We start from the raw sequence: 56,778 nt of genomic DNA on the forward strand, positions 1-56,778 counted from the left end.
CGGCCGCCAGCGGCGCGGCGTAGGCGCGCCAGTGGCCGGACGGCAGGCGCGGCGGACCGATCGTGGGCACGCTCGGGAACGGAATGCCGAAGGCCTGTTGCAGCGCCGCGGCCACCCCGGCCGGATCGGCCTCGATGCCGTCCAGGCGCAGCAGGCGATGCGGATACAGGTCCTGCTCGTGCAAGTCGGCGACCTGGGTCAGCACCGCCGCCAGCCAGCGCGCGCCGGTCTCCGGGGTGGCCAGGCCGAGCGGCGCCGGGGCGCCGTTGGCCAGCCAGTCCAGCAGCATGTCGCGCGGGTCGCGCAGCGCGATCAGCAGCCGCCCTTCCGGCAGCTGCGGGCGCAGCGCGCGCAGCAGCGCGTTGTCCCACCACAGCAGCCAATCGACGATGTTGCCGTCGTCGATGCCGCGTGCCGGCAGCTGCGCGCGCCACTCGGCGATCAGCGCCGCGCCGTCGAGTTCGCCGCTGTCGAGCTCGGGGACGGTGCGGTAGCGCTGGAAGCCGTCGGTGGGCGGCTGCACGCCGAAGCGGTCGCTGCGCAGCACCTGGCTGGTCGCGTCCATCACCGCGATCACCCGCTCCACGCCGCTGCCCGGCGCGCCCCATACGAACAACGGCCGCGCAGGCTGTTGCGGATCGATCTCGGCCAACGCCGGCCACGCCGTCGTGGCCTGGCCCAGCGGCGGCAGCGGCAGGCGATGCGGCAGCTGTTCCTGCTGGAACGCCAGCCAGGTCGCCAGCGCCTCGGCCGAGTGCCCGGCGCGGTCCTGCACCGCCGCCAGCCACGGCCGCAGCGTGGTCTGCTCGTTCTCGGGCATGCGCTGCATCAGGCCACGCACGTGGGCGATGGCGGCGTCGTGCTCGCCACGCTCCAGCAGCGCTTCGACCAGGCGCTCCTCGCCGCTGATGCGGCCCGGCTCCAGGGCCACGATGCGCTGCGCCACGGCCTCGCCCTGATCGCGTTCGCCGGCCATGTCGTGCACCCGCAGCTGGGCTTCCAGCGCCGGCACGTGGCCCGGCATCGCCGCCTGCCAGCGCGCGATCAGCGCGCGCGCCTCGGCGCCGCCGACCGGCTCCAGGGCCAGCCGCGCCAGCCACAGGTCGTGCGCATCGGTGGTGGTGGCCAGCGCCGCTTCCAGGGTGGCGCGGGCATCCTCGACCGCCCCCAGCCGCTGCCAGGCGATCAACGCTGCATGCAGGGTGCGGCGGTCGGCCGGGGCGGCGCCCAGTGCGCGCCGCAGGTGCTCCAGCGCATCGGCCGGGCGCCCGGCCTGCAAGGCGTATTCGCCGGCCAGCCGGCGCATGCCGGCGGTGTCGCTGACCGGATCGGCCAGCACCGCGTCCAGTGCGGCGATGGCGTCGTCGAGGCGGCCCTGGCGGTACGCCAGCTGCGCGACCAGCGCCATCAGCGCGCTGGTGCCGCGGGTCAGCGTGGCGACGCGGCGGAACGCGGTCTCGGCGAATGCCAGGTGCTGCTTGTCCAGGTAGGCGAAACCGAGCGCGTACAGCAAGCGCGGATCGTCGGGCAGCGCCTTGCTCGCGCGCGACAGCAGCGCCAGCGCGCGGTCGGCATCGCCGCGGCGCAGCGCCAGCATGCCGTCCAGGCCCAACAGTTGCGGATGTTCCGGATCCAGCCGCGCGGCGGTGCGGCTGAGCCGCTCCACTTCGTCCAGATCGCCGCGGCCCAGCGCCAGATGGGCGCGCATCACGTAGGCCAGGAACTGGTTGGGATCCAGCGCGGCGGTGCGTGCCAGCGCGTCCTCGGCCTGGGCCAGGTCGTTGGCGCTGAGCAGCATGCCGGCGCGCAGCAGGTGCAGGCCGGCGTCTTCCGGCGCCAGCGCGATGGCCTGGTCGATGCTGACCAGCGCGGCGGCGGTGTCGCCGTTCTGCTGCTGCGCCAGCGCCAGCCAGCGGTGCGCCTGCGCGTCGGCGGCGGCGTCGGCCACCCAGGCCTGGGCGATGCGCAGCGCGTCGGCGTTGGCCTGGCGGCGCAGGGCGTCGAGAATTTGCTCTTGCATGAGGGTCCGGCTCTGGGCAAACCGGCATTGTAACGGGAGCGCCCGGCCGGCCTGCGCCTGGGCGCGTCACCAATTCGCGCGCAGGCCGCGTTGGGTCTGGCAGGCCGTCGGTCGGTGCTGCGTGGCGCAACGCCGGTCGGGTCAAGCGACGCGGTGCCGGCTGGCGGTCTGCCAGGTCCCACCGGCAGGGCCACGCACGGCGCGGCCCGCGCTGCAACCGGCGACAGACCCTAGCTCAGGCAGGCAGGCCGTCGGTCAGGCGTTCGGCCACCCAGCGCTCGGCGAACCCGTCGCCGCGCGCATTCTCGATGAAGCCGCAGTGCCCGCCCCAGCGCGCGATTTCCAGCCGCGCCAGGTCCGGCAGGCGCAGGTTGCGGAAATCGTCCAGCGGGATCACCGGGTCGTCCTCGGCCATCAGGATGTCGGCCGGCACGCTCAGGTTGCGCAAGCGCTCGCCGGCGATCGAATAGCTTTCGAAATACGCATCCAGGCTGGCGAAGCCGGCATGGCGCTGCGCCAGCCAGCCCATCAACTCGCGCATGTCCAGCGCCAGGGTGGCATCGTCGTAGCCGTGCCGGTCGGGGAACAGCTCGCGCTTGCGCAGCAGCGATTCGCGCCACTTGCGGCGGAAATACCAGTCGTAGAACTGCGGGCCATGCTCGATCCGATGCATGGTGGTGGCCGGATCCAGCAGCGGGCACACCGCCGCCACGTGCTGCAGCGGCAGGCCGGCGTCGGGGGCGCGCAGCGCCAGGCGCAATGCGAAATTGCCGCCCAGCGAATAGCCGGCGGCCAGCAGGGTCGGCGCCGGAAAACGCCGCCACAGGTCGCCGGCGGCGTTGACCACTTCGTCCAGGCGCTCGGAGTGGAACAGGTCCACGTTGAGGTGGTGGGTCCCGCCGTGGTCGCGGAAGTTGAGCCGGAACACCTGGTAGCCGCGCGCCAGCAGTTGCGCCGCGGTCAGGCGCATGTAGCTGGAGTCGGCGCTGCCTTCCCAACCGTGCAGCAGCAACACGGTGCCGCGCGGCGCGGCAACGCCGGCCGGCACGCTCAGCCAGCCCTGCAGGCGTACGCCGTCACCGCCGTCGAGGATGTGCGAGGTGGTGGTCGCGCCGCTGGCGGCGAGCAGCTGTTCGCCGCGGCGCACGCGCAGCGCGCTGGAGCCCAGCACCGATTGCAGGTGCGGGTTGCGCAGCCAACGCGGGGGGAGGTAGTCGGCGGCATTCATCATCGGCAGCGAGCTTGCGCCGGGCGATTGGAGCAATAGGTCAAATCGCCCGGACCGCAGTGTTCCATGGTTCAGCGTTGCGCCATCGCCGCGACGATGCGCGCGCGCGAGATCTCGGCGATGCGCCGGCGCCCTTCCACGTCCTGCAGCCGGATCGGTTCCAGGAAGTGCACCTCGGCCACCCGGCCCGGCTCGCCCAGCAGGCGCAGGAAATTGGCAAAGAAGCTCTCGTGCGGGCCGAACGCGATGACCGTCTGCGCCGAACCGCCGGCGCCGTAGCGCACCGCTACCGGCTGCACCGCCACCTCGGCCTCCACCGCGGCCTGGAAGATGCGCGCGTGGAACGGGCCGACATCGTGGCCGCCGCGGGTGCGCCCTTCCGGGAACACGCCGACCGAGCGCCCCGAGCGCAGCCGTTCCAGCATCGCCTGCAGCACCCCGCCCAGCGATTCGGTGTTGCCGCGCTGGTGGAAGATGGTCTGCCCGCGCGTGGCCAGCCAGCCGACCAGCGGCCAGCCGGCGATCTCGCGCTTGGCGACGAAGCCCATCATGCGCTGGCTGTGCAGCATCACGATGTCGATCCAGCTGACGTGGTTGGCCACGAACAGCACCGGATTGGGCAACGGCGTGCCGACCCGGCGCACGCGCAGGCCGAAGATGCGCAGCAACCAGGTCGACCACCAGCACACCACGCGGTCGCCGAACGATTCGACGCCGGCGCGGCCGGGCGACAGCGCCATGCACGCCAGCAGGAACGGCAACGACACCAACACGTGCAACGCCAGCAGCGGAACGCGGTAGCCGTAACGGACCCAGCGCAGCGCCCCACCGTGGTGGTGCGTGGCGGTTGAGGAGAACTCGCTCATTCTGGTCAGGGTACCGGAAGCCGGGAGGGAAGCACCCTATTGTGTCAGCATGAAGACGGTTACGGCTGAGTGCACGCTAATTGCGTGCGATCACCGCCAGGGTCAGCCGCGACACGCAGACCGGCTTGCCGGCCGCGTCCTCGATGCGGATCTCCCAGACCTGGGTGGCGCGGCCCACGTGCAGCGGCCGCGCGGTGCCGGTGACCGTGCCGGCGCGGGCCGCGCGCAAGTGGTTGGCGTTGATCTCCAGGCCCACGCAGATCCGGTCCGGCGCCACGCACAGGTTGCCGGCGCTGCTGCCCAGGGTTTCGGCCAGCACCACCGAGGCGCCGCCGTGCAGCAGTCCGTACGGCTGCAGCGTGCGCGCATCGACCGGCATCGTCGCGCGCAGCCAGTCCGGCCCGGCCTCGGTGAAGACGATGCCCAGGTGCGCGATCAGGGTGTCGCGGGCGGCGGCGTTGAGGGCATCGAGATCGACAGGGTCGCGGAAGGTCATCTTGGGTCCGGGATTAGGGATTCGGGATTGGGGATTCGCCAGCGGCGTCTCCCTCAAACAGTACTACCGCTTTTGCCAATCCCGAATCCCCAATCCCCAATCCCGGCACTCAAAGAATCGGCACCAGCCCCGAGCCGAATGCCGTCAGCATCCGCACCAGCAGCCACTTCGGGCCGACGTTGACCTCGGGGAAGTCGCCGACCGCGCTGTAGCAGCGGTGGAAGCCGGGATCGCGCCGGGTCAGCGGTGCCGGGCAGTCGGGGCCGGGCTGGAATTCGTAGTTGGTGGCGTAGCGCCATGGCCAGAAATCCAGCACCGGCAGCGCCTCGGAGGCCTTGCCCATGCTGTAGTTCAGGCCCGACAGCACGGGCGGCTTGACCCGCGCCGCCACCGTCCACGAATTCTCCGGCTCGATGTCGCGGCCGATGCTGGCGGCCAGCGCCTGGGCGAAGGCCGGGTCGTCGATGATCACCGCGCCCTCGGTGTTGTAGGTCTCGCTGCGCGGATCGAAGTTGTGGGTGCCGATCACGCCGACGCGCCGGTCCACCACCAGCGACTTGGCGTGCAGACCCATGCGCGCGCCGTCGCGGGTCACCGGCAGCGGCCGGTTGGCGACGCGGCGGCTGAGGAACGACGGGCGGGTCTCGGTGCGCAGCACGCGCCGATCGACCTGGCTGCCGTCGGCGCGACGGCCGCTGCCGGAGGGTCCGCCGCTGCCGCTGCCGAGCACCGTGCTGCGCCCGGCGGCGCTGCCGCCGATCAGCGGATTGCGACCGCGGGCCTCCCCGGCGTCCGGCAACTGCAGCGGCGACGGCAGCAGGTTGGCGTAGTCCACCGGCGCGTCCAGCGGGAACGGCTTGTACTCGTAGATGTCGAAACCCATCTCGCGCAGGTTGCGGCGCTTGTACTTGTACGACAGCGCATACACCACCGGGTTGTCGGTGCTGGCCAGGCTGTTGGTGGCCACGATCACCTTCGGCGGCTGCGCGCGCTTGCGCAGGTCGCGGAAGATCTCCTGCGCCGGATCCGACAGCACCAGGTACGGCGTCTGCAGGATGATCTCCTGCTTGGCATCGGCGATCAGCCTGTCCAGCCTGGGCGCAGTGGAGATCGCCTTGGGGCCGTGCTCGCGGCGATGCTTCTGCGGCAGGTCGGCGACGTAGTCCACGTGCCTGACCGGCAGCGCCGGCAGCACGAAGGCGTCCTCGACGAAGGCCGGATCGGCCGCCTCCTCGCTCACCCGCTGCACCCGCTCCGGGCGCAGGAACTGCGCCGGCGGCATCTGCGGCACGCCGTCGCGCAGCAGCAGCTTGCCGACATCGTTGAGCCGCGCAACCGGCACGCTGCGCCGCGCCGCCCAGTACGCGTCGAAGTTGGCGGCCATGCTGCGCGCCACCGGCCCGGCCACCAGCACGTCGCGGTCGCGGAAGTTGTACTCGCTGTCCCAGTCGTAATAGTCGTCCTGGTAGTTGCGCCCGCCGACCACGCCGATCGCGTCGTCCACCACCAGCAGCTTGTTGTGCATGCGCTGGTTGAAGCGGCGGAAACAGCACAGCACGCTGGCGGCGTAGTGCATGTAGTTGGGCTTGGCCAGGCCGAAGGTGGGGTTGTAGATGCGCAGCGAGAAATTCTGGTGCGCGCCGGCCAGCGCGCCGAGGATCTGCAGGTCGGAGATCGCCGACAGCTGGTCGATCAGCACCCGCACCTGCACGCCGCGCCGCGCCGCGGCCAGCAGCTCGTCCATCACCAGCCGCGCGCTGTCGTCCTTGTCGAAGATGTAGGTCTGCAGGTCGATGCTGCGGCTGGCGCTGCGGATCAGGTTAACCCGCGCCACCAGCGCTTCCTCGCCGTGGTCCAGGATGGTGGCGTAGTGGCGCGGGGCGGCGTCGCCGGATGCGGCGAAGGCCTTGCCGGCCAGCGCGCGCAGCGGCGAGGCCAGCGCGCAGTGGTCGCTTTGCGTGCAGTCGACGCGGCCATCGCGCGCCGCTTCGGCGATCGCCACCGCGCGGCCGTGCTGGGCCTGCGACAGGCTCGCGCAACCGCTGCCGAGCAGCATCGCCGCCAGCACCAGGACCCTCAACCACGCTGTCACCGGGCGTCCGCTCCGGTCAGCCGTGCGCGCAGCACGAAAGTGACCCGATCGCTCAAGGCCAGATCCCACTTGTCCATTCCATAACGTCCACGCAGAACCGTACCGCGGCTGATCACATCGCAATCATAGCCTGGGCGGCTGCATGCCGACGGCATCATGGTCAGCGTCTCGGTATGGCCGACCCCGCGGATGCTCAGCGTGCCCACCAACGCGCCGCCGCTGGTCAGCAGCTGCGGAGAGAACGGTTGCGAATCGAAGGACACGGTCGGAAAGCGTTCCGCGTCGAAGAAATCCTCGCCGCGCATCCAGCCGGTGTAGCGCGGTTTGCCGGGGATCTGCACGTAGCCGGTGAACAGGCGCAGGCGCACCTGGTGGCGGCCGTCGGGCAGCATCTCCACGGTGCCTTCGAAGCGCGGGAAGAAGCCTTCGATGCGCTGCCCGAAGCGGGTGCGGATCTCGAAACCGAAGCGCGACTGGGCCGGGTCGAAGGCATGCTCCCCCGGCGACAGCGGCGGCGCCTGCGCGCTGCCCCAGCCCGGCAACAGGCACAGCGACAGCAGCGCGGTGCACAGCGCCGGGCGCAGGCGCCGGCGCGGTGCGTTCAGGGCCACCAGAACGCAGTCAGTCGGGCGACACCCGGCTCGATCGCCGCGTCCTGCGGCACCGTCAGCACCACCACGCTGGCGGTGGGCATGCCGCGGTAGTCGCCGGACTGGCCGCTGTGCATCAGCGCGGCCAGCTGCTCCAGGCCCGGGTTGTGGCCGACCAGCAGCAGGCGCTCGACGTCGCGATGCTCGTCCATCAGCGCCGCCAGGGTGCCGGAGGTGGCCTCGTAGATCCGCGGCTCCAGGCGCTGCTCGGCATAGCCGGTCAGTTCCAGCACCGCTTCCAGGGTCTCGCGCGCGCGGCGCGCCGGCGAGCACAGCACGCGATCGGGCACCAGCCGCTGCTCCAGCAGCCAGCGCCCGGCGGCCTCGGCCTCGGCCAGCCCGTGCGGCGACAGCGGCCGGTCGAAATCGGCCTGGCCGGTGTCGGCCGGTTCGGCATGGGCATGACGCAGCAGGATCACTTCACGCAGGACGATGGTCATCGGTCAGGCCTTCTTGAGCCACTTGAGCAAGGGTTCCCAGTCCTGCTGGTGATCGCGCACCTGAGCGGAACGGTAGTCGAACAGGCTGCGGCCGAGGCCGACCAGCACCACGTAGGCCTGGCTGTCGCGCAGCTGCGCCAGCACCGGATACGGCCAGCCGCCGAGCATCTCCAGCGCCTGTTGCGCGGCGTGGGTCCACGGCTTGCTGCGGTTGATCACCAGCCCCACCGGCAGCTTGCGCTGGTGCACCCGCGGCACCTTGGCCAGGGTGTTGAGGAAGCCGACGGTGGCCTCGATGTCCAGCGCCGAGGGCATCACCGGCACCACCACCGCGTCGGCCTCGTCGAGGAACTGGGCCAGGTCCTCGGCCATGGCGCCGGCGGCACCGTCGATGATCACCCGCTGGGTGTCGTCCGGCAGCGCCGCGCGCCAGTTGCGTTTGCGGCTGGCGTCGATCGGCAGCACCGCGCTGTCCAGGCCGGCGCGGCGCTCGGCCCAGCGGGTCGAGGAGCCCTGCGGATCGGCATCGGCCAGCACCGTACGCTTGCCGGCCAGCGCGTAGTACGCGGCCAGGTGCGTGGCAATCGTGGTCTTGCCCACGCCGCCCTTGGAGCCGGCCACCAGGATCGTCTTCATGCGCGCCTCGCTTCCGGAAGAAGAGGCCGCAGCGTACACCGGCCCCATGTTGGCCGGTAGTCAACGCGTAGCGGGCGGGGCGGCGCGTTGCTATCGTGGCGGCCCCACGGCAACGGATCGCCCATGAGCGAGCTGCAGGACCTGACCGCGCTGATCCGCGCCAACACCCCCCTGATCGTCATCGAGACCCAGGAGGAGGCGCGCATCGTGGCGCTGTTCCGGCAGGCGCTGATGCAGGTCTGGCGCGCACTGCACCGCTGGTCGATCACCGAGGGCCTGCGCCGCATCGACCTGGACCGCGAGGACGAGCCGAGCGGCCCGCCCGACGCCAGCGCGGTGCTGCAGGCAATCAAGCAGGCCGACCAGCGCGGCATCTACCTGTTGCTGGACGTGGTGCCGTACCTGGGCTACGCCAGCCACCAGCGCCTGCTGCGCGACATCGTCGAGCGCCGCCATTGCCAGCCGCACGTGCTGGTGCTGATCGGCGCCAAGATCGAGCTGCCGGCCGAGCTGGAAGCGCTGGCCACGCGCTTCAACCCGCGCCTGCCGGACGCCAACGCGCTGCTGAAGATGGTGCAGGAAGAGGCCGCCGGCTACGCGCGCGAGTTCGGCGGGCGCCGGGTCGAGGTGGACGGCGAGGCGGTCAAGCAGGTCGTGCGCAACCTGCAGGGGCTGAGCCTGATCGACGCGCGCCGCATCGCCCGCCAGCTGATCTACGCCGACGGCGCGCTCAACGCCGCCGACCTGCCGCAGCTGGCCAGGCTCAAGTTCGAGCTGCTCAACCGCAGCGGCCACCTGCACTACGAATACGACGCCACCCGCTTCGCCGACGTGGCCGGCGCGCGCCGGCTCAAGCGCTGGATCGAGCAGCGCCGCGCGGTATTCGCCGGCACCTCCCCGCCCGGGCTGGACCCGCCCAAGGGCGTGCTGCTGCTGGGTGTGCAGGGCTGCGGCAAGTCGATGCTGGCCAAGGCCACCGCCGCCGGCTTCGGCGTGCCGCTGCTGCGCCTGGACTTCGGCTCGCTGTACGACAAGTACCACGGCGAGACCGAGAAGAACCTGCGCGGGGCGCTGGCCGCGGCCGAACAGCTGGCGCCGTGCGTGCTGTGGATCGACGAGATCGAGAAGGGCCTGGCCAGCGGCGGCGAGGACGGCGGCGTGTCGCGGCGCGTGCTCGGCTACCTGCTGACCTGGATGGCCGAGCGCGGCGGCACAGCCGGTGCCGGCGGCGTGTTCATCGTCGCCACCGCCAACCAGGTGCACGAACTGCCGGCGGAGCTGCTGCGCAAGGGCCGCTTCGACGAGATCTTCTTCGTCGACCTGCCCGATGCCGACACGCGGGTGGAATTGCTGCGCCTGCACCTGGCGCGGCGCAAACTGCGCGAGGACGACTTTGCGCTGCCGGCGCTGGCCGCCGCGGCGAACGGCTTTTCCGGCGCCGAGATCGAGCAGGCCATCGTCTCCGGCCTGTATGCGGCGCATGCCGAGAGCCGGCCGCTGGACACCGAGCTGCTGATGCAGGAACTCCGCGGCACGCGGCCGCTGTCGGTGGTGATGGCCGAGCAGGTGCAGGCGCTGCGCGAGTGGGCGCGCGAGCGCACGGTGCCGGCGGATTGAGTGTCCGGCTGGGTTCCGTTTCGCTGCGGGAGGTGCTTCACCCTCGATCGGGGGTTTTGCCGGTAGTGCCGTCTTAGCGCCGCCTACGGGGCCCCACGCGCGATCGCGCGAAACGGAAGCGTCAGCCCAGCGCCCCGAGCAGCCACGCCCACGCCGGCAGCGTAGCCAGCGACAACAGGATGCCGTAACCGACCAACGCCGCCGCCAGCCGCGGCGCCAGCCGGTGCGAGATCGCCAGCGCCGCCGCGGTGATCATCGTCGGCATCGCCGATTCGAGCACGTTGGCCTGCAGCGCCTGTCCGCGCAGGCCCAGCGCCCACGACAGCGGCCAGGCCAGCGCCGGCAACAGCAGCAGCTTCAGCAGCAGGCCGGCGGCGAGCGGCTTGAGTTCCTCGCGCGGCAACCGCAACTGGATCGAGAAGCCCACCGCCAGCATCACCAGCGGCAGCATCGCATCGGCCAGGTGTTGCAGGCCCGAGGCGATCCACGCCGGCGGCTGCGCCGGCATCAGGGTCAACGCGAACGCCAGCGCCCACAGCGGCGGGAAGCGGGCCATGCGCAGCAGCGTCTGCCGCAGCGACGGCGGGGTCTCGCCGCCGTAGCGGGCCAGCACGTACAGGCCGAAGCTCGACAGCAGCACGAAGGTGCCGAACTGGTCGTAGACCACCGCATACGGCAGCGCCGTCTCGCCGAGCAGCGCGCGCACCATCGGATAGCCGATGAAGCTGGAATTGCTCAGGCCCACGCACAACAGCAGCGCCGCGTGCTCCTCGCGGCGCAGGCGCAGCGGCCGGCGCAGCGCCAGCACCGCCAGCACGGTGACGCCGGCCAACAGCCACGGGGTGACCATCAGCCCGAGCAGGGACAGGTTCAACTGCAGGCGCGGCACGTAGATCAGCACCGAGGCCGGCAGGCACAGGTACAGCACCACGCCGTTGAGCACTTCGGTGGTGTTGGCCGGCAACACGCGCAGGCGCGCGAACAGCTTGCCGAGCGCCAACATGGCCAGGATCAGGGCGAACGCGTCGAAAGCCATCGGTACAACGGGAATCTGGCGGGTACGCCGGCATCATCGCATGCGCGTGCGGGCAGGCCGGTCGATCACATGCGCCGCAGCGCGCGACGCGGCGGCGCTGGCGCTTGCAACGTTCCTGCGTCGGGGCTGAAGCCCCTCCCACAGTGCACCCAGCCGGCTTCGCGCAAGCCACTGTAGGAGCGGCTTCAGCCGCGACGAACGGAGCGATGCACCTTCGGTTTCGGATATGCCCGTGCGGTGGAACGTGGCGCGGCGGCGCTGGCGCATGCAGCGGTCCCGCGTCGGGGCTGAAGCCCCTCCCACAGTGCATCCGGCCGGCTTCGCGCAAGCCCCTGTAGGAGCGGCTTCAGCCGCGACGAACGGAGCGATGCACCCGACGACCGCGCACAGCGTCGGGGCCGAAGACCCCGCTGCAGTGGTCCAACCGCGCCATCGCTAGTTGCGGTGGCCGCGACTCAGGCCGCGGCGCGGGCGCAAGTGCGTCAGGGCCAGGCAGGCGGCTTGGCCTGCCAGGCGGCCTGCACGTCGGCCAGGGTGGCGCGTTCGTCGTCGCGCCAGGCCGGCAGCAGCTTGGCGAAGTCGGCGCCAGCGCCCCACTGGTCCGGCCAGGTGCGCACGGCGGCGGCGTACCACTTCACCGCCTCGTCCTTGCGGTCCAGCCGCCACAGCACCAGCGCCAGCGTCGGCGGCACCCAGTCCGGCGCCGCCGGACGGCCGTTGACCAGGCCGCTCCACTGCGCCAGCGCGCGCGCCGGATCGCCGCCACGCAACAGGTCCCAGCCGTAGTTCCACTCGATCTGGCGGCGCTGCGCGCCGGCGCTCAGCGCGCGCAGCGCCGTCTGGTACAGCTCTTCGCCCAGTTCGCGGCGCCCGCCGGCCATCGCGATCGCCGCCAGCTGCGCGCGCGCCTCGACCGCGTTCGGATCGCGTTGCACGGTGCTGGCGAGGCGATCGACCAGCGCCTCGCCGCTGCCGGCGATCGCCGTCACCGGCCGCGTGGTGCTGCGGTCCTGGTCGAAATAGAACTCCTTCGGCGCCGGCAAGGCCTGCGCGTGCGCATCGACCGCGGCCATGCCCACCCAGGCCAGCATCGCGGCCAGTGCGTATTTATGTGCATTCACTGCTGACAACCCCTTGGAGGTGGTCCCCTCCCCCATCCGCATCCTAACCGGGTCCGCCGCCGGGGGCGAGGGGCGGGCGCACAAAATGCCGCTGATACAATCGGGGGATCGTGCCTGGCCTGCGCCGGGCGCGCGCCAGCCTTCCATCTCCAGGCAAGCCATGAACCGCATCGCCGATCCGCGTCCGCCGTCCTCCCTCGCCACACCGGCCGCCGACAGCGTGGATAGCGGCTACACCCTGGAGCACAAGTACACCCGCACCGACGGCCGCATCTATCTGTCCGGCGTGCAGGCGCTGGTGCGCCTGCCGCTGATGCAGCAGTTGCGCGACCGCGCCGCCGGACTCGACACCGGCGGCTTCGTCAGCGGCTACCGCGGCAGCCCGCTGGGCGGCTTCGACCTGGAACTGTGGCGCGCACGCAAGCACCTGGACGCAGCCAACGTGAAGTTCCAGCCCGGCCTCAACGAGGACCTGGGCGCGACCATGGTGTGGGGCACGCAGCAGACCAACCTGTTCCCCGGCGCGCGCGTGGATGGCGTGTACGCGATGTGGTACGGCAAGGGCCCGGGCGTGGACCGCTGCGGCGACGTGTTCAAGCACGGCAACGCCGCCGGCACCTCGCGCCACGGCGGCGTGCTGGCGCTGGCCGCCGACGACCACGCCTGCCGCAGTTCGACCCTGCCGCACGGCTCGGAAGAGGAATTCGTCAGCGCGATGATGCCGGTGCTCAACCCGGCCGGGGTGCAGGACATCCTCGACCTGGGCCTGCTCGGCTGGGCGATGAGCCGCTACACCGGGCGCTGGATCGGCTTCAAGACCATCGCCGAGACGGTGGAATCCTCGGCCTCGGTGGAGGTGGATCCGTTCGCGCGGCAGATCGTGCTGCCGGAGGATTTCGCATTGCCGCCGGGCGGGCTCAACATCCGCTGGCCGGATCCGCCGCTGGACCAGGAGATGCGCCTGCACCGTTACGCAGTGCGCGCCGCGCAGGCCTTCGCCCGCGCCAACGGCGTGGACCGCACGGTGATGGATTCGCCGCATGCGCGGCTGGGCATCGTCACCACCGGCAAGAGCTACCTGGACGTGCTGCAGGCGCTGGAATACCTGGGCCTGGACGAACGCGCCTGCCGCGACATCGGCATCCGCGTGTACAAGGTCGGCATGACCTGGCCGCTGGAGCCGATCGGCATCGCCGCGTTCGCGCAGGGCCTGGACGACATCGTGGTGGTGGAGGAGAAGAAGGCCTTCATCGAGCGGCAGATGAAGGAACAGTTCTACAACTGGCCGGCCAGCGCCGGTCCGCGCCCGAGCATCGTCGGCAAGTACGACGAGGCCGGCGAGTGGATCCTGCCGTCCACCGGCGAACTGACCCCGGCGACCATCGCCGCGGTGATCGGCAAGCGCATCCAGCGGTTCTTCAATACCGAGTCGATCGAGCAGCGGCTGCGCTGGATGGAGGCCAAGGAAGCGGAAATGGCCCTGCCGCGCGCCAATTTCCCGCGCGTGCCGCACTACTGCTCCGGCTGCCCGCACAACACCTCCACCGTGGTGCCGGAGGGCTCGCGCGCGCTCGGCGGGATCGGCTGCCACTACATGGTGACGTGGATGGACCGCTCCACCGACACCTTCACCCACATGGGCGGCGAAGGCGTGACCTGGGCCGGGCAGGCGCCGTTCACCGACACCCCGCACGTGTTCCAGAACCTGGGCGACGGCACCTATTTCCACAGCGGCTCGCTGGCGATCCGGCAATCGATCGCCGCCGGCGTCAACATCACCTACAAGATCCTCTACAACGACGCGGTGGCGATGACCGGCGGGCAGCCGGTGGACGGCACGTTGAGCGTGCCCGACATCGCCCGGCAGATGCGTGCCGAAGGTGTGCACAGCATCGCCCTGGTCAGCGACGACATCGGCAAGTGGACGCGGCGCCGCGAGCAGTTCCCCAGCGACGTCGAGTTCCACGACCGCAGCGAGCTGGACGCGGTGCAAAAGCGCCTGCGCGAGGTCAAGGGCACCAGCATCCTGATCTACGACCAGACCTGCGCCACCGAGAAGCGGCGCCGGCGCAAGCGCGGCAAGCTGCCCGATCCGGCCAAGCGCGTGCTGGTCAACTCGCTGGTCTGCGAAGGCTGCGGCGACTGCGGCGAGAAGAGCTTCTGCGTATCGGTGCTGCCGAAGGAGACCGAGTTCGGGCGCAAGCGGCAGATCGACCAGTCCGGCTGCAACAAGGATTACTCCTGCGTCTCCGGCTTCTGCCCCAGCTTCGTCACCGTGCATGGCGGCGCGCTGCGCAAGGGCCGCAAGGCCGACGCGGCCACGCTGCTGCAGGACCTGCCGCCGCCGGTGTTCCGCAGCGACCTGGCGCAGCCCTGGAACATCCTGATCACCGGCGTCGGCGGCACCGGCGTGGTCACCATCGGCGCGCTGCTGGGCATGGCCGGCCACCTGGAAGGCAAGGGCGCCAGCGTGCTCGACCAGACCGGACTGGCGCAGAAGGGCGGCGCGGTCACCACCCATATCCGCCTGGCGCGCCAGCCCGAGGACCTGCACGCGGTGCGCATCGCCGCCGGCGAGGCCGATCTGGTGCTGGGCTGCGACATGGTGGTGGTCAACGACTACTGGGCGCTGTCCAAGGTGCGCGGCGACCGCTCGCAGGTGGTGCTCAACACCTACGAGGCGATGCCCGGCACCTTCACCACGCACCCGGACATGCAGTTCCCCGCCGCCGACATCGTCGCCGGCGTGCGCCTGGCCCTGGGCGGGCGCGAGCCCTTGCTGCTCGACGCCACGCAACTGGCCACCGCGCTGCTCGGCGACGCCATCGCCAGCAACCTGTTCATGCTCGGCTACGCCTGGCAGCAGGGACTGGTGCCGCTGTCGCACGACGCACTGATGCGCGCGATCGAACTCAACGGCGCCGCGGTGGCGATGAACCAGCAGGCCTTCGCCTGGGGCCGCCTGGCGGCGCTGGACCTGGCCGCGGTGCAGCAGGCCGCGGGCATGCCCGGCAGCGTCGCGGCCGGCGCCGAACCCGCCGCGCAGCGGCTGCAGCAGCTGCCGCCGGGCGAGTGGGAAGGCCACGAGGGCGGTGCCAGCGCCGCGCCGCGCAATCCGCACAACGCGCGCCAGGCACGCGACCTGCCCGCCGCCGGCGATGCCGCCGACAGCGGCCATGCGCCGCTGGACGACAGCCGCCTGTCGCGCTCGCTGCACGAACTGGTCGCGCGCCGCCGCGCGTTCCTGGTCGATTACCAGGACGCCGCCTACGCCGCGCGCTACACCGCGCTGGTGGAACGCGTGCGCGAGGCCGAGCAGCGCGTCGCCGCCGGTTCCACCGCCTTGACCGAGGCGGTGGCGCGCTACGCGTTCAAGCTGATGGCCTACAAGGACGAATACGAAGTGGCCCGGCTGTACACCAGCGGCGATTTCCAGCGCCAGCTGCAGCAGCAGTTCGACGGCGCCTATTCGCTGCGTTTCCACCTGGCGCCGCCGCTGCTGGCCAAGAAGGACGCGCAAGGCCGCACGCTGAAGCGCGAGTACGGGCCGTGGATGTTCACCGCGTTCAAGTGGCTGGCCAAGCTGCGCGTGCTGCGCGGCGGCGCGTTCGACCTCTTCGGCTACAGCGCCGAACGCCGCGGCGAACGGCAGCTGATCTCCGACTACGAACGCACCGTGGGCGAGCTGCTGGAACGGCTCGCGGCGGACAACCTGGCGCTGGCGGTGGAGATCGCCAGCGTGCCGGAACACATCCGCGGCTACGGCCACGTCAAGGAAGCGCACCTGCACGAGGCCAAGCAGCGCGAGGCGCGGCTGCTGGCGACCTGGCGCAATCCGAAGGCGCTGCATATCGTGCAGGCGGCTTGAGCGATAGCGGTCGCGGATCGCGCGGTTGCGATCTGCCGCGCCGTATCCGCTGGGGATCAGCGCTTGCTTGGCGGAGAGGCGTCCAGCGACCGACTGCTTCCTGCACTGCGCGCACGATTGCTGGCATGCAGGGCGACACATAACGAATGTGGGAGCGACTTCAGTCGCGACGGGACGTATCGGCGAAGGCCCCGTCGCGACTGAAGTCGCGCCCACACGTACTCAAGTGGCATGGCTGGTCCGAGTCCAGGAGCAACCAGCAGCGCCTCGTGTGCAAGGCGCCGATTTCTGTAGGAGCGGCTTCAGCCGCGACATGGGCAGCTGATGGCGCATGTCGCGGCTGAAGCCGCTCCTACAGGTTGGACATCAGGCTTCCGCTTTCATGTTCTGAAAGCACGCATCGCCAGGCACTAGGCATGGGCCCCGTGGCCTGGAGATGCGCCGGGTCAGACGCGCGGATCCGGCGGCGTGCCGCGACCCGTGCCGTGGTAGAGATCCGAATGGAAGGCCTCGCGCACCGCCGCCTTGGCCTGCGCCCAGGTCAGCCGCGAGCGATCCTTGGCACGTTCCCAGCCGCTTTCCAGGTCCGTCTCCAGGCGGTCGTCCCAGTCGCGGTCCTGATAGCGGCTGCGCGCCTGGATGCCGTAGCGGTAGGCCGGGCGGTAGTCGTCGTAGCCGGCATCGGCGTCGCGGTAATCCACGCTGTCGAAGCGCTCGGCGTAGTAGCGGTCGCTGTCTTCGTAGGTGCGATACGTGGTGTCGGCACGCTGCCAGGAGTCGCGTGCCGCCAGGCGGGCATCCTCCCACTCCAGGCGCGACTCGCCGCGGCGCGTGCCCCAGTCGCGCGACAGCTCGGTTTCGGTCTCTTCCCAGCTACGGGTCGGATACTGCTCGCGCGCCTGCAGGCCGAGGCCGTAGGCCGCCGCATAGTCGCGCTCGTAGTCGTAATCGGACTTCACGTAGTCGCGGTTGCGGTATTCCTCGCGCCAGTACTCGGTTTCGCCGGTCGGGTCGATGCGTTCGGCCACGCCCTTGCCCGCGGCGGCACCGACGACGACGCCGACCGCAGCACCGATCAGCGTGCCGAGCGGTCCGAACACGGTACCGGCCAGCGCCCCGGCGGCGACGCCACCCGCGGTGCCGCCGACGCCGACGCCGACCGGATGCGAGCCCGGCGTGCCGGAGATGGGATCGCGATTGAGATCGCGTGCTTCGTTGTTGCTCATTGGGAACGCTCCGCAGTGATTGGGATCACCGGCCATCTGCATCGGCCCGTGGTGATCGCACAGTGGCGAACGTCCGGTTAATCCCCCGTGCCACCGGGGTGAGCGCGCGATGAGGCTGCATGCGCTTGTCCTCACGTGCCCGCAACGCGCCTCGGCAGACGCCGGCGCGGCAACGCCATGCTGCGGTGCATCGATTTGCCGGCCGGCGCCCTGCAAGCGTGGCCGTCGATCTCCCGATACGCCGAGAAATCAATCCCAAATGCGCCACGTCGCGGCGTAGCGACCTGCTGCGCTTCGTGGACGGTGATGGACATCGCGTCTTCGCCCGGACGATCTGGCAGCATCGCCGACGCAGGGGATCTTCAGCCAGGACATGTCCATGAACAAGGCCGTTTCGACACTCGCCGCTTTGCTGTTCGTCGCTGCCGCCTCGCTGGGCATCGCGCCATCGGCACGCGCCCAAAGCGTCACCCTCGACTGTACCGGAAGCAACCTCTGCTATGCCGACGTGACGCCGGCCGGCGCCTACACCTACGCCTGGTCGTTCAACTCCAACGGGCTGAACGTGATCTATCCGGCGAGCTGCGCCAATCAGGTCTATTGCAGCTTCTACTGCCCCAGGGCCAGCGGCTACATCACCGCCAACGTGCTGGTCACCGATGCCAACCGGCAGACCGTGGGCTCGGCCAGCATGCGTGCGTTGTGCACGGCAGAACCGCTGTAGGCGGCGCTCGCAGCGGGCGTATCGGCACGCTGCGGCACATGCACCGCAGCGCACCGATCAGGCCGCCGGGCCGCGGCTGACCTCGCGCAGCACCGCGCCGTAGCCGCGGTACAGGTTGGCGGCAGGCAATTGCCCGTGCGCGCGCATCCAGCGATGCACCGCCGACAGCCGATAGAACGGCACGCGCACGTACTGGTGGTGTTCGATGTGATAGTGGATGGCGTGCGGCCCGCAGAAGAACGTCTGCCAGCTGCGGCGGACGATGCTGCGGGCGTTGCGGCGCTGGTCTTCGCACGCCGGATAGCCGGCATGTTCGGCGATGGCGCGAATGCGCGCGAACAATTGCAGGAAGGTCAGCGCCGGCAGCAGCCACAGGCCCAGGTACAGCCCTGCGTGGCCGAGCACGGCGAGCGTCCCCAGCAGCACGCCATTGCTGACCGCGATCGAGCCCAGCACCAACGGCAGATGGCCGGCCGGCGCCGGCGCGCCGGACTCCGGGGCATGCGCGCGGCGCCGCCGCAGCGCATCGCGCACCGCGAGCACGTAGCCGATGCCGGTGACATCGCGCAGCAAGCGCGCCGCCAGCCGACGCCGCGAGACCGGGTAATCGGCGATGCCGAACACGATCGCCACCGGATCGTCGTCGGCCATCGGCGCGCGGTGGTGTTGCAGATGGCCCTGGCGATAGGCGAACAAGGACAGGAACAACGGCCCGGCCGCGCACAGTTGCGCCAACAGGTCGTTGTGCGTCTGCCGCCGCGCCAGCAGGCCGTGCGCGCCCTCGTGCATCATCACCGCCAGCGCCAACTGGGTGCGCGCCACGAGCAGCGCCGCCAGCAGATACACCAGCGGATGCGGATAGCGGATCGCCGCGGCGAAGCACAGCGCGATCATTGCCCAGTCCGATGCCAAGGCCAGCGCGCTGCGCCACGGACTCAGCCGCCGCAATGCCGGCGGCAAGGCGGCGGTCATGTGCCCTGCTCCTGCCGCACCGACATAGGAGCGGGTGCGGCAACGACCGCATCGGCGCTCGGCACGCATTGCCCACGCGCCAGCGCCAGGATCAGGTGCACCCATAGCTGCAGCCGCGCGGGCGCATCGAGCGGGGCCGGCTCCGGCGCGGGCGGCGGCGGTTCGGCCTGCAGCGCACGGCACGCCGCTGCCACCGAATGCGCGAACGCCTCGCCATCGCCGCGCCACACCACCGTCCGGTGCGGCAGCCCGCGGGCGGCGGCGCGGCGCGCATTGCGCTGCTGTTCGGGCTGTTCGGTGAGCAGCAGCAGGATCGGCCGTCGATACACCTGCGCCACCGACAGCGCGGCCATGCCCGGCGCCGAGACCAGCAGCGTGCTGGTGGCGGCGCAGGCGATCCACTGCGGATCCTCAGCTACCCAGCCGGCGCGATCGGCATAGCCTTCGCCGACCCGGTGGCTGTGCAGGCCTGCGCGCTGCAGGCCCTGCTCCAGCGCCTGGGCCAAGGCCGGATCGCGGAAGTGCGGATTCAGGTACACCGCCGCGGTCGGCACCTGCGGCGGCGCGCCTGGCGCGGCGGGCGCGGCCAGCGCGACCGGCGTAGGCAGGCGGAAACGGCGGCCGCACGCCTGCAGCCGCGGCTGCGCGAAATCGTGCTCCAGTTGCGCCGCCGCCGCGTCGATCTGCCAGCCGATCAGCCGCGCGAACAAGGCCGCCACCGGCCGCGGCAGACGGCCGTCGAAATTCCCCTGCAACGCCGCGCGCAGGCTGGCGCCATAGACATGCATGATCTTGCGCCGCCAGCCCGGCAGCATCCCCATCACCAGCAGGGCCGGATGGAACGAATCGTTGAGAATCAGGTCGACGCCGCGCAGGCGACGCCGCAGCCGCAGGATGTCGCGCAGCATCCGCGCCGGATGCAGCAGGTAGGCGGCGACATTGGCGTCGGTCGCGGCCGCGCGCATGTTCTGCCGCGCATCGAACTGCACGGCGTAGCGCGGCGACAGCAACGCGGCGTCGATGCCGAAGCGGCGCAGGAACTGCATGCCCGCCGCGGAGGTGGTCAGCACATCGACGTGCGCCCCCTGCGCGCGCAGCGCATGGGTCAGCAATTGCGCACGCATCAGATGCCCGCGCGCATCGGCGGTGGCCAGGTACAGCAGGCGCGGCGGGTTCAGCGCCACACTGCGCCGCGCACGCGCAAGACCACGCCGGCCAGGTACATGCCCAGGGCGCCGCTGACGCCGAAGGCGCGATCGATCCGCCGCACCTCGGCCAGCAATACGCTCAACGCCGGCTGTTCCTGCGCGTTCACCAACCGCTGCAGGATCTGCCGGCACTGCCGCACGTGCCGTTGTTCGTCGCCCAGCACCCGCCCCAGCAACGGCTGCAGCGCATGGTCGGCGGGCAAGGTCGCGCAATGCCGCTGCAGCACCCGCGACGCCATCTGCTCGGCGCACAGCCCGATCGCGAACGCAGGCACCAGCAGCCCCTGCGCGAAGGCGCCGGCATGGCGCTCGGCCAGGCGATGCCATTGCGCGATCTTACGCCGGCTCAGGCGGTCGGGCCGACGCGTGGGCTGCAGGTCGCCACGCGCGGCCAGCGCGGCGGCAAACGCCTGCGCATGCCACTGCTCCTCCTGCAGGTGCCGGTCCATCAGCGGCACCAGCCAGGCCGGCCGCTGCACCGGCACTTCGCGCTGCAACGCCAACTCGGTGGCTTCCTCGCCGATCAGGTACATGCGCAGCAGCAGGCGTTCGCCGGCGACGCTGGCATGCAACTGGCGCAGCGCCGCGCGCTTGATCCGATCGACCAGCCACGCCTGCCAGCGCAGCCAGCCGCGCAGCGGCGGCGGCTCCAGGTCGCGCAGCGTGGCGAACGTGGCGCCCGCGGGTAGCGCCGTCACCGGTTGCCGCTCACGCGCGGTGATAGGACAGCGCCTGCGCATCGGCCTGGCCGCCACGGCGCCAGCCCAGTCCGCGCGCCAGTGCGCCGGCCATGTCCACCGCGGAGAAGCCGGCGATCAGCAGCAGCGCCGCGCACCAGCGCAGGCCGCGCAGTGGTGGCAGGTCTTGCCGGTTCAACGCGCGCGCGCTGAACCACAGGCGCGAGGCGAGCACGCACAACGGCCCGAGCGGCCCGCTGCGGCCGAGCCACTGCAGCGCATCGGGTAGGTAGGCGCGCACCAGATGCGGCGTCAGCCCCAGCGTGTCCTGGCCGCGCCACCAGCGCAGCTGCAGCGCCTCGCGGCGGGTATCCGGCAGCCGGTGCACGGTATGCGCCTGTGCCGCGTAATGCACCGCCACCCCGGCCGCCTGCAGGCGCAGCCCCAGCACCTGGCAATGCGCGCGGTAGACGCCGTCCAGCGGCTGGTAGCCGTGCTGGGCGAACACCGCGCGCCGGAACGCGACGTTGTTGGCATAGAAATTCCGCGTCGCCTGCGCCTGCAGCGGACTGGGGAAGTACATGAAGTCCAGCGTGGTCAGCGCGGAGCCGAGCACATCGGCACGGTAGCTGGTGCGGCCGGCCACCGCCGCCGGCGCGGGCTGCTGCGCGAACGGCTGCAGCAGTGCGGCCAACCATTCGCGATCCGGCAGACAGTCGGCGTCGGCGAACACCACATAGTCGCAGCGGTGCGGATCGGTGGCGGCGAAGCCGGCGTTCTTGGCATCGTAATAGCCGGTCGCCGCGTCGATGCGCACGAACCCGATCGGGCGCCCGGCGATCGCGACCAGCGCCGCACAGGCCGCTTCGCTCAAGCCATCGTGGGTCACGATCAGCTGCGCCAGCGCGTCCAGCGGCACGCTCTGCGCGGCCAGCGCGCGCATGACCCGCTGCAGGCTCGCCTCGGCGCGCACCGCCGCCGCGTCCCCGCCACGCAGGTTGTTGGTCTCCAGGACCAGGGCGCTGCGCGCGGCAATGAGCATCGACATCGAACAAGTCCCGGTAGGCGTCCATGGCCCGCGCCGCGCACGACGACATGGCCTGCGCACGCGAACGGGGAGGGACGGCAGCGTCCCTGAAATCGCAGCGCGACTATACCGGGGAACCACCGTGCCCGCTGCGCAGTCGCCGCGCCGCGGCAGGACTCAGCCGCGCCGCCACACCAGGCAGCGATTGTTCGCGGGCATCGCCGCGTCCTCCTGCAGCACCAGGCCCTGCGCCTGCGCCAGCGCGGCGACCGCCTCGAAGTCGCGGATCCCGCTCGCGGCATCGCGCGCCTTCAGCCAGGCGTCGAACTCGCGGTTGCTGTCGCTGCTGAAGGTGCCGCCGTAGTTGAACGGCCCGTAGACCGCCAGCGTGCCGTCAGCGCAGTCGGCCAACAGCGCGCCGGCACCGGCGAAGAACGCCTGCACCGCGGGCCAGCCCATGATGTGCAACGTATTGGCGGTGAACACCGCATCGTAGCCGGCGGCCGGCCATGGCCCTTGCTGCACGTCCAGGGCCAAGGCCGGCGGCGTGTTCGGCAATGCCGCCGCGTCCAGCCATTGCGCGATGCCGGGCAGGTGCTCGGCACGCTCGCTGCATTGCCAGGTCAATTGCGGCAAGGCGGCGGCGAAATGCACCGCATGCTGGCCGGTGCCGCTGCCGATCTCCAGCACATGGCGGCGCTCGGCGAAATGCCGCTGCAGCACCTGCAGGATCGGCGCGCGATTGCGGTCGCAGGACGGTGCGTAGGGTCTATCGTTCATCGCTCATCGCTTGGTGGCGACCGCAGCATGCGCCACGGCTTGGCGGAGGCGTATCGCGGTCAACTGCGCGAACGCACGAAGATGCGCTTGCTGCCGCCTTCGTTGCCGCGCTCCTCAAGCTCGAACTGCGCCGACAGCCGGCGCAGCAGGTCGCTGAGCTTCTTGTGCCCGTACAGGCGTGGATCGAAATCCGGGCGCACCTTGTTGAGGTAGCTGCCGACGCTGCCGAGTCCGGCCCAGCCCTGGTCGTCGGAGGCTTCCTCGATCGCCTGGCGCAGCAGTTTCAGCGGTGCGGACAGCTTCGCATCGGCGGGCGCAGCGGGCGCCGCCGCGGTCGCGGCCACGGCAGCCGCTGTCTCGGGCTTGGCGGTCTGCGCCGCCTGCGCAACCTGTGGCGTCTTGCGTCCCTTGGTCGCCGGTTTGGCAGCGGCGGCAGCCGGCTTGGACGGTTCGGCGCTGGCTGCCTCGCTGCGCAGCACTTCGGTGTAGATGAACTTGTCGCAGGCCTGCACGAACGCGTCCGGCGTCTTGCGCTCGCCGAAGCCGTACACGGTCGGCCCCTCCTCGCGCAGGCGCTGCGCCAGGCGGGTGAAATCGCTGTCGCTGGAGACCAGGCAGAAGCCATCGAAGCGGCCGGTGTACAGCAGGTCCATCGCGTCGATGATCAGCGAGCTGTCGGTGGCGTTCTTGCCGCTGGTGTAGGCGAACTGCTGCACCGGGCTGATCGAATGCTTCAGCAGCGCCTGCTTCCACTGGGTCATGCGCGTGCTGGTGAAGTCGCCGTAGATGCGCTTGACGCTGGCCACGCCGTACTTGGCCACTTCGGCCAGCAGGCCTTCGATCACCGACGGCTGCGCGTTGTCGGCATCGATCAGCACCGCCAGGCGCGGCTGGTCGTCGTCGGTCTCGGATCTGGAACGGGTTTTCATGGCGGGGACCTGCGTGGAAACGGAAGCGTCGGCGGGAGCGCAGCGCGGTGACGCTGGCGCGCTCGGCGCCGTGTGCCACTGTGCCACTCCGGCGCAGCGGCGGCCAGTCTTGCCGAATGACGGCGGTCGCTTCGCCGGCGAGCGCACGTCATCCAGGTCATCGCGTCACGCGCCGCACCGGACCACGCTGCAGCCGCATTCGCTCGGCGCTGCCGCGCCCGCTGCCGCACGCGCTCCGCCTCAGGGCATAGCGGCAGGCGCTTCCGGCAACTCCAGATGCTTGCGGAAGAAGCGCGCGATCACCCGCAGGGCCTGCTGGCTTTCGGGCAGCGCGTCGTTCAGATGGAACGCATGGCCCATGCCGTCCCACACGTGCAGATCCGCGTCGCGGCCCAGATCGACCAGCCGCGAATGGGTGTAGGCGACATTGCTCAGTTCGGCCGCACGCGTGCCGGTGATGAACAGCAACGGCGGAAACTGCGCCAGCACCGCATCGGAAAACACCGGCGACACCAGCGGATCGTGGAAATCCACCGCGGCGCCGTAGTACAGGTCTTCCATGATCGGCAGCACGCCCTGCGCATCGGGCAGCGGCGCGTCGTTCACCGCCGCCACCACGTAGCGCGAATCGCCGCGGTAACGCGCATCGCCGCCGGCGCAGAACATGCCCGCTGCCGCCGGCATCGGCAGCTTTTCCTTGGCGAACCAGGCCAGCGACTCGCCGGTCAACACGCCGCCGGCCGAGCACCCGAACAGGCCGATATGCTGCGGCGCATAGTGCTTGAGCGCTTCGCGGTACACCGTGGCCACATCCTCGCTGGCGGCGGGAAACCTGTGTTCCGGCCCCATCCGGTAGTCGACGCTGACCACGGTGACGCCGGTCATCGCCGCCACCGGAATCGCCTCCATCATGCCGAACGAGGCGGCGCTGCCCATCACGAACGAACCGCCGTGCAGTTCGATCAACAGCCGCTGGCGCTGCGCCGGCGAAGCATCGCGGGGCTGCACCAGCGTCACCGGCACGCCGTTCCAGGTCGCGGTGCTGATCTTCACCCCGTAGCGCTCGCGCAGCGGTTCCACCACGCCTTTGGCCCAAGCCTCGGTTTCGGCGCGGATGCGCGGCAGCTCGCGTGCCAGCGTGGCGTTGTCCATCTTCGCCAACGGATCGCCATGGGCCATGCCGTCGCGCGCCGCGGCCTGCGCCTGCGCGCTCAGGAACGGCGACAGCGGCAGGTCGAACGCCGGCATGTGGCGGACGCCGTCGTGCGCCGGCGCATCGGCGGCGATCGCGACCGGAGCCGCCAGGCTCGCCAGCAGCGCGAGCGCTGCCGGCGTCATCATTCGCAGGTATCCCGTCACGTGCATGCCCTCCCAGGCGGCGATCGAACGCGAAGGATACCGGCGCCGCACGCGCGCGGCTTTGCACGATCCCGCCGCACGCGCTGCCGCCAGCCTGTCCGGCATCGCGACGCCGGCGCCAGGTCAGCGCAAGCCGCGCGTCATGCCGCATCCCTCTCGGTGGACAGCGCGATCGCCCGCTGCGCGTCCAGTTCGACCAGCCGCTGCTGCAGCGCCGCGCGCACCTGCACATACGCCTGCGCACCGAGCAGCAAACGCCGCGGTGGCGGGGACACGTCCAGCGAGACGAGCATTTCGCGCACCATCTTGCGCGCGTCGCCGAGCACGAAGCCGCCATCCTCCAGCGCGCGGCGCAGCGCCTGCACCGGCGTGTCCGCATAGATCGGGCTGGGCTCGGTGCGGTCCAGGCCGCGGCCGAAATCGGTCGCCGCCGGGCCGGGCTCGACCAGGGTGAAGGCGATGCCGAACGGCGCCACTTCCTGCGCCACCGCCTCGACGAAGCCTTCGATGCCCCACTTGCTGGCGTGGTACAGGCTGAAACCCGGATAGGCGATCTGCCCGCCTTCCGAGGACACCTGCACGATGCGTCCGCCGCCCTGCGCGCGCAGATGCGGCAGCACCGCGCGGATCAGCTGGATCGAGCCGATCAGGTTGGTGTCCAGTTGCCGGCGCAGCTGCGCGTCGCTGGCTTCCTCGGCGGCGCCGAACACCGCGTAGCCGGCATTGCTGACCACCACGTCGATGCGTCCGATGTCGGCAAAGGCGCGGCCGACCACGGCGCGCACCGCTGCGGCGTCGGTCACGTCCAGCGCCGCCACCCACAGGCGCTCGCCGTACTCGGCCTTCAGATCGTCCAGCGCCTCGGGACGGCGCAATGTGGCGGCGACGCGATCGCCGCGCGCCAGCAGGTGTTCGGTCAGCAGGCGGCCGAAACCGGACGAGGTCCCGGTAATGAAATGCGTGCGGTTCATGGGCTTGCCCTCTCGCAAAGGCCACAGAAGCGTGGCGGTCGGGATCAGACTAGGCCTCGCGCATCACTGTTACTATCCGTCCAATCCCGCATGCGCCAGTGAAAATCACCCATGAGTCAGCGGCCCGCCCTGACCGATCTCAGCGCCTTCGCCGCGATCGTCGCGCATCGCAGCTTCCGCAAGGCCGCCGACGAACTCGGGCTGTCGCCGTCCACGCTCAGCCACATGATGCGCACCCTGGAGACGCGGCTGGGTGTGCGCCTGCTGCACCGGACCACGCGCAGCGTCGCGCCGACCGAAGCCGGTGCGCGGCTGGTCGCACGGCTGCAGCCGCTGCTGCGCGAACTGGACCAGACCCTGGACGACGTCGGCAGCCTGGGGCGAGGCCCCAGCGGCACGCTGCGCATCAACGCCAACGAGACCGCAGTGCGCCTGCTGCTGCAGCGGGTGGTGCCGAGCTTCCTGCAGCGCTACCCGGCGATGGCGCTGGACCTGGTCAGCGAAGGCCGGCTGGTCGACATCGTCGCTGCCGGCTTCGACGCCGGCATGCGCCTGGGCGAAGCGCTGCCGCAGGACATGATCGCGGTGCCGTTCGGCGGCCCGCAGCGCTTCATCGCCGCCGCCTCGCCCGCGTACCTGGCGCGCCACCCGCCGCCGCGCACGCCCGACGAACTCGCGCAGCACACCTGCATCGGCTTCCGCCTACCCAGCGGCAAGCCGTATCGCTGGGAATTCGCGCGCCACGGCCAGGAAATGGCGATGGAGGTCGGCGGCCCGCTTACGCTCGATCATCTTGGGTTGATGGCCGATGCCGCAATCGCCGGCATGGGCATCGCCTACCTGTCGGAAGTGGCGGTGCAGGCGCAGCTGGACAGCGGCGCGCTGGTGCGCGTGCTCGACGATTGGTGCCCGCCGCTGCCGGGGCTGTTCCTGTACTACCCGGGCCACCGCCATGTGCCGGCGGGGCTGCAGGCGTTCATCGAAGTGATGCGGGAAGTGGGCTAGAACACGGCGTCCGCGTCCGCTCCCGGCGGCGCGCGCATCGCCACCGGAACGGCGCATGTGCCGACGCGCATGCGACGCCGCAAGGCCATCACGTCGCCGCCGGCAACGCCTCGTAGGCCTGCCGCACCGCGGCCTCGCCGTAGCGCCGCTCCAGCCGGCGCACGATGAAGTGGCCGCGCGCCATCGCCTGGAAATGCGCCATGAACACCGTGTTGAGCAGCGCACCGCTGGCCGCGCCGACCAGCGGCACCGCCTGCGCCGCCAGCTTCTCGCTGACCGTGATCGAGAACTTCGCTGCGATCCGCGACATCAGCGACACCAGCGCCGGCGCGCCCTTGCTGCCGATGCCGTGCGCGGCGATGTACTGCGCGGCGGCGCTGAGCTGCTGCGCCATCGCGGTACGCACCGCGAAATAACCCGACTCGCTGCCGTCGTCGCGCGCGCTGCGCCCGCCGTGCGCCAGCACTTCGAGACAGGCCAGGGTGGTGGCCGGATCGTCCAGCCGCTCGCCCTCGGCGCGGGCGATGTCGGCGATCGAACGCAGCATCAGCGTGGTGGTCAGCGGCAGTTCGACCAGCAACCCCGGCAGGCCGAAGAAACCGCCGGCGGCGCCGGTCGCGGCCACCGCCACCCCATGCAGGCGCGGCCGCGCCGCGCCCGGCGCCTGGGCACGCAGGGTCAGCAGCGCCGAGCGCAAGGCGATGCGCAGCGCGCGATGGCTGATGGCGTCGATCCGCGAGGACAGCGCCTTCGGCAGACGCTTGCTGAGCAGATCCTCGATCGGCGCGCCGACCGTATTGGCGATCTTCGCCGCCAGGCCGGGATGTTCGAGCAGCGCGTGCGCCTGGGCCAGATCGCGGTGATCGGCGGCATCCATGGCGGGAACGGGGAGATTGGAGGTCATGGCCAGGAGTCGTGGCGTGGGAGCGCACAGCATGCACCGGCTACCGCCGCGATGCTGTCGAGGGCAGATGACGAAACCGGGAACGCGGCGCCCTAGCCCGCGATCTGCTCCAGCGTGCGGTTGCGGGTGCGCGGGCCGAAGATGCCGATGATCCCGGCCACCGCCAGCAGGCTGGCGACGATGAAAGCCAGCACGCCACGATTGCCGGCGCGCTCCAGCAACAGCCCGATCAGCAGGCTGCTGCCGGCGGTGGACAGGCGGCTGAAGGAATAGCAGAAGCCCACCGCACGTGCACGCAATGCGGTCGGGAACAGCTCGGCCTGGTAGCCGTGGTAGGCGAAGCTCATCCAGGCATTGCAGAACGTGATCGCCGCGCCGCAGGCGATGATCGCCAGTGGCTGGGTCTGCCAGGCGAACAGCGTGCCGAACAGCACCGCGCCGAGCGCCGACCACACCACCTGCCACTTGTTCTCCCAGCGCTGGGCGACGCGCAGCAACAGCAACGGCGCCAGCGGATAGGCCAGCGAGATCGCGAACGCATAGCCCAGCCCATGCACGCTGTCCGCGCCTTGCGCCGACAACAGCGCCGGCAACCAGTTGCCGAAGCCGAAGAAGCCGATCGCCTGGAACACATGGAACGCCACCAGCATCGCCACGCGGCGCCGGTAGGGCGCTTTCCACAGCGCGGCGAAACGCCCCTGCGTCGCGGTGGAGACGCCCTGCGGTTCGGGCTGCGGCGGGTCCAGCGCGCGCCCCAGGTCGGCACTACAGCGCGCTTCCAGATCGCGCAGCACCGCGTCGGCCTCGGCGTGCCGGCCCTGCGCCGCCAGCCAGCGCGCCGATTCCGGCAGGCGCCGGCGCAGCCACCAGATCGCCACCGCGAACGTGCCGCTGAGCAGTACCACCCAGCGCCAGCCGCTGATCCCGAGCGGCGCATGCGGCACCAGCGCCCACGCGCTCACCGCCACCGCCGGCACCGCCAGGAACTGCACGAAGAATGCGAACGCGAAGGCCGCTCCGCGCATGTGCCTGGGCATCAGCTCGGACAGATAGGTATCGATGGTGACCAGCTCGATGCCCAGGCCGATGCCGACCACGAAACGCCACCCGATCACGCCCAGCGCCGTGCTCTGCAGGCCCATCGCCACGGTCGCGGCGGTGTACCAGAGCAGCGCGAAGGCGAACACCGGACGGCGCCCGAAGCGATCGGCGAACGGACTGAGCAGGCTGGCGCCGAGGAACAGGCCCAGGAACGTGGCCGAAGCGAACGCGGCCTGGTCGGCGATGCCGAACGCGCCCGCCGCACCGGTGGCGAAGATGCCGTCGCGCAGCAGGCCCGGGCTGATGTAGGCGGTCTGGAACAGGTCGTACAGTTCGAAGAAGCCGCCCAGCGCCAGCAACGCGACCAGACGCCACAGCGTGGCCGTCGCCGGCAGGCGATCGATGCGCGCCGCCACCAGCGCGACGGAATCGGAACGAGCGGCGGCAGGATCGAGCATGGGCATGCACCGGCGAAAAGGGTCGCCGACAGCCTCGACCGTCGGCGCTGGCGCATGCTGCCCGATTGCCCTGCGTCTCCGCTACCGCAAGCGGCCATGATGGCCGGCGCAGTCCGGCTCGCGTTCAGCGGGACGTCGGCTTCAGCCCGCGCGTAGCGCCAGTCGACTACCGCAGGAATAGCACGTTCAGATCCTGCTTCGGCACGAAATCCTTCTGCACGAATTCGAAGGTCAGCGGATCGGTCCGCTTCAGCTCACCATCGAAGCACAGGCTGACCAGGTCGGTCGGCGCGCGCTTCTTCAAGGTCAGGTGGAAGTCCTGGATCGGCCCCTTCCAGTTGTTGCCGGTCAGCAGGATGTAGCGCAGGTTGCTCCACTGCAGGCCGTGCTCGCCCTCGCGGCGGCGTGCGCTCTGCTGCGCGCCGGCGTCCATGCAGGTGTCCTTGGCGTAGTCGCGGATCAGCTCGCCGGCCGGCTGCGGCACGCCGGTCGCCAGGCTCGGCGCATAGCTGTGGCGGATCGACACCGCCTTGCCCGCGGCAAAAGGCTGCTGCCAGGTGAAATACTCGCTGAGCGTGAAAAGCGGCTGCCCATCCGGGTCGAACCAGCCCTTGGGCAGCGGCTTGCGGCCCTTCGGCGTCTCGCCGGATTCGACGTAGCTGGCCAGGTCGTCGCTGCTCCAGCCGCTGGCGGCCCACTGCCGCGAGACGTCGGCACCATTCTCCAGCTGCGCCACCAGCTTGCGCTCGGTGCGGACCGGCTTGCCGTCCACCCACAGCTTGAACTCGGTCAGTTCGCTGTGGTCGGCCATGCCGAAGTACATCGGCGGCATCGGGAACGCGATCGGCACCACCAGATCGCGCGTACTGGTGTTGGTGAACACGTAGTCCACACGCACCAGGTCCTCGCTGATGAACAAGGCCTCCTTGCTCATGCGGATGTCCGGCTGCTGGATCAGCTGGATGGTGCCATTGGCATCGCCGAAGCTGGTGTCGTTGGCATGAGCGGTGCCCGCGAACAGCGGCGCCAGGGCGAACAGGGTGCGGACCAGCAGGCGTCTTGAGGTCATGGGCGAGGCAAGTGGGAAGAGGGGCGGGCGTATCGGCTTGAACGTTGCCGAGCGCGCCATCTTAGGCGTTCGCGCGGCCCGCGCCGAATGCGCCAGCGCCGACCGGCTCGGGCAGTACCTTCGCCTGATCGACTGGACCAGGGCGGGCCCCGTGCGGCGGGCTGGCGGGCGACCCGCGCATCCCTGCGCCGGCGCCGCCGGCACCGATCACATCGGCATGCCGCGCGCCTGATTCTGTGCCGGCTCCTGCGCCTGCAAACGCTGCACGTCGGCGTTCAACGTTTCCAGTTGACGCGAACTCTGCTCGACCGACTGGTTCACGGCCTGCGCCTGATCGACATAGACACGGCGATGCGCAGGATCCTGCAATCCGCCCTCCACGGCGATGAAACCGCCGTTGTTGCTCGGCACCACGTGGTCCACCTTCTGCAGGCCGCTGACCTTGGCCTCGACCACGATCTGGCCGGCCGCGCGCTCCAGCGCCTCGCGCCCCTGGAATGCGCCGCGATCCCCAAGCGCCTCCAGCTTGCCGACCACGGCGGTGTACATCGCGTGCTCCGGATGCCCGGGATCGGCCATGCTGACCGCTGCGGCTGCTGTCGTGGGAGCAGTGGACGGCGGCGGCGCAGCCGCGGCGGGTTGCGGGGTTGCGGAAGACGGCGACGGCGATTGGGGAATCTGCTGCAACAACGCGCCGAGTTCCAGCGATTGCAACGTCTCCCTGTCGGCGACCCCGGTAGATGGCAAACCCGCGCCTTCCTGGTAGTGCTTAAGCGCGCGTTGCGTGCCGGATCCGAAATCGCCATCGACTCCGACCTGCTCGCCGTTGTCGCGCAGCGCCTGCTGCAAGGCGCGCACCGCATCGCCTTTCTCGCCGTGCTCCAGGCGGCCGTCGCGCAATGCGCCATCGGGCATCTGCCGGATATGCTGGCCCACACCGAGCGTCGCCAGCATCGCGGCGTCGGCCGTCGCGGTAACCGGCATGCCGTGGGCCTGCTGATACTCGCGCACGCAGCGTTCGGTGTTCGGCCCGAACTTGCCGTCCGGCGTCCCGACGGTATAGCCCTGTGCCGCCAGCGCTTCCTGCAGCTGGCGCACGCCCTCGCCCTTCTCGCCCGGCGCGAGTTGCCCATCCTGCAATGCACCGCGGATCAGCACGCTGCGCTCGCGCGCCGGATCCAGTCCCATGCCGGCATCCAGCCGATCCTGGTTGATGGCGATGTCGTTGTAGTAGTCGGCGTTGCTGGTGCCGTTGGAGTCTGCGACCGAACTGCCCTGCACCACTTGCGCCGCGCCGCCGGCACCGGAGATATGTCGCGCCTTCAAGATGCCGGCGATATGTTCGGGCGTATCGCCCTCGTGCAGCACGCCGGTACGCATGGCCTGCTGGTAGGCCGCATCGCTGATGGTCTTGAAGGCGCCGTCCTGCACATCGGCCGAGGCCTTGTACTGCTCGAGGCTCAGGCCGTTGTTCCAGTTTTCCGGGTTGTTCAGAAACCGGGTCATGCCACCGGACACGGCCCAGTCCCACTCGCGCGTATAGCCGGAATCCTTCAGCGCCTGCCGATAGCGGTTCTGATCGACCAGGCCGGCATCGGCCAGCCACCCGGCGCCGGCCTGATAGCGGCCCACATAGCCCTGGTCATTGGTGATCGCCAGATCGCCGCCGTTGCTCTCGGTATAGACCGTCGATGCCACCAACCGCCGGGTCATGCTGTCGTCGAGGCCGGCGATGTTGCCTTGCGTCCACGCACGTGCGGTCGCGACCGAATTTTCGCTGCGCTTGTCGTCCATTTCGCTGCTCCTTGCAATGATCGGCCCAAAGGCCGATGTCGGGTAATGTCGCCCCCGGGATCAGTCCTCGCGCTCCGGTCGCCTCAGCGACCGCACTGCGCCAGCGTGACATGGGCGCCGCCGCGCCTGAATTCGAAATCGGTATAGCCCGGTCCGTTGTTGCCGCCATCCACCGTCGAGGCGGTGACCGCCAGCGGCCGCTCGGCGCCCTCCAGCGCCACCCAATACTCCATGGCGGCCGGCGCAGGCGAAGGGATGCTGTCGTCGCAGACGCCATCGCGGCGCACCACCCGGTCGCCGGCACGCAATTGCGCACGCAAGACCTTGGCGTAGTCGGTGCCCGGATAGAACTTGCGCACCACCAGCAGCAACGCCGTCGCCGCATCGCCGGCGAAGGTCACGCTGGCCTCGCCTTCGTTGCCCGTGCGCGTTCCGGCATCCGCTCCCACCTTGCCGTCCGGCAGCGGCGCTTCGCCGAATCCGGCCAGGGTGGTCTTGCCGCGGACCGCCACCGGGTAGATCCGTACCCCGTCTGCCGGCGCCAGTTCGCCCAGACCGGGAATCGCCTTCACCTGCGCCCAGGAAGGCGGCTGCGCGGCGGCAAGGACCGTCAGCGCCGCGCGCAGCGAGGATGCCGGGGCAGGCGTGGCGTCGCCCGACGCAGGCGCCACCGCTGCGCTTGCCGGCGCTGCGGGCTTCGGGTCGGCGATGGCGGCAGGCGCGGCCGCGGCAGATGCCGCCGCGGAGCCGTGTTCGGGCTGGCAAGCGGCCAACAGCGCGGTGGCCAGCACGAATGGCAAGAGCTTGGAAGTCATGGCACTCCAGGGACGCGTCCAGTGAGAGCGCGCGAACCGATCCATGGTTCTGGGCAGATCGATGTCGCGAGATGAGGAAGCGGTCGGAGTATAGCCCCGACATGCCGTGCGATCCGTGCTGCCCATCTCTGCGGCCTTGCCATTTCAGGTTTTTCCGGGCATCGCATTGCGGGTCGACACTGCCAGGATCGCTGCGTGCCGCGTATTCTTAGCAAAACATTAACTGCAGGCTTGTAAAGCTGTCTTCGCAAATGGAACGATGCAAGGGGAAGGACGCATGGGAACCAGGGAAAACAAGCGCCGCTGGCTGTTGTGGGTCGTGTTGCTGGGCGCTGCGGCCGCCAGTGCCCAGGCCGGTGCGCAGCAGCAGGGACAACAACAGCTGCTGCAGCAACAGCAGATGCAACAGCAGCAGCAGCTGATGCAGCAGCAACTGCAACAACTTCAGCAGTTGCAACAGCAGCAACCTCCGCCGCAGGAAAACTCGGGCGCACCCAGGGGCTTGTCGGCCACCTACCTGAGCTGCCGCAAGCAGGCGCGCGGCGGGGTCGATCAGGAGCGCTGCATCGAGCGCGAGCAGACCTTGCAGGAGGATCGCCTGGAGCGAGTCTACGACCGGCTGCGCTACGAGCTCGACGGCAATGCGCGCTCGCGTTTGATGGACGCGCAGTACGCCTGGGAGCAATCCAATGCTCAGGCCAAAGATCTGGACAATTCGCTCTACGGCGGCACCCAGGCGGAAAGCCTGCAGCGCGCCGAAGCGGCGCTGTGGCGGCTCTGCGCGCGCGCCGACGAGTTGGAGAAATATCTGGGCGCGGCACGCTGAACTGGCCCACGCGTGACAGCAGGTCGAACGTCGTGGCGACGTCGCGCCTGCAAGGTGGCGCGACGTGCCGCCGGATCCTGTAGCAGCGGCTTCAGCCGCGACAGGACCCGACGGCATGTGCTTCACCGTGTTTCCTGTCGCGGCTGAAGCCGCTCCTACAGGCGTCCTTCCACCGTCCAGGCGGCAGCGGCGCATCTCATCGATCCGTAAACCGGGAACGACCGCATGCAGGCATACGACATCGCCTTGGACGATTGGCGCAGCGGCCCACCGGCGCGCGACAGCGATGGCTGGTGCTTCGGCCTGCCGCCCGGGATTCGCCCGGCGCAGTGGCCGCTGGATCCGCACAGCGGCTATCCGATGCTGCACGGCTTCACCTTGCGGCTGCCGGCGGACTATCGCGTGCATGGTGCCGACGTGGTGGCGCTGTCGTTCTTCGCCACTTCGCTGGATCACAACGACGGCGGGCCGATCGGCGGGCCGGATGGCATGGAAGACGTGGTCGATGCGCCAAGCCCGCTGCCGCCGGACGACGCGGCGCTGCTGCCCTTCTGGGAACGCGCGCGGCAGGCGCATCCGCGGCTGTCGCGGATGCGCGACATCCTGGGCTGCGCCTACGCGGTGATCCTGCTGAGCCAGGACGAAGTCGATGGCCCGCCTTGCCCACCGCCACCGTTGGTGGACAGTCCGCTGCAGCACGTGTTGGCCGTGCCGCAGTGGTTCGGCGCCGGGGCGGCGGCCGGCTTCGCTGCGTGGGAGCGGCGGGAGATACCGCTGCTGGAAGCGCACGACCCGCACACCGTCCATCGCCCGTTCAAGCTGAGCGCGCGCGCCAACGATCCCAACGCCGGCAAGCCGCCGCGGGAATACTTCGGCGATACGCCCGGCGATGGCGACTACCAGCCGTTCCACTACTGGCTGGACGGCGAGATCGCGACAGAGAACTACCGCGAACACGACTGGGCCGCCGGCCACGCCGCCAACCACCTCGGCGGCACCATGCGCCCGGTGCAGAACGTGCCGGAATTAAGCCCGTACTACATCGGGTTCGAAGAAGAATTCGGCGGCTACAACTTCGGCGGCGGCAATGCGCAACTGGACTTCAAGGACATGCAATTCGACTGGGCCTGCGGCTGAGGTCGGCAACGCGGGTAAACGTCACCCGCGGGCGGCTCAACCGGCGAAATAGCCGGCGCCGTCCAAGTCTTGCAGCAGGCCCGGGCCGGTCGGCTGCCAGCCCAGCCGTTCGCGCGTCCATGCGCTGGAGGCGGGGACGTCCTGGCTGGCGAACCGTGCCATCCAGCCGAACTGCGCCGGCGCTGCCTCGGCCGGTACCGCGCGCACCGGCAACTGCAGGTGCCGGCCGATGGCCGCAGCGATCTCGCCGAACGCCACGCCCTCCTCGGCATTGCCGTGATAGCACGCACCGGCCTGCCCGCGCTCCAGCGCCAGCCGGTACAGCCGCGCCGCATCCGTGCGCTGCACCGCCGGCCAGCGATTGGTGCCGTCGCCCACGTAGGCGGACACGCCCGTGTCGCGGGCGATGCCGATCAGCATGGGCACGAAACCGTGGTCGCCTTCGCCATGCACCGACGGCGGCAGCCGCAACACCATCGCCCGCACCCGCTGCGGCAGCAACGCCAGCGCCGCGGTCTCGGAAATTGCGCGCGGCGGCGCATTCGCCGGATCGGCGCGCACGGCCTCGATGCCGAGGCGGCCTTGCGGCAACACCGCCGTGCCCGAGGTCACCAGCAGCGGGCGGTCGCTGCCGGCCAGCCCCGCACCCAACGCGGCGATCGCGCGCCCATCGGCCTGGCAGTTGTCCAGGTAATGGGCGAAGTCGTGGATGAAGGCGGTATGGATCACGCCATCGGCCGCTGCCGCGCCGCGACGCAGGCTGTCGGCGTCATCCAGCGCGCCGCGGTGCACCTGCGCACCGGCCGCCTGCAGCGCCGCAGCCGACGCGTCGGAACGGGCCAGGCCGGTGACCCGATGCCCGGCATCCAACAGCTCGCGCACCACGGCCGAGCCGACGAAGCCGGTGGCGCCAGTCACGAACACATGCATGGCAATCTCCTTGAGGATGGAATGCGGTGCATCCTGTCGCAGACCGCCGCGGCACTGCAGCCGAGGCGCGATACCGGTATGGCCACTAACAGGCAGGACAGCGGCGTGAGCGAGCACAATCCACTCGGCAACTACCTGCGCGAAAGGCGCGCGCGCCTTGACCCGGCCGCGTTCGGCCTGCCCGCCGCGCGCCGGCGCACGCCCGGCCTGCGCCGCGAGGAAGTGGCGCAGCGCGCCCACGTCAGCGCCACCTGGTACACCTGGCTGGAACAGGGCCGCGGCGGCGCGCCTTCGGCCGATGCGCTGCAACGCATCGCGGCCGCGCTGGATCTCAACGAAGACGAGCGCGAGCACCTGTTCCTGCTGGCGCAGCAGCGCCCGCCGCGCACGCACGGGCCGGTGCCGGCGCAGGTCACCCCGCGATTGCGGCGCGTGCTCGACGCGTTGCCGCTGAGTCCGGCCTACGTCAAGACCGCCGCCTGGGACGTGCTGGCCTGGAACCGCGCCGCCAGCGCGGTGCTCACCGACTACGGCCAGCTGCCGCCGGCCGAGCGCAACATCCTGCGCCTGGTGTTCTGCCGGCCCGTTGCGGCGCAGACCATGCCCGACTGGGAACGGGTCGCGCGCTTCGCCGTGGCCACCTTCCGCGCCGAGACCGCGCGCGCCGGTGCCGCCGTCGCCCAACGCGCCGAACAGCTGGTGGCCGAACTCGGCCAGGCCAGCCCGCGCTTCCGCGAACTCTGGAACGAGCGCGACGTGCGCAGCCATGGCGAAGGCAGCAAGACCATCCACAAGCCCGGCCGCGAACCGATCTGCCTGGAATACTCCGCCTTCGCCGTCGATGGCCAGCCCGACCTCGGCCTGGTGGTGTACACCGCGTCCACCACGCAGGACGCCGCGCGCATCGCCGCGTTGCTGGAAGGCATGCAAGACGCGGACGGTTAGATCGGCCTGGCGGCGGATGCGCTGCATGTGTCGGCTGTAGCGGCTGGTGCAGCGCAGACGATCGCGCAACGCCGGCGACGCATCGATTTCGGCGTAGCGGGAAGACACGGGCAAGGCGGCGCATCGAATGGTCACCGCGAGCTGAACTGCTTCCTGGCTTTCGTGTTGACAACAACAGACAGTCACCCAATAATAGAACCGTACAGTTTGGTTTTTATACAAGCTGTTCGAGATCGCGTTCCGAGCAGGCAACGACGACAGGGCTGACCCGTCGCCGTCGCGTAGCAACAATGCTGCATCGTGCCGTTCGTTCCCCCCAATGTTTTTGCCACCCCGCCAGGCCTCTCCCCATGAAGCCGCACCATCCCACGCCTTCCGCTTCCTCGCCCCCCTTGCGTCCGGGTGAGCAGGCGCTGTTCGACCTCCCGGAGATCCCGTCGGCGCGTGCGCGCCCGGCAGCCGGCTGGATGAGCCGGCGCCTGCACACGATCGCTGCGATGCTGTCGCGCAGTCGCTCGGTCCGCTGCGGCCAGCGCGATTGAACGCCCAGGCGTCGGTAGCGCGTCGCAGGCGTCCGCGCCCGCGACGCCGCCACAGCATCGGCAGCGCGGACCAGCGCCGGCAGTGCGGCGCGCATCGGAGCGCTGCAGCGCGCAGCGCTATTCGACGCGATGATGCGATCGCTGCGGCAATCTGCTGCGGCGATGTCGGAACGTCCGGCGCCGAACGCCGGGAAGACGCTGCACCCACCCTGGAGCGATATCCACGAACAAGATCACCTTGGCCGGCGCGTTGCTGGCGAGCCTTTCCCTGCCGATGCTAGCCCAGGCCTCGAGCTTCGCCGGCACCTCCGCCGGCGCGTCCTCGGCCGGCAGCAGCAGCTCCGGCGACGACAAAGTGGTGCTGCAGGCGCGCGACGATGCCGCGAGCTTCGTCGCCAGCGACGGCCGCATCCGCGGCGCGCAACTGGAATCGGCGCTGCGCTCGCTGCGCGAACGCGACCCGGGCGCGCGCCAGGCCAGCGACCTGCAGCTGGCCCAGGCCATCCTCGCGCGCTGACAGCTGGCCGGCGACCGCCGTCACCCGGCGGCGGCCCCATCCGGCATCCCGGCCGCCATTCGGCGATGGCTCCCCGCCAGCCACGCTGCATTCGCTGATCGTCCACGGTCTCCAGGCGGCCGGCCGCCTGCACGGACGGACGGCATCACGGCGTCACCGTACCGGTGCGCGTAGCGTCAGCGCCGGATCGCACGCAGTGCGTTACCCGCCCATGGAGAATCGAATGAACAAGATGCTTGGAGTTGTGATCGCTTGCGCCCTGGCCGCCGGCCTTCCCGCCGTTGCAGGCGCGGACCAGGTCCCGCCCCAGGACCGTCACGACGACGACCGGCGTCACGACGACCCGCCGCGGCCTGGCCAACTCGCTCCCGCCCGCCACGACGAAGCCCGGCACGACAACCGCCGCGACGATCGGCCCGGCGACCACCGCGACGACCACCGCAGGGACGACCACCCGGACGACAGGCGCTACGGCCGCTGGGATCCCAAGTGGGGCCCGCGTCCGGGCAACCCGCCCGCGCACCGCGCGCGGCACGACGATTGGTATCGCCACGTGCGCGCCTGCCAGCAGCGCTACCGCAGCTACGACGCGCGCACCGACACCTTCGTCCACCGCGGCCGCCGCCTGCGCTGCTCGCTGTAGCCGGCAAGCGCCTGCCCGCGTTCTGCGCAAGCCGCGCAGAAGGCGGAGCAGGCTTCTCGATGCCGGGTGAGCGCGAAGCACGCGAGCCTGGACGACTACCGAAGTGCAGCAGCGCAGTCTTCTACGGGATCAGCGGCCTCGCCCGGCGAGCGGCTCGGACCAGTGGCTGCATCAGCCCGGACACGCTCACTGCTGCCCAGCGCAGTCCGCGTTCTGCGCGTCGCACAGTTCCGCGGCGCGGCGGATCTGCGCATCGCTCAACGGCGGTGGGCGGGCGACCGCCGCCTGGATCTGGTCCGGTGCGCCGGTGAGGGTGTGCAGGCCCTTGGCGACCTTGCCGGCAACGTAATAGACGCCGAGCGCGATGTAGCCGCCGCCCTGGCTGACCTGTTCCACCGAGGGTGGTGGCCGCCAATCCTTGTCGAAGCGGTTGGGTTGGGCGCTGACCGGGTTCTTGAAGCGGTACAGGTCCAGCGGCTGCTCCACGTCCGGCGGCAACGCGCGCACTTCGTCGAGGGTCTGGATGTCCTGTTGCGGCGGGCTGGGCGCGGCGGGCGCGGGCTCGGCCTGCTGGGCATGCGCCTGCGCGGCCGCGCCAAGCAGCGCGGCGGCAACGACGAAACGCGCGGCATTGCACATCGGGATCGGTCCTTTTCCATGCATCGCCATGGCAGGTGCCGAGCTTACGGTCGGCGGCTGAACGTCACCACCGCGGCGGCATGACCAGCGCACGCCGCTCTGGCAACGCTCGCTTCTGCCAGGCCCTCAGGCCGTCTGCAACGGCTGCAGGCACAACCAGATGGCGCACCAGTGCGACAGCGCGCCGCCCAGCACGTGCGCGTGCCAGATGGCGCGGTTGTAGACCATCGACTTGCGCACGTAGAAGCCCACGCCCACGGTATAGAACATGCCGCCGGCGGCGATGAACCACAGCACCGCGCTGTCCAGGCTGGCCATGAGCGGCTTGATCGCGACGATGCCGGCCCAGCCCAGCAGCAGGTAGATCGCCACCCAGAAGCCCTTGCTGATGCCGGGCAGGAACAGTTTGGCGAACACGCCGAACAGCGCCACGCCCCACACCGCCAGCGTCATCGACCACACCCAGGCGCCGGACAGCGCCAGTACGAACAGCGGCGTGTAGGAGCCGGCGATCATCACGAAGATGCCGGCGTGGTCGAGCTTGCGCAGGATCGGCTGGCGCTGCGGCGGAGCGAAGTTGTAGGCCGCCGAGCAGGCGAACATCACCAGCATTCCCAGCGCGTAAACGCAGGTGGCCAGGAGCAGCGCGTGGTTGGCGTGGGGGCGCCAGATCAGCATGGCGCCGCCGACGATGGACAGCAGCAGGCCGGCGGCGTGCACGATCAGGTCGGCGCGGCGGGCACCGGCGGTTTTGTAATGTGCGGCGGGAGCGAGAGCGGGCACGGACAAGGCGAGTCTTCGACGCGTCGGGGGACGGCGCCGCTGCGCGAGGGGGGAGCACAGGATACGCGCTGGCCGCGACGATCAGGTCAGCGTTGTCGGCCCGCGCGCGCCGTCGCCGGCCGGCATCGCGACGGCGGCGACGCACCTGCGCGGTCTACGCCGCGATGCGCTCGATCTTCCGGGCCTGCGCGCCCAGCGCGCGCCGCGCCTGTTCCAGGTCGTAGTCGGCCTGCAGGCCGAGCCAGAAGCGCTCGCTGGTGCCGAGCGCGGCGGCCAGCCGGATCGCGCTGTCGGCGCTGACGCTGCGCTTGCCGAGCACGATTTCGTTGATGCGGCGCGGCGGCACGCCGGCGGCACGCGCCAGTGCGTTCTGGCTGATGCCCAGCGGGATCAGGAATTCCTCCAGCAGGACTTCGCCGGGGTGGATGTTGGGCAGGGTCTTCATGACGGCTCGATGGGTCAGTGGTAGTCGACGATTTCCACGTCCAGCGCATCGCCGTCCTTCCATTGGAAGCACACGCGCCATTGATCGTTGATCCGGATGCTGTATTGGCCCTTGCGGTTCCCCTTCAACGCTTCCAGGCGATTAGCCGGCGGAACACGCAAGTCGTCCAGCGTGGCCGCGCTGTTGAGCATACGCAGCTTGCGCCGAGCCACGGCCTGGATATCGGCCGGCAATCGCCGGGAAGGCGTGCCCTGCCAGATCTTATCGGCTTCCTTGTCGACGAAGTTCCGGATCACGCAGCAACCATAACGCCATCCGCTATATAACGCAATCCGTTATAGGGGTCACGGGCATGTTCCACCGCGCTGACTGAATCCGCTCAGCCAGCTGCCCTCGCCCGGTCGGCCGCTGTCTCATACCCTGAGACGCGTTTCCGCTTCCCTGTCCCGCTTTGAGAGCCGTCCCCATGCCCGCCCACGCCCTAGCCCGCCGCACCGAGGACGCCGAGCGCGCCCTGTCCACCACCGGCGGCGAGCCTTCGCGCGATGGCGCGCTGCTGACCGAGCGGCTGGAGCGGCGCTACCACGACCGCATCACCGGCAGCTTCATGATCCCCGGCCGCGCGGGCCGCTATGCGCCGATCCCGGACGACGTGCCGGCGGCGCTGGTCGCGGCGCTGAAGGCGCGCGGCATCGAGCAGTTGTACAGCCATCAGGCCGAGGCCTGGGACGCGGCGCAGCGCGGCGAGCACGTGGCCATCGTCACGCCCACCGCCTCGGGCAAGTCGCTGTGCTACACGCTGCCGGTGGTGGCCGCGGCGATGACCGCGCAGGCCAAGGCGCTGTACCTGTTCCCGACCAAGGCGCTGGCGCAGGACCAGGTGGCCGAGCTGCTGGAACTCAACCGCGCCGGCGAGCTGGGAGTGAAGGCCTTCACCTTCGACGGCGACACCCCGGGCGATGCGCGCCAGGCGATCCGCCTGCACGGCGACATCGTGGTCAGCAACCCGGACATGCTGCACCAGGCGATCCTGCCGCATCACACCAAGTGGGCGCAGTTCTTCGAGAACCTGCGCTACGTGGTGATCGACGAGATCCATACCTACCGTGGCGTGTTCGGCAGCCATGTCACCAACGTGCTGCGCCGGCTCAAGCGCATCTGCGCGTTCTATGGGGTGAATCCGCAGTTCATCCTGTGCTCGGCCACCATCGGCAATCCGCGCGCGCACGCCGAGGCGCTGATCGAGCAGCGCGTGCATGCGATCACCGAGTCCGGCGCGCCGTCCGGCGACAAGCACGTGCTGCTGTGGAACCCGCCGGTGGTCAACGCCGACCTGGGCCTGCGCGCGTCGGCGCGCTCGCAGAGCAACCGCATCGCGCGCATCGCGATCAAGTCCGGGCTCAAAACGCTGGTGTTCGCGCAGACCCGGCTGATGGTGGAAGTGCTGACCAAGTACCTGAAGGACATCTTCGACCACGACCCGCGCAAGCCGCCGCGCATCCGCGCCTACCGCGGCGGCTACCTGCCGACCGAGCGCCGCGAGGCCGAACGCGCGATGCGCGCCGGCAGCATCGACGGCATCGTCTCCACCTCGGCGCTGGAACTGGGCGTGGACATCGGCTCGCTGGACGTGGTGGTGCTCAACGGCTACCCCGGCAGCGTGGCCGCGACCTGGCAGCGCTTCGGCCGCGCCGGGCGCCGCCAGCAACCGTCGCTGGGCGTGCTGGTGGCCAGCTCGCAGCCGCTGGACCAGTACGTGGTGCGGCATCCGGACTTCTTCGCCGATGCCTCGCCCGAACACGCGCGCATCGCCCCGGACCAGCCGCTGATCCTGTTCGACCACATCCGCTGCGCCGCGTTCGAGCTGACCTTCGTCGCCGGCGAGGCGTTCGGCCCGGTCGATCCGGCGGTGTTCCTGGAAGCGCTGGCCGAGAGCGAGGTGGTGCACCAGGAAGGCGACCGCTGGGAGTGGATCGCCGACAGCTACCCGGCCAACGCGGTGAGCCTGCGCTCGGTGGCCGACGGCAATTTCGTGGTGGTGGACAAGACCGACGGCAAGCAGCAGATCATCGCCGAGGTGGATTATTCCGCCGCCGCGCTCACCCTGTACGAAGGCGCGATCCACATGGTGCAGAGCACGCCGTACCAGGTGGAGAAGCTGGACTGGGAGGGGCGCAAGGCCTACGTCACCCGTACCCACGTGGACTACTACACCGACAGCATCGACTTCACCAAGCTCAAGGTGCTGGACCGCTTCGACGGCGGCGCGGCCGGGCGCGGCGACAGCCACCACGGCGAGGTGCACGTGGTGCGGCGCGTGGCCGGCTACAAGAAGATCCGCTACTACACCCACGAGAACATCGGCTACGGCCCGGTCACCCTGCCCGACCAGGAGCTGCATACCACCGCGGTGTGGTGGCAGCTGCCGCAGGCCACGCTGCTGAAGGCGTTCGCGGCCAAGCAGGACGCGCTGGACGGCTTCCTCGGCGCGGCCTACGCGCTGCACGTGGTGGCGACGGTGGCGGTGATGGCCGATGCGCGCGACCTGCAGAAAGCGGTGGGCGACGGCGACGGCGCCTGGTTCGCGATGGCCGACGCCAAGGGCCGCTGCCAGCTGCGCGGCGGCGACAACGGCGAACCGGTCGGCGTGGAGCTGCAGCAGTTCGTCCCCACCGTGTACCTGTACGACAACTTCCCCGGCGGCGTGGGCCTGAGCGAACCGCTGTGGCAGCGCCAGGCCGAGCTGGTGCAGCGCGCGCGCGAACTGGTGCAGCGCTGCGACTGCGTGGCCGGCTGCCCGGCCTGCGTCGGCCCGGTGCTGGCCGCGCAGGAGGACAGCGCGACCACGCCGAAGGCGCTGGCGCAGCAGGTGCTGCGCCTGTTGCTGGAAGGTGGCGCAGCACTGGACGAGGAAACCACCACGATCGACAGCAAGCTGGATGCGCTGCCGGAGTGGAGCGCATGAGGATCGGTCACGCGTGCCTGCGCATGACGTGCGCGTTTCTGCAGCATGCGATGCTGGACGTCGCATCGACCACGATCGACACAGATTCCGACGCGTTGCCGGAGTGGAGTGCATGAGTAACACCCTCAAGCACCTGTACGCGCTGCGCTTGCTGGGCAACAGATCGACCGCGATCCACATCGATCCCGACGCGTTGCCGGAACGGAGCGCATGAGCATCAAGCCAGAACGCCTGCGCGTATTGCGCTTGCCGCCGGGAAGCGCGTTGCTGGGCAACGAATCGACCGCGGTCCGCACCGATCCCGGCGCGTTGCCGGAGCAGCGCGCATGAGCATCAGCCTCGAGCGCCTGCGCGCGCTGCGCAAACAGGCCGGCGATCCAAACGTGGATACGCCGCGTGCACCGGCATCGGGCGCGCGACAGGCAGGCAATGCGGTCGCTGCAGGCGCTCCCGCGTCGGCGACCGCGCCTGCACGGGCGGCATCGCCCGCAGGCCGGGCCGCGTTGCTGCGCAAGCCACCGCGCGACACCGATGCGGCGGCCCCTCCGCCTGCGCCGCGCATGCCGATGCCCGCGCGCGGTGGGGATACCGCCGTCGCCGTGGCGCCGCCGATCGCGATCGAACCGTTCGACCGGCGCGGCGCCGACGTCGCCTCGCTGCGGCGCCTGCTCGGCATGCGCGAGCGCGCGGTGGCGCCGGCCGCGGCGCCGCGCAAGCCGCAAGCGGCCGACCGCCACCTGCCCGGCGTGGAGATCGCACCCGGCCTGCACCTGATCGAAGCGTTCCTGCCGCAACCGATCCCCGCCGCCGCGCTGTCGCTGGCCTTCGCCCGCCGCGAGGACGCGGTGCAGCCGTCGGACCTGCTGTTCTTCGACACCGAGACCACCGGCCTGGCCGGCGGCACCGGCACCCGCGCCTTCATGATCGGCGCGGCCGACTGGTACCTGCATCCCGTCGAAGGTCCCGGCCTGCGCATCCGCCAGCTGATGATGGCCACGATGGGCGCGGAAAAGGCCATGCTCGAAGCGTTCCGCGCCTGGCTGGCGCCGACCACGGTGCTGTCCAGCTACAACGGCCGCTGCTACGACGCGCCACTGCTGAAGACCCGCTACCGGCTGGCGCGCTGCGCCGACCCGCTGTCGGCGCTGGACCACGTGGACCTGCTGCATCCCACCCGCCGCCGTTACCGCGGCACCTGGGAGAACTGCAAGCTGGCCACGATCGAACGCCAGTTGCTGCGCATCGTGCGCGAGGACGACCTACCCGGTTCCGAAGCGCCGGCGGCATGGCTGAGCTACCTGCGCGGCGGCAGCGCGCGCAACCTGCGCCGCGTCGCCGCGCACAACCACCAGGACGTGGTGACGCTGGCGCTGCTGCTGCAGCGTCTGGTCGACGCCGAAGCCGAAGAGCGCGAGGTCGTGCCGTTCGTGGAAGCGCCGTAGCACCGCGCTTGAGCCCCTCTCTCCCCAGGAGAGGGGGTGGGGTGAGGGTACGGCGCCAGGCGCGGCGCTCGATTGGATGCACGGGGCTGCGCCCGTACCCTCATCCGCCCCTGCGGGGCACCTTCTCCCGATGGGAGAAGGAACAGCTGCAGCGCTTTAGCCCCTCTCCCCCCGGGAGAGGGGGTGGGGCGAGGGTGCGGCGCCAGGCGCGGCGCTCGATTGGATGCACGAGGCTGCGCCCGTACCCTCATCCGCCCCTGCGGGGCACCTTCGCCCGGTGGGAGAAGGAACAGCCGTGATGCGTAGTAACCCGGCCGCCTCAATGCCGATGGCTCTCGGCAACCGCCCTAGATCTCCCGCACCGCCGTCTCGATCCGCCACGCGGCGAACTCGCCTTCGAACTCGGCCAGGCTCAGCAGGCCCATGCACGCCTGCGCGCCCACCGGCAGCGCCGCGCCGCTGGCCAGCTTGCGCACCAGCAGGATCGCGGCCAGGCACGGAATCTCCGGGCCATGCAGAGTCGGCGCGGTCAGTTCCCAGCACACCGCGTGCGGGCGGCCATCGCGCAGTCCGCGCAGCTGCACCGACATGCCGCCCAGGTCGCTACCGAAGCGATCGAACCAGCGCCCGGCGCGCGCGAACACCGCCGCCAGCGGGCGCATCGGCAGCGGCACGCCGAGTCCGCGCAGGCGCGCGAGCGCGGCCAGGCAGCGCTGCAGGAACGGCGCGCGGAAGCGCACGTTGCGCACGCCGGGATAGCGCGCCACCAGCAGGTCGTGATCGGGCACGTCGCAGGGCGCGGCCAGACGCGGCGCGAGCCGCGCGAAGGTCACCGGCTGCGGTGCCGCCCAGCCCAGCGTGCGCTGCCAGCGTCCATCCCTCCACCAGTCGAAGGGCAGGCCGCAATACGACAGCACCGCGCGCACCGTGGCCATGCCCAACGGCGTGGCCTGCGCCGGCGCGATGACCAGGTCGATGTCGTGCAACTGCGAGAAGCGTGGGCGCAACGCATCGACCACCGCGCTGGACAGCGCCGGCAGCGTGCTGGCGCCGCTGATCGCGCTGCACCCGGCCTGCCGCGCCAGCGCATCCAGCGCGGCGGGAAAGTCGCGCACGAACGCGCGGCCGTCGGCCAGGTCGATGTAGTGCATGCCAGCCCGCAGGCAGGCATGCGCGACCGCATAGTCCTGGCCCTGGAACGGCCCGGCGGTGTGCACGACGATGTCCGCGCCGGTGGCGGCCAGTTGCGCCGGGAAATCCGCCGCCGCCGTGTCCAGGCGACACACCGCGACGCCGCCCAGGTCCGCGCCGGCAAGATTGGCGGCGGCAGCGCCAGGATGGCGTCCGGCCGCGATCACCTGCAGGGTCGGCGTCGCCGCCAGCGCGCGCACGATGCGCGCGCCGAAATGGCCGTAGCCGCCCAGCACCACCACCTTGCAAACGGCCATCGTCCTTGCCCCTCCTGTCGGCGTCCGCGGCGATTATCCGCGCGGGCGCCGCCTGCGGGGAACCGCTCAGCCGCCGATCGGCGTGGCCAGCCCTTGCGCGATGGCCTCGCGGATCAGCTCCTCGGCCTGCTGCCGCGCGCGCGCGCTGGCATCGGCCTGCTGCTTGCCCAGTCGGGACTGCTCCAATCCGAGTTGCGCCTGTTGCCTGGCCAGGTCCTGGATCTGCTTGCCCAGGTCCTGCCGGCGCATCTGCTCGGTCGCGCGCTGCGCCGCCATGCGCTCGATCTGCGCCTGGCTGGCGGCGCCACGGCTGGCGGCGACCGCCGCCTCGGCCTGGCGCGCGGCGCTCTCGGCCATCTGCGCGCTCAGTTCCGCCATGCGTTCGCCCAGGTCGCCCTGGCGCTCGCCGAGATCGCCTTGCTGGTCGCCCAGCTCGGCCTGCGCATCGGCCAGCTCCAGGGTCTGCGCGTGCAGCGCCTGGAAGCGCGCCAGCGCCGCCGGATCGCGGACCACGTAACGATGGCCGGCATGGCGCAACCACAGGATCTCGCCGTCGGTGCCGGCCAGGCGACGCGCTTCGCGCAGGTCGTCCAGCGAGGCGTCCATCAGATTGTGCCCGTCCTGCACCAGCACGTAGGCGTCCCGGTCGTTGTGCGGCGAGAGCGACATGCGGCCTTGGGTGAGCAGCGGCGCATCGGTTTCCGGCGGCGCCGCGGGTGCGGGCGGCGGCACCGGCGCCGTCGGCGGCTCCGGGGGGCTCGCCGGCGCCGCGGGTGCGGGCCGTGCCAGCACGCTGGCCACGATCGAGGTCGCCTTCGCCGCAGGCGCGGCAGCGGCGGGTGCGGCCGGGGCGACCGGCTCGGCGGCCGGCGCAGCCACCGCTGCCGCGTTCGCCGGCGCCGGCTTGGCCACCAGGCGCAACGGCATGACCCCGGCCAGCGCGATCGCGGCGGTGATCAGCCCGGCGCCCAGGCGCGAGAAGGAGGCGGTGCTCTGCAGCATCAGCAGCCGCCGCTTCAGGCTGACGAAGCTGGGCGAGGCACTGGCCACGCCGGCCGCCGGCCGCGGCGCCACGCCGAGCTGCACCAGCAGCCGCGCGTAGTTGTGCCGGCAGTGCCGGTGCCCGGCGACCACCGCCGCATCGCAGGCCGCTTCGCGGGCCAGTGCGTATTCGCGCACTGCCAGGTGCACCAGCGGATGGAAGAAGAACAGGTGCTGCGCCAGCGTCGGCAGCAGGCCCCACCACAGGTCGCGGCGCTGCAGATGCACCAGCTCGTGGGTCAATGCCATATCCAGATCGTCGGCGTGCATCGCCGCCAGGCGCCGCGCCGGCAACAGCAGCACCGGTCGCCACGGGCCGATCAGCTGCGGCGAATCGATCTGCGCGGACAGCCGCAGCTGCGGCGGCTGGCGCAGGCCGTGCGCTTCGGCGGCCAGGCGCAAGGCGCCGAGCAAGGCGGCATCGGTGCACGGCGTGCTGGTGCGCACCAGGCGCCGGCTGGCGCGGTAGGCATGGCCGCTGCGCAGCGCGCCGAGCAGCACGCCCGCCAGCCACAGCGCGACCAGCGCCTGCGCCCAGGACAGCGGCGCGGCGGCAGCGGCCTGTTGCGTGGCGGCATGCGGCGATGCGGCAGTCGCGGCAGTCGCAGCGCCCGCGTCCTGCAGCGATGCGGCCGGCAATGCGGTCGCGGCTATGGCGGTCCGTGCCGGCGCGGCCGGCAACACCGGCAACTGCAGCGCACCGGCCCACAGCAGGCCGAGCACGGTCTGCGCGCCGACCAGCCACCACAGCCGGCAGCGCGTGGCCGCCGGCAATGCCGGCAACCAGCGGCACAGCGCCCAGATCGCCGCGACCAGGATCGCCGCCTGTACGCTGGTCGCCAGCAGCCGCGACAACAGGGTCTCGAACAACGTCGTGCCGAAGATCGTGTCCATGCCTCAGTCCTCCCGCCGCTGCGATTGCAACTTGGCTACCAATGCCTCGAGTTCGGCCAATTCGTCGTCGCTGACCTCGGCGCGCTGCGACATCCACGCCACGAACGGCGACACCGAACCTTGCAAGGTCTTCTCGACGAAGCTGCCGACCGCGCTGCGCACCACGTCGTCCTGGCCGCTGGTGGCGGCGTAGCGGTACACACCCTGCACCTGGCGCCGGCGCAGATAGGCCTTGGCGCGCAGCCGCTCCATCATCGTCAGCACGGTGGAGCGGGCCAGCCCGCGGGTCTCGCCGAAGCCGGCGGCGACTTCGCCGACGCTGGCCTCGCCCTGTTCGCCGATGTACTGCAGCAGGGCCAGTTCCTGGTCCCCGATCGATTTGCGTCGCATCCGCCCGCCCCAGTGACTACACGTGTCGCCAAACGTACCCGTGGCGACATCTGTAGTCAATAGGTCGTCGGTCATTGGCTGCTCCCCCTCCTGCCGACAGGGCTGGCCATGGCGCCTGCGGCGCGAGCCGCGGCTGCGCAGGCGCGCGGCTCAGCCGAAATCGAAATAGAACCTGCCGTTGTAGTTGGCGATGAAACCGGTGAGCGCATCGCTGATGGCGCTGGTGAACGTGGGGCCATACCTCCAGTCCGGCGCGCCCGCCCAATAGTCGTGCCAGCTGTCCGGCAGCGGGACTAGCGCCTCGTCCGGCACATCATCCTCGTCCACCCAGACCGGTTGGCCTGCATCGGTATCGATCATGAATGCCCAGTACTGATTCGGATCGTCGCGCAGCGTGGTCACCTGCGCGCCCTGCAACGCCACTTCCAGCTGCGCCTTGATCTCGTCCAGGTGCGGCTGGTCGTACCCGTGCACGCTCAGGCCGTTCTGCGCCCCGTTGTCGGCGAGCCAGTCCGCAAGCGCCGTATCGACCGCCTGCGCATAGCCATCGAAATGAGTATAGGCCGCGCGCGCAGTGGCTTTGCACCAGATCGCCACCGGCGAGCACGGCCCTCCCGGCCGGGAATAGAAGCCGGTGTTCCGTTCTTCGCCGGCGTCCACCAGACCCCAGGCATTCTGCGGAATGTAGTAGTAGTTCACGGCCGATCTCCGATTGCGGCTGGCTGCATGCAGACAACAACGCAATCGGCACGCCACTGTGAATGCGTGGCCTCTGCAGGGTAGATCTCATCCGCTCGCCTGCGCGCGGACCGTGAGCGCGGCCAGCGGCAACGGCCCGCGCTGGCCGTTTGCCGCTGTCGCTCCCGTCGCAACGACCCGGTCGTCGTGCAGGCTGCGGCTCAGCCCTGCGGACCGCCCATCACCGGCAGGATCGCGCCGCTGATGTAGCTGGCGGTGATCGGCGAGGCCAGGAACACATAGGCCGGCGACAGTTCCTCCGGCTGTGCCGGGCGGCCCATCGCGCTGCTCTTGCCGAACTCGGCCACGTCCTCGGCGGACTTGTCGGCCGGATTCAGCGGGGTCCACACCGGGCCCGGCGCGACCGCGTTGACGCGGATCCCGCGCGGCTGAAGCTGGCTGGCCAGGGCCATGGTGAAGGCGTGGATCGCGCCCTTGGTGGCCGAGTAGTCGAGCAGCGACTTGCTGCCGAACAGGCCGGTCTCCGAGCCGCTGTTGATGATCGCCGCACCGCGCTTGAGATGCGGCAAGGCCGCGCGCGCCATGTGGAAGTAGCCGCCGATGTTGGTCTGCAGGGTTTCCTGCAGATGTGCGTCGCTGAGGTCTTCCAGGGCATGGCAATGCAACTGGAAGGCGGCATTGTTGACCAGCACGTCGAGGCCGCCGAAGGCACGCACGGTCTGCGCCACAGCGTCTTCGCAAAACTTGGGATCCTTCACGTCGCCGGCGATGGTCAGGCAGCGCCGGCCTTCCTTCTCCACGTGCGCGCGGGTCACCTGCGCGTCCTCGTGCTCGTCCAGGTACAGCACCGCCACGTCGGCGCCTTCGCGCGCGAACAGCACCGCCACCGCGCGGCCGATGCCCGAGTCGGCGCCGGTGACGATCGCGCTCATGCCGCGCAGCTTGCCGCTGCCCACGTACTCGGGCGCCTCGAAGCGCGGTTGCAGCGCCAGGTCGCCTTCCTTGCCCGGCTTGCGCAAGTGCTGCCTGGGCATCTTCTCCCGCTGCTTGCGTACCCCGGCCTGGGTCGGCGCGGCCGGCTTGGCCTTGGCTTTCGACTGCGCCTCGTCGGCATCGGTCGCGCGCTGCAAGACGCGCTGTCGCCGTGCGGTCTTGGCGGCTGCGGCGCCGGATCGGGACGCCGCCGGCGTGGATGGAGCGGTCTTGGTGGATGCGGCAGGACGCTTGTTGCTGGAAGCCATCGGCATTGCTCCGGAATGCGGGACGCGGCGCTGCATGGCGCCGCATCGGGTGTGGATGGACGGACGTGAGCGATCGGGCGCAAGCGCGCTAGGCGCGGCCGGCGACGCCTTCGACGCCTTCGACGCCGGCATGCTGTGCGCAATGCGCGCAGCAGAACATGCGGCCGCCGGCTTCCACGCCATGGCCGACGATGCGGCAATCGCAGTGGCTGCAGTGCGGGGCGAAGGCGTGGATCGCGCATTCGAACGAATCGAAGGTGCCGCTGCGGGCGCCCTGGGTCAGGGTAAAGGCCTTGTCGTAGTCGTTGCCGCAGACATCGCAGGTGGCCATGGTCAGGCTCCGGTTGGCTGGGGAAGCCGCAGTCTGGCCAAGCCCGCGGCCACGTCGGGTGAAGCCGGCCGCCGATCTCTTCATGCAGCGCAAACATCCGCCGCGACACGCTCGCCCTATCCGCAGAAGGAACCCGTCCATGATCCGCCATCCGCTCGCCCTCGCCGTTCCCCTCGCCGCCAGCTTGCTGCTCGGTGCGTGCAGCACCACCCAGATCGCCGAGGTGCAGCCGATCGACGGCGTCATCTCCGGCCAGTGCCACATCGACAAGGTCCGCGGCGCCGCCGGCCTGGCCGCTGCGCAGACCACCATCGAACGCGCCCGCGTCGACAGCGACAGCCTGAAGGTGCAGGTGGTCAACAGCAGCGTCGGCCACAGCGGCGCCACTTCCAGCGGCGTGGACAGCGCATCGCGCGGTGCCGGCGAGAGCGGCGGCGATCGCCTGACCATCGAGGTCGGCCCGTACAACAACATCACCACGCTGTATTGCGGTTGATGCCGCGCGCCGCCGGTTGAGCGACGCAGGCGGCGCAGTTCTGCCGCGACCGTGTCGCGACGCACGCTGAAGGCGCAGCCGCGCCAGCGCTGCGCTCAGGCGCGGCCGCGTGAGCGCGCGGCGTTCCCGGCCGCCACACCGCTGACGGCCCGACGCGGCGGCGTGGACTTCGTCGACCTGGCACCGGCCGCCTTCGAGCCCGTCTTCTTGTTGGCTGGCGTGGCCTTGGCCGCCTTGCGGGTCGCGGCACGCGCCCGCGCCAGATACTTCAGCGTGGCCAGGTCCCATTGCCGCTCGCCGCGCACGCGCTCGCACAGCCCGTGCAGTTCGCCGCCGCGCCAGCCGGTGAACACGCACGGGTCGATGTAGGCCTTGCGGCACACCGCCGGGGTATTGCCCAGCGCATCGGCCACCTCGCGGATCACCGCGTTCTGCGCCAGCTTCAGCGCGCGCTCGCTGCTGGGTTCGGGCAGGGGCAGCTGCGCCAGCCGCTGCAGCGCGGCGCGGGTGCCGCCCCAGGTGCGGAAGTCCTTGGCGGTGAAGCTCTCGCCCATCGCCTCGCGCAGGTAGTCGTTGACCTCGCCCGAGTCCACCGGCTGCAGCTGGCCGTCGTCGTCGCGGTACTGGAACAGCGCCTGCCCGGGCAATTGCTGGCAGCCGCGGATCAGCTTGACCAGGCGCACGTCGTCGACCTCGATGTCGTGCTCCTGCCCGCCCTTGCCGCGGAACTTCAGCCGCGCGCGGCCGCCCTTGACGAACGCCAGGTGCCGGTTGCGCAGCGTGGTCAGGCCGTAGGAGCGGTTGCTGCGCGCGTATTCGGCGTTGCCGACGCGCACCAGGGTCTCGGCCATCAGCGCCACCACCATCGCCAGCACCTTGTCGCGCGGGTAGCCGGGCAGTGCCAGGTCGCGGCGCAGGCGTCGGCGCAGCCGCGGCAGGGCCTGGCCGAAGGCCATGATCCGTTCGAACTTGCCGTCGCCGCGCACCTGCGCCCAGTCGGCGTGGTAGCGGTACTGCTTGCGCCGCCGCGCATCGCGGCCGGTGGCCTGCACGTGGCCGTTGGCCTTGGTGCAGATCCACACCTCGGTATAGGCCGGCGGGATGGCCAGCTGGCGGATGCGCTGCAGGGTCGGCGCGTCGCGCACCGCGCTGCCGTCGGGCAGGCGGTAGCCGAAGCCCTTGCCGGCGCGGCGGCGGGCGATGCCGGGCTGGTCGTCGCTGACATAGACCAGGCCGGCGCTGCTGGCGGCCTGCCTGGCCTGCAGCGCGCGCGCCGCCTCGGTGGCGGCGGTGGGACGGGACGCGTTGGACATCGGGACGCCAGCGGTTGGGGAGCGGCGATTGTCGGCAGCGCGCTGCCTAGGCCGCGTCAACGGCGGCCGGTTAACGTGTGGCGAACGCGACTTGTCCGATTCTTCTGCGCTTATGCTGGACCCGTCCTCCCTCCACCCATCAGGAGCCCCGATGAGCACTTTCCTTTCTTCTCGTGCGTCCGCGCGTGCCGGCCTGTTCGGCACGGCGTGCCTGGCGCTGGCACTGGCCGCGTGCACCGCGCCGCCGCCGGACGAGCAGGAACAGGTGGCGGCCAAGGCCCAGGCCGCCGCGCAGCAGGCCGCCGCGCCGGATCCGGCCAGCGCCCCGGAGCCGCCGCCGGTCGGCACCTGCGACGCCTCGCAGGCGCAGGGCCTGGTCGGCCAGGCCGCCGAACAGGCGCTGCTGGACCAGGCGCGCAGCGACACCGGCGCCAAGAGCGTGCGCGTGCTCAAGCCAAACCAGGCGGTGACGATGGAGTTCGACGGCGAACGGCTGAATATCGAGGTCGATGCCAAGAACCAGATCACCGGCGTGCGCTGCGGCTGAGGCCCGTCCGGCGGCACCTGCAGGCGCCGTGCACGGTGGCGGCAGCGAGGCGGTTGCCGCCACTACGGTTGCAGCTGCAACCGTGTATTGCGGCACCGCACCAACATGTGCTTTAGTCGATGTTCCGGTGACCTCAAGATGCGCTCCAGGATAGAGCGGGGGCGAGTGTCGCCGCGTTCCTTCGGATCGCTTTTCAGAGGCAGACATGGCCCCCCGCAACCGCCACGGGCTCTACGACCCCCAAGATGAGCGCGATGCCTGTGGTTTCGGCATGGTCGCGCAACTCGATGACCAACCCTCGCGGGCCCTGGTCGATACCGCCATTGCCGCGCTGTCGCGGATGACCCACCGTGGCGGCGTCGCCGCCGACGGGCTGACCGGCGACGGCTGCGGCCTGCTGATCCGCAAACCCGATGCGTTCCTGCGCGCGCTGGCGCGCGACGCCGGCATCGCGGTGGGCGCGCGCTTCGCCGCCGGCCAGGTGTTCATGCCGCGCGACGACGTGGACGGCGCCGCACGCTGCCGCCAGGTGCTGGAAGAGGAACTGCTCCGCGCCGGCACCCAGCCGCGCGGCTGGCGGGTCACCCCCACCGACGATTCGGTGTGCGGGCAGCTGGCCAAGGACACCTTGCCGCACATCGAGCAGGTGTTCGTCGATGCCGGCGCCGAGCACAGCGAAGACGGTTTCGCCCTGGCCCTGTTCCTGGCGCGCCGCCGCGCCGAGCAGCGCCTGCGCGACGTCGCCGACTTCTACGTCACCACGCTCTCGCCCAACGGCATCAGCTACAAGGGCATGGTGCTGCCGGACAAGCTCAGCACCTTCTACCCGGACCTGCAGCGCAGCGACCTGGCCTCCAGCGCGATCGTGTTCCACCAGCGCTTCTCGACCAACACGCTGCCGCGCTGGCCGCTGGCGCATCCGTTCCGGCTGCTCGCGCACAACGGCGAGATCAACACCATCGAGGGCAACCGGCACTGGGCGCAGGCGCGCAGCAAGGTGTGGAAGACCCCGCGCTTCGACATCGCCGAGTTCGACCCGGTGATCTCGATGCACGGCTCCGATTCGCAGAGCCTGGACAACATGCTCGAGCTGCTGGTCGCCGGCGGCATGGACCTGCTGCAGGCGCTGCGCATCCTGGTCCCGCCGGCGACCCAGTCGCTGGAGTTCAAGGACGCCGACCTGGCCGCGTTCTACGAGTTCTACGGGCTCAACACCGAGCCGTGGGACGGCCCGGCCGGCATCGTCGCCTGCGACGGCCGCTATGCGGCGTGCATGCTCGACCGCAACGGGCTGCGCCCGGCGCGCTGGATGCTGACCTCCGACCGCCATTTCCTGGTCGCCTCCGAAGCCGGCGTGTGGGAATTGCCGGCCGAGCGCGTGACCCGCAAGGGCAAGCTCGGCCCGGGCGAGATGATGGCCATCGACCTCAAGCGCGGCGACCTGCTCGACTCGGACGCGATCGACCGCATCAACCGCGGCCGCGCCCCGTACAAGCAATGGCTGCAGCAAGGCGTGACCTACCTGCAGACCGAGCTGATCGATCCCTCGCTGGTCGAGGAGCCGTTCGACGAGCGCACCCTGCGCAGCTACCACAAGCTGTTCCAGCTCAGCACCGAGGAAGTGGAGCAGGTGCTGCGGCCGCTGGCCGAGACCGAGCAGGAAGCCACCGGCTCGATGGGCGACGACACCCCGATGGCGGTGCTCAGCCGCCACACCCGGCCGCTGTACGACTACTTCCGCCAGGCGTTCGCGCAGGTCACCAACCCGCCGATCGATCCGCTGCGGGAAGACTGCGTGATGTCGCTGACCACCCAGCTCGGCAAGGAGACCAACATCTTCCATGCCGGCCCGGAGACGGTGAACCACGTCATCCTCAATTCGCCGGTGCTCAGCCAGCGCAAGCTGCGCCAGCTGCTGAAGATGGAGCAGTACCAGACCCGCAACGCGCAGATCGACCTGTCCTACAGCGTCGAGGAAGGCCTCAAGGCCGGCCTGGAACGGATCTGCGCCGAGGCCGAGCAGGCGGTGCGCGACGGCAAGGTCATGCTGCTGCTGACCGACCGCTACCCGGTGCCGGAACGGCCGATGGCGCATGCGCTGCTGGCCACCGGCGCGGTGCACCACCATCTGTCGCGCGCCGGCCTGCGCTGCGACGCCAACCTGATCATCGAGACCGGCACCGCGCGCGATCCGCACCACATGGCCTGCCTGCTCGGGTTCGGCGCCACCGCGGTGTATCCGTACCTGGCCTACCAGACCCTGTTCGACCTGGGCCGGCGCGGCATCCTGCTGCTGAAGAAGGGCGGCGAACAGGCGCAGATCGGCCGCAAGTACCGCAAGGGCATCTACAAGGGCCTGTCCAAGATCATCTCCAAGATGGGCATCTGCACCATCGCCAGCTACCGCGGCGCGCAGCTGTTCGAGATCGTCGGACTGGATCCGGACGTGGTCCAGCTGTGCTTCCCGGACACCGCCTCGCGCATCGGCGGGGTGAACCTGGCGCGGCTGGACACCGAGGCGCGGCAGCTGACCGCGCGCGCCTGGAACGACCTGCTCAAGCCGGAAGTGGGCGGGCTGCTCAAGTACGTGCACGGCGGCGAGTACCACATGTACAACCCGGACGTGGTCATGACCCTGCAGCGCGCCACGCGCAGCGGCGAGCAGGCCGACTGGGCCGCGTACGCCGAGGCAGTGCATGCGCGTCCGCCGTCGGCGCTGCGCGACCTGCTGCAGCTCAAGCGCGCCGAGGTGCCGACCCCGCTCGACGAGGTCGCTCCGGCCGCCGACCTGCTGCGCCGCTTCGACACCGCCGCGATCAGCCTGGGCGCGCTGTCGCCCGAGGCGCACGAGGCGCTGGCGATCGCGATGAACCGCCTCGGCGGGCGCAGCAACTCCGGCGAAGGCGGCGAAGACCCGGCGCGCTACGGCACCGAGAAGCGCTCCAAGATCAAGCAGGTGGCCTCCGGCCGCTTCGGCGTCACTCCCGAGTACCTGGTCAATGCCGAGGTGCTGCAGATCAAGGTCGCGCAGGGCGCCAAGCCCGGCGAAGGCGGCCAGCTGCCCGGGCACAAGGTCAACGAGCTGATCGCGCGGCTGCGCTACGCCAAGCCGGGCATCGGCCTGATCTCGCCGCCGCCGCACCACGACATCTATTCGATCGAGGACCTGGCGCAGCTGATCTACGACCTCAAGCAGGTCAACCCGACCGCATTGGTGTCGGTGAAGCTGGTCAGCCATGCCGGCGTGGGCACCATCGCCGCCGGCGTGGTCAAGGCCGGCGCCGACCTGATCACCGTGTCCGGCCACGACGGCGGCACCGGCGCCAGCCCGGTCAGCTCGATCCGCTATGCCGGCGTGCCGTGGGAACTGGGCCTGGCCGAGTCGCACCAGGCGCTGGTCGCCAACAACCTGCGCGACCGCACCATCCTGCAGACCGACGGCGGCCTGAAGACCGGCCTGGACGTGATCAAGGCCGCGATCCTGGGCGCCGACAGCTTCGGCTTCGGCACCGGCCCGATGATCGTGCTCGGCTGC

51 protein-coding genes (2 of these 51 only partly in view) are annotated in these 56,778 nt (G+C 70.6%); 14 read left to right on the forward strand and 37 right to left on the reverse strand.

Features of this window, described 5'->3' with window-relative positions:
- The 8 genes from H9658_RS19495 to H9658_RS19530 all read right to left on the reverse strand — a co-directional run.
- On the reverse strand, positions 1–2,020 hold the 5' portion of the coding sequence (locus H9658_RS19495; RefSeq protein WP_179571150.1) for a tetratricopeptide repeat protein. It extends 53 nt beyond the left edge of the window; 2,020 of the gene's 2,073 nt are visible here — the first part of the coding sequence; its start codon is at positions 2,018–2,020; its stop codon lies beyond the left edge, outside the window.
- A gap of 235 nt (positions 2,021–2,255) precedes the next feature.
- Complete coding sequence (locus tag H9658_RS19500) at positions 2,256–3,248, reverse strand: YheT family hydrolase (protein WP_191826657.1); 993 nt, start codon at positions 3,246–3,248, stop codon at positions 2,256–2,258.
- A gap of 71 nt (positions 3,249–3,319) precedes the next feature.
- Entirely contained in the window at positions 3,320–4,114 is a 795-nt protein-coding gene (locus H9658_RS19505; RefSeq protein ID WP_191826617.1) for a lysophospholipid acyltransferase family protein, read from the reverse strand.
- 76 nt (positions 4,115–4,190) lie between these two features.
- On the reverse strand, positions 4,191–4,610 hold the full coding sequence (locus H9658_RS19510; protein ID WP_179571152.1) for a hotdog fold thioesterase: 420 nt from the start codon (positions 4,608–4,610) through the stop codon (positions 4,191–4,193).
- A gap of 109 nt (positions 4,611–4,719) precedes the next feature.
- The gene (locus H9658_RS19515) at positions 4,720–6,666 is read right to left on the reverse strand and encodes a phospholipase D family protein (protein ID WP_225210131.1); all 1,947 of its coding nucleotides are present in this window, start codon (positions 6,664–6,666) and stop codon (positions 4,720–4,722) included.
- Positions 6,667–6,698: 32 nt separating this feature from the next.
- Positions 6,699–7,253, reverse strand: a complete 555-nt coding sequence (locus H9658_RS19520; RefSeq protein ID WP_225210132.1) for a YceI family protein — start codon at positions 7,251–7,253, stop codon at positions 6,699–6,701.
- A gap of 50 nt (positions 7,254–7,303) precedes the next feature.
- Positions 7,304–7,780, reverse strand: a complete 477-nt coding sequence (locus H9658_RS19525) for a SixA phosphatase family protein (protein WP_179571220.1) — start codon at positions 7,778–7,780, stop codon at positions 7,304–7,306.
- 15 nt (positions 7,781–7,795) lie between these two features.
- Positions 7,796–8,428 (reverse strand): ParA family protein, encoded by a 633-nt coding sequence (locus H9658_RS19530; RefSeq protein ID WP_039006481.1) that lies wholly within the window; start codon positions 8,426–8,428, stop codon positions 7,796–7,798.
- 123 nt (positions 8,429–8,551) lie between these two features.
- On the opposite strand from H9658_RS19530, the gene H9658_RS19535 reads away from it, so the two are divergent.
- Positions 8,552–10,045 carry an AAA family ATPase gene (locus H9658_RS19535; RefSeq protein ID WP_191826620.1) on the forward strand — a complete coding sequence of 498 codons (1,494 nt, stop codon included), beginning with the start codon at positions 8,552–8,554 and terminating at the stop codon, positions 10,043–10,045.
- 121 nt (positions 10,046–10,166) lie between these two features.
- Here the strand turns inward: H9658_RS19535 and H9658_RS19540 are convergent, their stop codons facing one another.
- Both H9658_RS19540 and H9658_RS19545 read right to left on the reverse strand, forming a co-directional pair.
- A complete protein-coding gene (locus H9658_RS19540; RefSeq protein WP_191826621.1) occupies positions 10,167–11,081 on the reverse strand; it encodes an AEC family transporter in 915 nt (304 codons plus the stop codon).
- A 482-nt stretch (positions 11,082–11,563) separates the two neighbouring features.
- Entirely contained in the window at positions 11,564–12,172 is a 609-nt protein-coding gene (locus H9658_RS19545) for a tetratricopeptide repeat protein (protein WP_179571221.1), read from the reverse strand.
- 190 nt (positions 12,173–12,362) lie between these two features.
- On the opposite strand from H9658_RS19545, the gene H9658_RS19550 reads away from it, so the two are divergent.
- Complete coding sequence (locus H9658_RS19550; protein WP_191826622.1) at positions 12,363–16,070, forward strand: indolepyruvate ferredoxin oxidoreductase family protein; 3,708 nt, start codon at positions 12,363–12,365, stop codon at positions 16,068–16,070.
- 446 nt (positions 16,071–16,516) lie between these two features.
- Here the strand turns inward: H9658_RS19550 and H9658_RS19555 are convergent, their stop codons facing one another.
- Together H9658_RS19555 and H9658_RS19560 are read right to left on the reverse strand one after the other, a co-directional pair.
- Positions 16,517–17,296, reverse strand: a complete 780-nt coding sequence (locus H9658_RS19555; RefSeq protein WP_191826623.1) for a hypothetical protein — start codon at positions 17,294–17,296, stop codon at positions 16,517–16,519.
- A 131-nt stretch (positions 17,297–17,427) separates the two neighbouring features.
- Positions 17,428–17,610 (reverse strand): hypothetical protein, encoded by a 183-nt coding sequence (locus tag H9658_RS19560; RefSeq protein WP_191826624.1) that lies wholly within the window; start codon positions 17,608–17,610, stop codon positions 17,428–17,430.
- Positions 17,611–17,675: 65 nt separating this feature from the next.
- On the opposite strand from H9658_RS19560, the gene H9658_RS19565 reads away from it, so the two are divergent.
- Positions 17,676–18,020 (forward strand): hypothetical protein, encoded by a 345-nt coding sequence (locus H9658_RS19565; protein ID WP_179571160.1) that lies wholly within the window; start codon positions 17,676–17,678, stop codon positions 18,018–18,020.
- Between the two features lie 57 nt (positions 18,021–18,077).
- Here the strand turns inward: H9658_RS19565 and H9658_RS19570 are convergent, their stop codons facing one another.
- The 8 genes from H9658_RS19570 to H9658_RS19605 all read right to left on the reverse strand — a co-directional run bounded on the left by H9658_RS19570 (position 18,078) and on the right by H9658_RS19605 (position 25,943).
- Positions 18,078–18,992, reverse strand: coding sequence for a fatty acid desaturase family protein (locus tag H9658_RS19570; RefSeq protein ID WP_191826625.1), 915 nt, complete (start codon positions 18,990–18,992; stop codon positions 18,078–18,080).
- The gene (locus H9658_RS19575; RefSeq protein WP_318241478.1) at positions 18,989–20,176 is read right to left on the reverse strand and encodes a hypothetical protein; all 1,188 of its coding nucleotides are present in this window, start codon (positions 20,174–20,176) and stop codon (positions 18,989–18,991) included. Before H9658_RS19575 ends, H9658_RS19570 begins: the two co-directional genes overlap by 4 nt.
- Positions 20,167–20,898, reverse strand: a complete 732-nt coding sequence (locus H9658_RS19580) for a hypothetical protein (protein WP_191826626.1) — start codon at positions 20,896–20,898, stop codon at positions 20,167–20,169. Before H9658_RS19580 ends, H9658_RS19575 begins: the two co-directional genes overlap by 10 nt.
- A 10-nt stretch (positions 20,899–20,908) precedes the next feature.
- Positions 20,909–21,925 carry a glycosyltransferase gene (locus H9658_RS19585; RefSeq protein WP_191826627.1) on the reverse strand — a complete coding sequence of 339 codons (1,017 nt, stop codon included), beginning with the start codon at positions 21,923–21,925 and terminating at the stop codon, positions 20,909–20,911.
- Positions 21,926–22,081: 156 nt separating this feature from the next.
- The gene (locus H9658_RS19590) at positions 22,082–22,684 is read right to left on the reverse strand and encodes a DUF938 domain-containing protein (protein WP_191826628.1); all 603 of its coding nucleotides are present in this window, start codon (positions 22,682–22,684) and stop codon (positions 22,082–22,084) included.
- Between the two features lie 59 nt (positions 22,685–22,743).
- Positions 22,744–23,613, reverse strand: coding sequence for an NYN domain-containing protein (locus H9658_RS19595; RefSeq protein ID WP_191826629.1), 870 nt, complete (start codon positions 23,611–23,613; stop codon positions 22,744–22,746).
- 240 nt (positions 23,614–23,853) lie between these two features.
- A complete protein-coding gene (locus H9658_RS19600) occupies positions 23,854–24,951 on the reverse strand; it encodes an alpha/beta hydrolase (protein ID WP_191826658.1) in 1,098 nt (365 codons plus the stop codon).
- A 161-nt stretch (positions 24,952–25,112) separates the two neighbouring features.
- Positions 25,113–25,943: an SDR family oxidoreductase gene (locus H9658_RS19605; protein ID WP_191826630.1), complete on the reverse strand. Its 831-nt coding sequence runs from the start codon at positions 25,941–25,943 to the stop codon at positions 25,113–25,115.
- A gap of 111 nt (positions 25,944–26,054) precedes the next feature.
- Between H9658_RS19605 and H9658_RS19610 the strand changes: the two genes are divergently transcribed.
- On the forward strand, positions 26,055–26,948 hold the full coding sequence (locus tag H9658_RS19610; protein ID WP_191826631.1) for a LysR family transcriptional regulator: 894 nt from the start codon (positions 26,055–26,057) through the stop codon (positions 26,946–26,948).
- An 88-nt stretch (positions 26,949–27,036) separates the two neighbouring features.
- Here the strand turns inward: H9658_RS19610 and H9658_RS19615 are convergent, their stop codons facing one another.
- The 5 genes from H9658_RS19615 to H9658_RS19635 form a co-directional block, all read right to left on the reverse strand.
- Positions 27,037–27,852: an EcsC family protein gene (locus H9658_RS19615; protein ID WP_225210126.1), complete on the reverse strand. Its 816-nt coding sequence runs from the start codon at positions 27,850–27,852 to the stop codon at positions 27,037–27,039.
- A gap of 92 nt (positions 27,853–27,944) precedes the next feature.
- Positions 27,945–29,351, reverse strand: coding sequence for an MFS transporter (locus tag H9658_RS19620; RefSeq protein WP_191826632.1), 1,407 nt, complete (start codon positions 29,349–29,351; stop codon positions 27,945–27,947).
- Between the two features lie 166 nt (positions 29,352–29,517).
- Positions 29,518–30,420, reverse strand: coding sequence for a DUF4424 family protein (locus tag H9658_RS19625; RefSeq protein WP_191826633.1), 903 nt, complete (start codon positions 30,418–30,420; stop codon positions 29,518–29,520).
- Positions 30,421–30,627: 207 nt separating this feature from the next.
- Positions 30,628–32,214 carry a peptidoglycan-binding domain-containing protein gene (locus H9658_RS19630; RefSeq protein WP_191826634.1) on the reverse strand — a complete coding sequence of 529 codons (1,587 nt, stop codon included), beginning with the start codon at positions 32,212–32,214 and terminating at the stop codon, positions 30,628–30,630.
- 83 nt (positions 32,215–32,297) lie between these two features.
- Positions 32,298–33,029, reverse strand: coding sequence for a hypothetical protein (locus H9658_RS19635; RefSeq protein ID WP_191826635.1), 732 nt, complete (start codon positions 33,027–33,029; stop codon positions 32,298–32,300).
- Between the two features lie 259 nt (positions 33,030–33,288).
- Here H9658_RS19635 and H9658_RS23070 point away from each other — a divergent pair, with 259 nt between their 5' ends.
- Both H9658_RS23070 and H9658_RS19645 read left to right on the forward strand, forming a co-directional pair.
- Positions 33,289–33,855 (forward strand): lysozyme inhibitor LprI family protein, encoded by a 567-nt coding sequence (locus H9658_RS23070; protein ID WP_225210127.1) that lies wholly within the window; start codon positions 33,289–33,291, stop codon positions 33,853–33,855.
- Positions 33,856–34,080: 225 nt separating this feature from the next.
- Positions 34,081–34,992: a hypothetical protein gene (locus H9658_RS19645; protein WP_191826636.1), complete on the forward strand. Its 912-nt coding sequence runs from the start codon at positions 34,081–34,083 to the stop codon at positions 34,990–34,992.
- A 36-nt stretch (positions 34,993–35,028) separates the two neighbouring features.
- Here H9658_RS19645 and H9658_RS19650 read toward each other — a convergent pair whose 3' ends face one another.
- Complete coding sequence (locus H9658_RS19650; protein ID WP_179571174.1) at positions 35,029–35,922, reverse strand: SDR family oxidoreductase; 894 nt, start codon at positions 35,920–35,922, stop codon at positions 35,029–35,031.
- Between the two features lie 105 nt (positions 35,923–36,027).
- On the opposite strand from H9658_RS19650, the gene H9658_RS19655 reads away from it, so the two are divergent.
- The 3 genes from H9658_RS19655 to H9658_RS19665 all read left to right on the forward strand — a co-directional run bounded on the left by H9658_RS19655 (position 36,028) and on the right by H9658_RS19665 (position 38,569).
- Positions 36,028–36,867, forward strand: a complete 840-nt coding sequence (locus H9658_RS19655) for a helix-turn-helix transcriptional regulator (RefSeq protein WP_318241480.1) — start codon at positions 36,028–36,030, stop codon at positions 36,865–36,867.
- Positions 36,868–37,641: 774 nt separating this feature from the next.
- Complete coding sequence (locus H9658_RS19660) at positions 37,642–37,926, forward strand: DUF2388 domain-containing protein (RefSeq protein WP_191826659.1); 285 nt, start codon at positions 37,642–37,644, stop codon at positions 37,924–37,926.
- A 223-nt stretch (positions 37,927–38,149) separates the two neighbouring features.
- A complete protein-coding gene (locus H9658_RS19665; protein ID WP_191826637.1) occupies positions 38,150–38,569 on the forward strand; it encodes a BA14K family protein in 420 nt (139 codons plus the stop codon).
- 186 nt (positions 38,570–38,755) lie between these two features.
- Here the strand turns inward: H9658_RS19665 and H9658_RS19670 are convergent, their stop codons facing one another.
- From H9658_RS19670 to H9658_RS19685, 4 genes are all read right to left on the reverse strand, one after another.
- Positions 38,756–39,208, reverse strand: coding sequence for a hypothetical protein (locus H9658_RS19670; protein WP_179571179.1), 453 nt, complete (start codon positions 39,206–39,208; stop codon positions 38,756–38,758).
- A gap of 126 nt (positions 39,209–39,334) precedes the next feature.
- Positions 39,335–39,997: a PAQR family membrane homeostasis protein TrhA gene (gene trhA / locus H9658_RS19675; protein WP_191826638.1), complete on the reverse strand. Its 663-nt coding sequence runs from the start codon at positions 39,995–39,997 to the stop codon at positions 39,335–39,337.
- 148 nt (positions 39,998–40,145) lie between these two features.
- The gene (locus H9658_RS19680) at positions 40,146–40,436 is read right to left on the reverse strand and encodes a HigA family addiction module antitoxin (RefSeq protein WP_179571181.1); all 291 of its coding nucleotides are present in this window, start codon (positions 40,434–40,436) and stop codon (positions 40,146–40,148) included.
- A gap of 14 nt (positions 40,437–40,450) precedes the next feature.
- Positions 40,451–40,732 (reverse strand): type II toxin-antitoxin system RelE/ParE family toxin, encoded by a 282-nt coding sequence (locus tag H9658_RS19685; RefSeq protein ID WP_191826639.1) that lies wholly within the window; start codon positions 40,730–40,732, stop codon positions 40,451–40,453.
- A 170-nt stretch (positions 40,733–40,902) separates the two neighbouring features.
- Here H9658_RS19685 and H9658_RS19690 point away from each other — a divergent pair, with 170 nt between their 5' ends.
- Positions 40,903–43,401 (forward strand): DEAD/DEAH box helicase, encoded by a 2,499-nt coding sequence (locus tag H9658_RS19690; RefSeq protein WP_191826640.1) that lies wholly within the window; start codon positions 40,903–40,905, stop codon positions 43,399–43,401.
- A gap of 326 nt (positions 43,402–43,727) precedes the next feature.
- The gene (locus H9658_RS19695) at positions 43,728–44,843 is read left to right on the forward strand and encodes a ribonuclease H-like domain-containing protein (protein ID WP_318241481.1); all 1,116 of its coding nucleotides are present in this window, start codon (positions 43,728–43,730) and stop codon (positions 44,841–44,843) included.
- A 347-nt stretch (positions 44,844–45,190) separates the two neighbouring features.
- Here the strand turns inward: H9658_RS19695 and H9658_RS19700 are convergent, their stop codons facing one another.
- The 6 genes from H9658_RS19700 to H9658_RS19725 form a co-directional block, all read right to left on the reverse strand.
- Complete coding sequence (locus H9658_RS19700; protein WP_191826641.1) at positions 45,191–46,291, reverse strand: saccharopine dehydrogenase family protein; 1,101 nt, start codon at positions 46,289–46,291, stop codon at positions 45,191–45,193.
- 66 nt (positions 46,292–46,357) lie between these two features.
- Positions 46,358–48,226, reverse strand: a complete 1,869-nt coding sequence (locus tag H9658_RS19705) for a M56 family metallopeptidase (protein WP_191826642.1) — start codon at positions 48,224–48,226, stop codon at positions 46,358–46,360.
- A gap of 3 nt (positions 48,227–48,229) precedes the next feature.
- A complete protein-coding gene (locus H9658_RS19710; protein ID WP_053836589.1) occupies positions 48,230–48,616 on the reverse strand; it encodes a BlaI/MecI/CopY family transcriptional regulator in 387 nt (128 codons plus the stop codon).
- A 150-nt stretch (positions 48,617–48,766) separates the two neighbouring features.
- Positions 48,767–49,315, reverse strand: coding sequence for a hypothetical protein (locus H9658_RS19715; protein ID WP_191826643.1), 549 nt, complete (start codon positions 49,313–49,315; stop codon positions 48,767–48,769).
- Between the two features lie 200 nt (positions 49,316–49,515).
- Complete coding sequence (locus H9658_RS19720; RefSeq protein WP_191826644.1) at positions 49,516–50,562, reverse strand: SDR family oxidoreductase; 1,047 nt, start codon at positions 50,560–50,562, stop codon at positions 49,516–49,518.
- A gap of 82 nt (positions 50,563–50,644) precedes the next feature.
- Positions 50,645–50,887, reverse strand: a complete 243-nt coding sequence (locus H9658_RS19725) for a hypothetical protein (RefSeq protein ID WP_191826645.1) — start codon at positions 50,885–50,887, stop codon at positions 50,645–50,647.
- 139 nt (positions 50,888–51,026) lie between these two features.
- Between H9658_RS19725 and H9658_RS19730 the strand changes: the two genes are divergently transcribed.
- Positions 51,027–51,383, forward strand: coding sequence for a hypothetical protein (locus H9658_RS19730; RefSeq protein WP_191826646.1), 357 nt, complete (start codon positions 51,027–51,029; stop codon positions 51,381–51,383).
- Positions 51,384–51,478: 95 nt separating this feature from the next.
- Here H9658_RS19730 and H9658_RS19735 read toward each other — a convergent pair whose 3' ends face one another.
- Positions 51,479–52,696: a DNA topoisomerase IB gene (locus tag H9658_RS19735; protein ID WP_191826647.1), complete on the reverse strand. Its 1,218-nt coding sequence runs from the start codon at positions 52,694–52,696 to the stop codon at positions 51,479–51,481.
- A 151-nt stretch (positions 52,697–52,847) separates the two neighbouring features.
- Here H9658_RS19735 and H9658_RS19740 point away from each other — a divergent pair, with 151 nt between their 5' ends.
- On the forward strand, positions 52,848–53,243 hold the full coding sequence (locus tag H9658_RS19740; RefSeq protein WP_225210129.1) for an I78 family peptidase inhibitor: 396 nt from the start codon (positions 52,848–52,850) through the stop codon (positions 53,241–53,243).
- A gap of 205 nt (positions 53,244–53,448) precedes the next feature.
- Positions 53,449–56,778: the 5' portion of a glutamate synthase large subunit gene (gene gltB / locus H9658_RS19745; protein WP_191826648.1), read on the forward strand. The gene runs 1,128 nt beyond the window's last position; the window shows 3,330 of its 4,458 coding nt (coding positions 1–3,330); the start codon lies at positions 53,449–53,451; the stop codon falls past the right edge of the window.

Origin of the sequence: Xanthomonas bonasiae (assembly GCF_014836395.1) — a bacterium.
Taxonomy (GTDB): Bacteria; Pseudomonadota; Gammaproteobacteria; order Xanthomonadales; family Xanthomonadaceae; genus Xanthomonas_A; species Xanthomonas_A bonasiae.

Excerpts from the sequence above, each read along its gene's own strand:
- H9658_RS19590 (WP_191826628.1), bottom strand. The coding sequence starts at position 22,684 with ATGAACGATAGACCCTACGCACCGTCCTGCGACCGCAATCGCGCGCCG.
- H9658_RS19625 (WP_191826633.1), bottom strand. The coding sequence starts at position 30,420 with ATGACCTCAAGACGCCTGCTGGTCCGCACCCTGTTCGCCCTGGCGCCG.
- H9658_RS19635 (WP_191826635.1), bottom strand. The coding sequence starts at position 33,029 with ATGACTTCCAAGCTCTTGCCATTCGTGCTGGCCACCGCGCTGTTGGCC.
- H9658_RS19500 (WP_191826657.1), bottom strand. The coding sequence starts at position 3,248 with ATGAATGCCGCCGACTACCTCCCCCCGCGTTGGCTGCGCAACCCGCAC.
- H9658_RS19630 (WP_191826634.1), bottom strand. The coding sequence starts at position 32,214 with ATGGACGACAAGCGCAGCGAAAATTCGGTCGCGACCGCACGTGCGTGG.
- H9658_RS19730 (WP_191826646.1), top strand. The coding sequence starts at position 51,027 with ATGATCCGCCATCCGCTCGCCCTCGCCGTTCCCCTCGCCGCCAGCTTG.
- H9658_RS19695 (WP_318241481.1), top strand. The coding sequence starts at position 43,728 with ATGAGCATCAGCCTCGAGCGCCTGCGCGCGCTGCGCAAACAGGCCGGC.
- H9658_RS19595 (WP_191826629.1), bottom strand. The coding sequence starts at position 23,613 with ATGAAAACCCGTTCCAGATCCGAGACCGACGACGACCAGCCGCGCCTG.
- H9658_RS23070 (WP_225210127.1), top strand. The coding sequence starts at position 33,289 with ATGCAAGGGGAAGGACGCATGGGAACCAGGGAAAACAAGCGCCGCTGG.
- H9658_RS19690 (WP_191826640.1), top strand. The coding sequence starts at position 40,903 with ATGCCCGCCCACGCCCTAGCCCGCCGCACCGAGGACGCCGAGCGCGCC.
- H9658_RS19535 (WP_191826620.1), top strand. The coding sequence starts at position 8,552 with ATGAGCGAGCTGCAGGACCTGACCGCGCTGATCCGCGCCAACACCCCC.
- H9658_RS19700 (WP_191826641.1), bottom strand. The coding sequence starts at position 46,291 with ATGGCCGTTTGCAAGGTGGTGGTGCTGGGCGGCTACGGCCATTTCGGC.
- H9658_RS19610 (WP_191826631.1), top strand. The coding sequence starts at position 26,055 with ATGAGTCAGCGGCCCGCCCTGACCGATCTCAGCGCCTTCGCCGCGATC.
- H9658_RS19510 (WP_179571152.1), bottom strand. The coding sequence starts at position 4,610 with ATGACCTTCCGCGACCCTGTCGATCTCGATGCCCTCAACGCCGCCGCC.
- H9658_RS19645 (WP_191826636.1), top strand. The coding sequence starts at position 34,081 with ATGCAGGCATACGACATCGCCTTGGACGATTGGCGCAGCGGCCCACCG.
- H9658_RS19735 (WP_191826647.1), bottom strand. The coding sequence starts at position 52,696 with ATGTCCAACGCGTCCCGTCCCACCGCCGCCACCGAGGCGGCGCGCGCG.
- H9658_RS19555 (WP_191826623.1), bottom strand. The coding sequence starts at position 17,296 with ATGAGCAACAACGAAGCACGCGATCTCAATCGCGATCCCATCTCCGGC.
- H9658_RS19665 (WP_191826637.1), top strand. The coding sequence starts at position 38,150 with ATGAACAAGATGCTTGGAGTTGTGATCGCTTGCGCCCTGGCCGCCGGC.
- H9658_RS19605 (WP_191826630.1), bottom strand. The coding sequence starts at position 25,943 with ATGAACCGCACGCATTTCATTACCGGGACCTCGTCCGGTTTCGGCCGC.
- H9658_RS19540 (WP_191826621.1), bottom strand. The coding sequence starts at position 11,081 with ATGGCTTTCGACGCGTTCGCCCTGATCCTGGCCATGTTGGCGCTCGGC.
- H9658_RS19740 (WP_225210129.1), top strand. The coding sequence starts at position 52,848 with ATGAGCACTTTCCTTTCTTCTCGTGCGTCCGCGCGTGCCGGCCTGTTC.
- H9658_RS19550 (WP_191826622.1), top strand. The coding sequence starts at position 12,363 with ATGAACCGCATCGCCGATCCGCGTCCGCCGTCCTCCCTCGCCACACCG.
- H9658_RS19705 (WP_191826642.1), bottom strand. The coding sequence starts at position 48,226 with ATGGACACGATCTTCGGCACGACGTTGTTCGAGACCCTGTTGTCGCGG.
- H9658_RS19620 (WP_191826632.1), bottom strand. The coding sequence starts at position 29,351 with ATGCTCGATCCTGCCGCCGCTCGTTCCGATTCCGTCGCGCTGGTGGCG.
- H9658_RS19570 (WP_191826625.1), bottom strand. The coding sequence starts at position 18,992 with ATGACCGCCGCCTTGCCGCCGGCATTGCGGCGGCTGAGTCCGTGGCGC.
- H9658_RS19565 (WP_179571160.1), top strand. The coding sequence starts at position 17,676 with ATGAACAAGGCCGTTTCGACACTCGCCGCTTTGCTGTTCGTCGCTGCC.
- H9658_RS19585 (WP_191826627.1), bottom strand. The coding sequence starts at position 21,925 with ATGTCGATGCTCATTGCCGCGCGCAGCGCCCTGGTCCTGGAGACCAAC.
- H9658_RS19650 (WP_179571174.1), bottom strand. The coding sequence starts at position 35,922 with ATGCATGTGTTCGTGACTGGCGCCACCGGCTTCGTCGGCTCGGCCGTG.
- H9658_RS19600 (WP_191826658.1), bottom strand. The coding sequence starts at position 24,951 with ATGACGCCGGCAGCGCTCGCGCTGCTGGCGAGCCTGGCGGCTCCGGTC.
- H9658_RS19505 (WP_191826617.1), bottom strand. The coding sequence starts at position 4,114 with ATGAGCGAGTTCTCCTCAACCGCCACGCACCACCACGGTGGGGCGCTG.
- H9658_RS19720 (WP_191826644.1), bottom strand. The coding sequence starts at position 50,562 with ATGCCGATGGCTTCCAGCAACAAGCGTCCTGCCGCATCCACCAAGACC.
- H9658_RS19670 (WP_179571179.1), bottom strand. The coding sequence starts at position 39,208 with ATGTGCAATGCCGCGCGTTTCGTCGTTGCCGCCGCGCTGCTTGGCGCG.
- H9658_RS19530 (WP_039006481.1), bottom strand. The coding sequence starts at position 8,428 with ATGAAGACGATCCTGGTGGCCGGCTCCAAGGGCGGCGTGGGCAAGACC.
- H9658_RS19615 (WP_225210126.1), bottom strand. The coding sequence starts at position 27,852 with ATGACCTCCAATCTCCCCGTTCCCGCCATGGATGCCGCCGATCACCGC.
- H9658_RS19680 (WP_179571181.1), bottom strand. The coding sequence starts at position 40,436 with ATGAAGACCCTGCCCAACATCCACCCCGGCGAAGTCCTGCTGGAGGAA.
- H9658_RS19725 (WP_191826645.1), bottom strand. The coding sequence starts at position 50,887 with ATGGCCACCTGCGATGTCTGCGGCAACGACTACGACAAGGCCTTTACC.
- H9658_RS19560 (WP_191826624.1), bottom strand. The coding sequence starts at position 17,610 with ATGTCCATCACCGTCCACGAAGCGCAGCAGGTCGCTACGCCGCGACGT.
- H9658_RS19545 (WP_179571221.1), bottom strand. The coding sequence starts at position 12,172 with ATGCTGGCCTGGGTGGGCATGGCCGCGGTCGATGCGCACGCGCAGGCC.
- H9658_RS19710 (WP_053836589.1), bottom strand. The coding sequence starts at position 48,616 with ATGCGACGCAAATCGATCGGGGACCAGGAACTGGCCCTGCTGCAGTAC.
- H9658_RS19515 (WP_225210131.1), bottom strand. The coding sequence starts at position 6,666 with ATGCTGCTCGGCAGCGGTTGCGCGAGCCTGTCGCAGGCCCAGCACGGC.